Origin of the sequence: Kandleria vitulina DSM 20405 (assembly GCF_000702065.1) — a bacterium.
In the GTDB taxonomy this organism is placed as follows: domain Bacteria; phylum Bacillota_I; class Bacilli_A; order Erysipelotrichales; family Coprobacillaceae; genus Kandleria; species Kandleria vitulina.
The window spans coordinates 1-42090 of the sequence record NZ_JNKN01000018.1; the positions used below are offsets into that span (position 1 = coordinate 1).

46 protein-coding genes are annotated in these 42090 nt (G+C 35.9%); 34 read left to right on the top strand and 12 right to left on the bottom strand.

Features of this window, described 5'->3' with window-relative positions; all coding sequences use genetic code 11:
* Positions 1-114: 114 nt before the first annotated feature.
* The 4 genes from T513_RS0105770 (at position 115) to pckA (ending at position 4479) form a co-directional block, all read left to right on the top strand.
* Positions 115-1089, top strand: a complete 975-nt coding sequence (locus tag T513_RS0105770; RefSeq protein ID WP_031589349.1) for a Gfo/Idh/MocA family protein — start codon at positions 115-117, stop codon at positions 1087-1089.
* On the top strand, positions 1073-2104 hold the full coding sequence (locus tag T513_RS0105775) for a Gfo/Idh/MocA family oxidoreductase (RefSeq protein WP_238551734.1): 1032 nt from the start codon (positions 1073-1075) through the stop codon (positions 2102-2104). Before T513_RS0105770 ends, T513_RS0105775 begins: the two co-directional genes overlap by 17 nt.
* Before the next feature lie 76 nt (positions 2105-2180).
* Positions 2181-2774 carry a class I SAM-dependent methyltransferase gene (locus T513_RS0105780; RefSeq protein WP_031589351.1) on the top strand — a complete coding sequence of 198 codons (594 nt, stop codon included), beginning with the start codon at positions 2181-2183 and terminating at the stop codon, positions 2772-2774.
* 106 nt (positions 2775-2880) lie between these two features.
* Positions 2881-4479 (top strand): phosphoenolpyruvate carboxykinase (ATP), encoded by a 1599-nt coding sequence (gene pckA, locus T513_RS0105785; protein ID WP_029069903.1) that lies wholly within the window; start codon positions 2881-2883, stop codon positions 4477-4479.
* Positions 4480-4619: 140 nt separating this feature from the next.
* On the opposite strand, the gene T513_RS11980 is transcribed toward pckA, so the two are convergent.
* From T513_RS11980 to T513_RS0105815, 4 genes are all read right to left on the bottom strand, one after another.
* Positions 4620-6212 carry an ISL3 family transposase gene (locus tag T513_RS11980; RefSeq protein ID WP_080703123.1) on the bottom strand — a complete coding sequence of 531 codons (1593 nt, stop codon included), beginning with the start codon at positions 6210-6212 and terminating at the stop codon, positions 4620-4622.
* Positions 6213-6280: 68 nt separating this feature from the next.
* Positions 6281-6778 carry a hypothetical protein gene (locus tag T513_RS12185; protein WP_143452149.1) on the bottom strand — a complete coding sequence of 166 codons (498 nt, stop codon included), beginning with the start codon at positions 6776-6778 and terminating at the stop codon, positions 6281-6283.
* 243 nt (positions 6779-7021) lie between these two features.
* Complete coding sequence (locus T513_RS0105810; protein WP_031589358.1) at positions 7022-8131, bottom strand: cation diffusion facilitator family transporter; 1110 nt, start codon at positions 8129-8131, stop codon at positions 7022-7024.
* Positions 8132-8155: 24 nt separating this feature from the next.
* Positions 8156-8557, bottom strand: a complete 402-nt coding sequence (locus T513_RS0105815) for a hypothetical protein (RefSeq protein ID WP_031589360.1) — start codon at positions 8555-8557, stop codon at positions 8156-8158.
* Between the two features lie 138 nt (positions 8558-8695).
* Between T513_RS0105815 and T513_RS0105820 the strand changes: the two genes are divergently transcribed.
* From T513_RS0105820 to T513_RS0105830, 3 genes are read left to right on the top strand one after another with little or no spacing between them, the layout of a single operon-like run.
* Positions 8696-8950 carry a hypothetical protein gene (locus T513_RS0105820; RefSeq protein ID WP_031589361.1) on the top strand — a complete coding sequence of 85 codons (255 nt, stop codon included), beginning with the start codon at positions 8696-8698 and terminating at the stop codon, positions 8948-8950.
* A gap of 12 nt (positions 8951-8962) precedes the next feature.
* On the top strand, positions 8963-9343 hold the full coding sequence (locus T513_RS0105825) for a PH domain-containing protein (protein ID WP_029069910.1): 381 nt from the start codon (positions 8963-8965) through the stop codon (positions 9341-9343).
* On the top strand, positions 9315-9734 hold the full coding sequence (locus T513_RS0105830) for an acyl-CoA thioesterase (protein WP_236700971.1): 420 nt from the start codon (positions 9315-9317) through the stop codon (positions 9732-9734). The genes T513_RS0105825 and T513_RS0105830 overlap by 29 nt, the downstream gene beginning before the upstream one ends.
* A 33-nt stretch (positions 9735-9767) precedes the next feature.
* On the opposite strand, the gene T513_RS12190 is transcribed toward T513_RS0105830, so the two are convergent.
* Together T513_RS12190 and asd are read right to left on the bottom strand one after the other, a co-directional pair.
* The gene (locus T513_RS12190; protein WP_155266076.1) at positions 9768-10049 is read right to left on the bottom strand and encodes a bacteriocin immunity family protein; all 282 of its coding nucleotides are present in this window, start codon (positions 10047-10049) and stop codon (positions 9768-9770) included.
* 345 nt (positions 10050-10394) lie between these two features.
* Positions 10395-11486: an aspartate-semialdehyde dehydrogenase gene (gene asd / locus T513_RS0105840; RefSeq protein WP_031589364.1), complete on the bottom strand. Its 1092-nt coding sequence runs from the start codon at positions 11484-11486 to the stop codon at positions 10395-10397.
* Positions 11487-11770: 284 nt separating this feature from the next.
* Between asd and T513_RS0105845 the strand changes: the two genes are divergently transcribed.
* On the top strand, positions 11771-12349 hold the full coding sequence (locus T513_RS0105845; protein WP_029072337.1) for a hypothetical protein: 579 nt from the start codon (positions 11771-11773) through the stop codon (positions 12347-12349).
* Positions 12350-12360: 11 nt separating this feature from the next.
* A complete protein-coding gene (locus tag T513_RS0105850; RefSeq protein ID WP_051654409.1) occupies positions 12361-13356 on the top strand; it encodes a helix-turn-helix transcriptional regulator in 996 nt (331 codons plus the stop codon).
* Here the strand turns inward: T513_RS0105850 and T513_RS0105855 are convergent.
* The 3 genes from T513_RS0105855 to T513_RS0105865 all read right to left on the bottom strand — a co-directional run bounded on the left by T513_RS0105855 (position 13353) and on the right by T513_RS0105865 (position 16253).
* On the bottom strand, positions 13353-14126 hold the full coding sequence (locus T513_RS0105855) for a hypothetical protein (protein WP_029069917.1): 774 nt from the start codon (positions 14124-14126) through the stop codon (positions 13353-13355). The genes T513_RS0105850 and T513_RS0105855 overlap by 4 nt on opposite strands.
* 66 nt (positions 14127-14192) lie before the next feature.
* Positions 14193-15347 carry a homoserine dehydrogenase gene (locus T513_RS0105860; RefSeq protein WP_031589367.1) on the bottom strand — a complete coding sequence of 385 codons (1155 nt, stop codon included), beginning with the start codon at positions 15345-15347 and terminating at the stop codon, positions 14193-14195.
* Between the two features lie 114 nt (positions 15348-15461).
* Positions 15462-16253 carry an HAD-IIB family hydrolase gene (locus T513_RS0105865; protein WP_029069919.1) on the bottom strand — a complete coding sequence of 264 codons (792 nt, stop codon included), beginning with the start codon at positions 16251-16253 and terminating at the stop codon, positions 15462-15464.
* Positions 16254-16584: 331 nt separating this feature from the next.
* Here T513_RS0105865 and T513_RS0105870 point away from each other — a divergent pair, with 331 nt between their 5' ends.
* From T513_RS0105870 to T513_RS0105915, 10 genes are read left to right on the top strand one after another with little or no spacing between them, the layout of a single operon-like run.
* Positions 16585-16899 carry a hypothetical protein gene (locus T513_RS0105870; RefSeq protein WP_029069920.1) on the top strand — a complete coding sequence of 105 codons (315 nt, stop codon included), beginning with the start codon at positions 16585-16587 and terminating at the stop codon, positions 16897-16899.
* Positions 16899-17933, top strand: coding sequence for a V0D/AC39 family V-type ATPase subunit (locus T513_RS0105875; RefSeq protein WP_029069921.1), 1035 nt, complete (start codon positions 16899-16901; stop codon positions 17931-17933). The genes T513_RS0105870 and T513_RS0105875 overlap by 1 nt, the downstream gene beginning before the upstream one ends.
* A gap of 16 nt (positions 17934-17949) precedes the next feature.
* On the top strand, positions 17950-19461 hold the full coding sequence (locus tag T513_RS0105880; protein WP_029072339.1) for a V-type ATP synthase subunit I: 1512 nt from the start codon (positions 17950-17952) through the stop codon (positions 19459-19461).
* A 13-nt stretch (positions 19462-19474) separates the two neighbouring features.
* Complete coding sequence (locus tag T513_RS0105885) at positions 19475-21379, top strand: V-type ATP synthase subunit I (protein WP_031589368.1); 1905 nt, start codon at positions 19475-19477, stop codon at positions 21377-21379.
* A 14-nt stretch (positions 21380-21393) separates the two neighbouring features.
* A complete protein-coding gene (locus T513_RS0105890; protein WP_031589369.1) occupies positions 21394-21819 on the top strand; it encodes an ATP synthase subunit C in 426 nt (141 codons plus the stop codon).
* A 10-nt stretch (positions 21820-21829) separates the two neighbouring features.
* Positions 21830-22138 carry a V-type ATP synthase subunit F gene (locus tag T513_RS0105895; protein ID WP_029069925.1) on the top strand — a complete coding sequence of 103 codons (309 nt, stop codon included), beginning with the start codon at positions 21830-21832 and terminating at the stop codon, positions 22136-22138.
* Between the two features lie 10 nt (positions 22139-22148).
* A complete protein-coding gene (locus tag T513_RS0105900) occupies positions 22149-22739 on the top strand; it encodes a V-type ATP synthase subunit E (protein WP_035876780.1) in 591 nt (196 codons plus the stop codon).
* A gap of 20 nt (positions 22740-22759) precedes the next feature.
* On the top strand, positions 22760-24514 hold the full coding sequence (locus T513_RS0105905; protein ID WP_029069927.1) for a V-type ATP synthase subunit A: 1755 nt from the start codon (positions 22760-22762) through the stop codon (positions 24512-24514).
* 11 nt (positions 24515-24525) lie between these two features.
* On the top strand, positions 24526-25965 hold the full coding sequence (locus T513_RS0105910; protein ID WP_031589371.1) for a V-type ATP synthase subunit B: 1440 nt from the start codon (positions 24526-24528) through the stop codon (positions 25963-25965).
* Positions 25958-26581, top strand: a complete 624-nt coding sequence (locus T513_RS0105915) for a V-type ATP synthase subunit D (protein ID WP_029069929.1) — start codon at positions 25958-25960, stop codon at positions 26579-26581. Before T513_RS0105910 ends, T513_RS0105915 begins: the two co-directional genes overlap by 8 nt.
* On the opposite strand, the gene lon is transcribed toward T513_RS0105915, so the two are convergent.
* The gene (gene lon / locus T513_RS0105920) at positions 26578-28851 is read right to left on the bottom strand and encodes an endopeptidase La (RefSeq protein ID WP_029069930.1); all 2274 of its coding nucleotides are present in this window, start codon (positions 28849-28851) and stop codon (positions 26578-26580) included. The two genes, T513_RS0105915 and lon, sit on opposite strands and share 4 nt — an antisense overlap.
* Positions 28852-29035: 184 nt before the next feature.
* Here lon and T513_RS0105925 point away from each other — a divergent pair, with 184 nt between their 5' ends.
* Both T513_RS0105925 and T513_RS0105930 read left to right on the top strand, forming a co-directional pair.
* A complete protein-coding gene (locus T513_RS0105925) occupies positions 29036-29566 on the top strand; it encodes a TetR/AcrR family transcriptional regulator (RefSeq protein ID WP_029069931.1) in 531 nt (176 codons plus the stop codon).
* An 8-nt stretch (positions 29567-29574) separates the two neighbouring features.
* Complete coding sequence (locus T513_RS0105930) at positions 29575-30033, top strand: GNAT family N-acetyltransferase (RefSeq protein WP_029069932.1); 459 nt, start codon at positions 29575-29577, stop codon at positions 30031-30033.
* Between the two features lie 145 nt (positions 30034-30178).
* Here T513_RS0105930 and T513_RS0105935 read toward each other — a convergent pair whose 3' ends face one another.
* Positions 30179-31081 (bottom strand): HRDC domain-containing protein, encoded by a 903-nt coding sequence (locus T513_RS0105935; RefSeq protein ID WP_031589372.1) that lies wholly within the window; start codon positions 31079-31081, stop codon positions 30179-30181.
* A gap of 95 nt (positions 31082-31176) precedes the next feature.
* On the opposite strand from T513_RS0105935, the gene T513_RS0105940 reads away from it, so the two are divergent.
* The 12 genes from T513_RS0105940 (at position 31177) to T513_RS0106000 (ending at position 41187) form a co-directional block, all read left to right on the top strand.
* Entirely contained in the window at positions 31177-31827 is a 651-nt protein-coding gene (locus tag T513_RS0105940) for an HAD family hydrolase (RefSeq protein ID WP_035876788.1), read from the top strand.
* Between the two features lie 54 nt (positions 31828-31881).
* On the top strand, positions 31882-32571 hold the full coding sequence (locus T513_RS0105945; RefSeq protein ID WP_035876792.1) for an alpha/beta fold hydrolase: 690 nt from the start codon (positions 31882-31884) through the stop codon (positions 32569-32571).
* Complete coding sequence (aroD, locus tag T513_RS0105950; RefSeq protein WP_031589376.1) at positions 32555-33322, top strand: type I 3-dehydroquinate dehydratase; 768 nt, start codon at positions 32555-32557, stop codon at positions 33320-33322. Before T513_RS0105945 ends, aroD begins: the two co-directional genes overlap by 17 nt.
* A gap of 428 nt (positions 33323-33750) precedes the next feature.
* Positions 33751-34515, top strand: coding sequence for an HD domain-containing protein (locus T513_RS0105960; RefSeq protein WP_031589377.1), 765 nt, complete (start codon positions 33751-33753; stop codon positions 34513-34515).
* A 69-nt stretch (positions 34516-34584) separates the two neighbouring features.
* Positions 34585-35157 (top strand): helix-turn-helix domain-containing protein, encoded by a 573-nt coding sequence (locus tag T513_RS11760; RefSeq protein ID WP_051550637.1) that lies wholly within the window; start codon positions 34585-34587, stop codon positions 35155-35157.
* A gap of 166 nt (positions 35158-35323) precedes the next feature.
* Complete coding sequence (gene queD / locus T513_RS0105970) at positions 35324-35728, top strand: 6-carboxytetrahydropterin synthase QueD (protein ID WP_031589379.1); 405 nt, start codon at positions 35324-35326, stop codon at positions 35726-35728.
* 2 nt (positions 35729-35730) lie between these two features.
* The gene (queE, locus tag T513_RS0105975; RefSeq protein WP_031589380.1) at positions 35731-36390 is read left to right on the top strand and encodes a putative 7-carboxy-7-deazaguanine synthase QueE; all 660 of its coding nucleotides are present in this window, start codon (positions 35731-35733) and stop codon (positions 36388-36390) included.
* On the top strand, positions 36391-36957 hold the full coding sequence (gene folE / locus T513_RS0105980) for a GTP cyclohydrolase I FolE (RefSeq protein ID WP_029072345.1): 567 nt from the start codon (positions 36391-36393) through the stop codon (positions 36955-36957).
* Positions 36957-37646 (top strand): 7-cyano-7-deazaguanine synthase QueC, encoded by a 690-nt coding sequence (queC, locus tag T513_RS0105985; RefSeq protein ID WP_029072346.1) that lies wholly within the window; start codon positions 36957-36959, stop codon positions 37644-37646. The genes folE and queC overlap by 1 nt, the downstream gene beginning before the upstream one ends.
* On the top strand, positions 37646-38140 hold the full coding sequence (gene queF / locus T513_RS0105990) for a preQ(1) synthase (protein ID WP_029069941.1): 495 nt from the start codon (positions 37646-37648) through the stop codon (positions 38138-38140). The genes queC and queF overlap by 1 nt, the downstream gene beginning before the upstream one ends.
* A 58-nt stretch (positions 38141-38198) precedes the next feature.
* Positions 38199-39632, top strand: coding sequence for a 6-phospho-beta-glucosidase (locus T513_RS0105995; protein ID WP_031589381.1), 1434 nt, complete (start codon positions 38199-38201; stop codon positions 39630-39632).
* An 82-nt stretch (positions 39633-39714) separates the two neighbouring features.
* A complete protein-coding gene (locus T513_RS0106000; RefSeq protein ID WP_031589382.1) occupies positions 39715-41187 on the top strand; it encodes a glycoside hydrolase family 1 protein in 1473 nt (490 codons plus the stop codon).
* A gap of 32 nt (positions 41188-41219) precedes the next feature.
* On the opposite strand, the gene T513_RS0106005 is transcribed toward T513_RS0106000, so the two are convergent.
* Positions 41220-41690, bottom strand: coding sequence for a hypothetical protein (locus T513_RS0106005; RefSeq protein WP_031589383.1), 471 nt, complete (start codon positions 41688-41690; stop codon positions 41220-41222).
* Between the two features lie 93 nt (positions 41691-41783).
* Between T513_RS0106005 and T513_RS0106010 the strand changes: the two genes are divergently transcribed.
* On the top strand, positions 41784-42090 hold a 307-nt coding region (locus T513_RS0106010; RefSeq protein ID WP_031589384.1), incomplete at its 3' end, for a transposase.

A 42090-nucleotide genomic window follows, 5' to 3' on the forward strand; every position in this document is an offset into this window, starting at 1 on the left:
GGGGTTTTCAGCGTGCAATAAAAACCATGAAAAATTACTGATAATTTTTTTTAAATTTTTACTTGATTTCTATTATCCAATTTTTTTGTTATAATATGAGAAGGAGGTAAGAATATGAAACTAGGAATATTAGGAACAGGAATGATTGTTCAGGAATTTTTAGAAATAGCACCTTCATTGCATCTAAAAAAAGCATTTATTCTTTCAAGTGAGCGTTCACTTGAAAAAGCAAATAAGCTTATGAAGGTTTATCATCTCGATGGTGTGTTGACATCCTACGATGATCTTTTAAAAGAAGATATTGATACCATCTATGTCGGCTTGCCTAATCATCTTCATTTCTCATTTGCCTTAAAAGCATTAGAGGCTAATAAACATGTCATTATTGAAAAGCCCATTGTAAGCAATATGAGAGAACTGAATCAATTAAAAGAAGTGGCCAAGAAACATAATCGCATAATATTAGAAGCCGTTACCTTGCATCGTATGCCAGCTTATCTTGATATGAAGAAACAGTTGGATAAGCTCGGTGATATTAGAATTGTCTCTTTAAATTACTCACAGTATTCTTCTCGTTATGATGCCTTCAAGAAAGGTGAAATCCTTCCTGTCTTTGATGTTCATAAATCAGGAGGGGCTCTCTATGACTTAAATGTCTACAATCTCAACTTTGTGATTGGGTTATTTGGTAAACCTTTATCAGTAGATTATCATGCCAATCTTCAACGTGGTATTGATACATCAGGTATCTTCACGATGGACTATGGCTCATTCAAGGCTGTCTGCATCGGCTCAAAGGATACCGGTGCGCCGTTAATGAATACAATCCAAGGAGAACAGGGCACAATTATCATTGATACCCCTGTATCTAGAATGAGACAGTATAAAATAAAACATGATGTAGAAGAAGTTAGAACATTTGAAGAAGAGCATGCTATGTTATACGAATTTAAGCAGTTCAAGAACATCATTGAAAACAATGATGTAGAAAAAGCAAATGACTACCTTGAAATCAGTACCCATGTCTTATGGGCATTAGAAGAAGGAAGAAGAAAGGCAGGAATTATATTTGATGCAGACAATTATTAACGTAGGCTTTATTGGAGCAGGAAAATCTACCCATCGCTATCAGGCTCCATTCATATTAAGAAGAAAGGATAAGTTTAAGATTAAGACAATCTGGGCGAGAAATCTTGATCATATTTCATGGGAAAGAATCCCTCAGGTAACATATACTGATTGTCTAGAAGACATGTTAAATGATCAGGATATTTCCCTAGTTGTCATTTCTACTCCAGTCATGCATTATGAATATGCAAAAATGGCTTTGGAACACGGCAAGAATGTTGTCTGTGAAAAACCTTTTACCGATACATATGAACAAGCTGTAGAACTGTTTAATCTTGCAGAAGAAAAGAATCTAAAAATCATGTGCATTCAGAATAGACGTTTTGATTCAGACTTCCTAACAACTCAGAAAGTCATTGAATCAGGTATATTAGGAGATCTTCTAGAAGTAGAAATGCATTATGATTACTATCGTCCCTATGTAAGTGAAAACACTGATCACTTTAATCCTTATCAGGGCTACCTTTATGGTCATGCCTGTCACACCTTAGATCAGGCTATATCTTATTTTGGTTTTCCTGATGATTATCATCTAGAAGTAAGACAGCTTTTAGGAGAAGGAAGAATGAATGATTACTTTGATATAGATTTCTTCTATAAACAAACAAAAGTCTCTATCAAGTCATCTTATTTCCGTGTTAAATCAAGACCACGCTTTGTCGCTTATGGGAAAAAAGGAATGTTTACTAAAGAAACTGAAGATCGTCAGGAATATGATTTAAAGAGATTCTATATGCCAACAAGTGATCATCCTGATTTTGGAATGGATCGCGAGGAACATTATGGAGAAGCTATCTTCTATGATGAACATGGAGAATATCATCAAGAAAAGATTCCTACTATCAATGGCGATTATGCCCGTTATTATGATGAAGTCTATGAAATGCTTGTAAATAATAAAGAACCACTTGTAAAAAAAGAACAGACACTCTTTGTGATGAAACTTCTTGAAGAAGGCATCAAGCAGTGTAAATGACGTGACAAATCTAAGAAAAGAGATACAATAAATGCGACAGCTTTGTCGCATTTTATTGTACAAGGAGGAAATTAATATGGTATCAAATCCGGCAAGACCACAGGGAGAAGAAGGAAAGAAAATGCTTGAACGCATGAATAGAAGTCATGCACCATTAAGAGAATGGGGGCTTTCTTTTTATGATTGGAAAGATCATCTTCATATTCTAGATATTGGATGTGGCGGAGGTGCTACAATCAAGGATATGCTTTCTTTATCAGAAGGAAGTGTAATCAACGGTGTTGATTACATGGAAGCGAGTGTAAAGCTTGCCTCTATCTACAATGAAGAAGAATTAGGTAAACGTGTCTTTATCAAGCAAGGGGATGTAGCCAATCTCCCTTATGAAAATGATAGCTTTGATCTCGTTACAGCAGTAGAAACTATCTATTTCTGGAAAGATATCAAAGATAACTTCAAGGAAGTAAAACGTGTCCTAAAAGAAGGAGGCACTTTCCTTGTTTTATGTGAAGGAAGTGACCCCGATGAAAATAATTGGCCAAAGATTGATGGACTAGTTAAAATCTATACACCAGAAGAAGTAGCGGGTATTTTAAAAGAAAATCATTTCAAAAATGTTATATTTCATCGAGGAGAAGGACAATATATTGCAGTTTTAGGTGAAAAATAGTTTAAAAATTGTATTTTTTCGACTTTCCAATAGGTAAATTTGAGAAATATTGAAAATGCTTACATTTTTGTGTTATAATCTCACTTATAGGAAAGAGAGGAATACTATGGATCACACATTATTGAAATTAGGTATCTACAACGATACAGGAAAAGTACATTATAATTTAGGCGCTGCTGCTTTAGTGGAAGAATCATTAAAGAAGGGAGAAGGTGTCTTAACCGACACAGGTGCCTTATCTATTAAAACAGGAAAGTATACTGGTCGATCACCAGATGACAAGTTTATTGTCGATACAGACAATGTCCATGATCACATTGCTTGGGGTGATGTCAACAAGCCAATGGACGAAAAGACATATCGTCATTTGAAGGAACGTGTCTTAACATATATGGGGGATAAAGAATTATATGTGTTCCAGGGATATGCCGGTGCTGATCAGAAGTATACAAGAAAGTTCATGGTTATCAATGAGAGAGCCTGTCAGAACTTATTTATTAGACAGCTTTTAATTAGACCTTCAGAAGAAGAATTGGAAGACTATGGTGAACAGGATTATACAATCCTATCTGTACCAGGATTCCGTTGTGTACCTGAAAGAGATGGTACACATTCTGAAGCAGCTATTATTGTTAACTTTAAAGAAAAGATTGTCATTATTGCAGGTACAGAATATTCTGGAGAAATCAAGAAAGCTGTATTTACAGTTATGAACTACGTTATGCCAATTGAAGAAAACGTATTGCCAATGCATTGTTCTGCCAATATGAACCCTGAAACAAGAGGAACAGCAGTATTCTTTGGTTTATCAGGAACTGGTAAAACAACATTATCAGCGGACCCAAATCGTCTTTTGATTGGTGATGATGAACATGGATGGTCTGAAGACCGTATCTTCAACTTTGAAGGAGGCTGCTACGCAAAATGTATCAACTTAACTCAGGATGGAGAGCCATATATCTACAATGCGATCAAGTTTGGTAGTGAAGTAGAAAATGTTATTGTTGACCCTGTTACACGTATCCCAGATTATTTTGATGGCACACTTACATTAAATACACGTGTTGCTTACCCACTAGAACATATCGAAAATGCGATTATGCCTTCTGTAGGTATCAGACCGGATGTTGTTATCTTCTTGACTGCTGATGCCTTCGGTGTCTTGCCACCGATTTCTAAGCTCGACAGCAACTCTGCAATGTACCACTTCGTTACTGGTTTCACATCTAAAGTTGCTGGTACAGAACGTGGCATTACTGAACCAGAACCAACGTTCTCTACATTATTTGGAGAACCATTTATGCCACTTGACCCAGATGTCTATGCTGAAATGTTAGGTGAACGTATCAAGAAACACAATGTACGTGTTTATCTTATCAATACAGGATGGACTGGTGGACCATATGGCATCGGTCATCGTATGAGATTAAAATATACAAGAGCCATGGTTACAGCAGCCTTGAACGGTGATATTGAAAAAGCACGTTTTATCCATGATAAGAGATTCAATGTGCACGTACCACAGGAATGTCCTAATGTACCACATCATATCATGAACCCAAGAAGTACATGGCAGGATCGTAAAGCCTATGATGCACAGGCTAATAAGCTTGCTAAAATGTTCAAAGATAACTTTGAACAGAAATATAAGCATATGCCTGATGCAATCAAGGAAGCAGGACCAAAACCTATTGAAAAAAAATAGGCACTTTTCCAGGTAGCGGGCTATCCTGATTGATGGGGTGTCACTAACTGTGGGAAATTGCCTATCCCACGAAAGTGGAAAGACATACCGAAAAAATCGGTTAGGACCGATATCAGTACTCTGATATCAGTCCTTTTTCGTCATTTTTTCTTTTCGTTTATCCATTCCCTGCTTGTCGGCTGGGGCTCCAGGAAGAACGTCGTCTCTGAATTGAGGCAGAGCAGTACCTTGTTTCTGAAGCGATGCCAGTTGGAGTAGCCGCTCTCGTGCTTGATGTCCTTTATGAGCTTGTTCCTGTTTTCGATGACGCTGGAATTTATTCGTCTTCTTTTCCTTGCCTTGTGGTCTTCAAGATATTCAGTGATTATTTCCTTTTTCGCATTTGGCAGACTGTCATCGATCACATAGCTTTCCTCATCACCTTCAATCGGAGTGAATGAATTGATGATGCTTGTTCTCCATTGGCAGAGGGTGGCAGAGAAGCTGCACATTTCCTTTACTGCTGAAGTGCTGAAATTGTATATAAGCTCCTTGAGAGCCGTTGGAGCAGTCTTTATCGTACTCTTCCGGAAAAAATGGTAAAGCTGTTCCTGGAGAGCGACTGCCTCTGAAAGTTCATTGTCAGTTTCGAGTATTTTGCAGTATATGTCATGATAGTTGAGATATTCCCTGAATACCCGATTGTATTTCTTTTTCCTGTTGGGATCGAAGAGGCCATCTGAAGGACGCTTGTAGAGCATCCATTGGGCAAACTTCTTGAGAAGGTAATAGCTTTTTACATGATGGTTGAATTCCATCAGTTCATCTGGCGTCATTTCGCGTACCGGTTTTGCCTCCTTCTTCAGGATCCTGTGGTGATTCATTATTCGTATTCTTACCTTCTGGACGCATCTAGACAGTTCCATCTTGAGATGGAACGAATCGCATGAATGGACAGCCTTTGGAAACCATCTGTGGGTCATGTCGCGGTAGGTGTTCCACATGTCGCTGCTGACGATTTGCACTTCCTCACGTTCCTTCAGAGGAATCTTCTGGAAGTAGGCATCGAGATCCGCCTTCTTTCTTGAAGGCAGGACATCGATGATGTCCATGGTTTCATAGTCCATCATCACAAACACATAGTCGCTTACCGCGGTATGGAAGGCATAGGTCTCATCCACCACCAGGTAGCGTGGAAGTTTCCTTCTTGGGATGTTGACATGGCTGTCGAATATTCTCAGTACCGTCGAGGGAGAGATGTGATATCTTTCGGCTATCGCCTTGAAGGTCTCATGTGGGCGGGAACAGTCCTGCAGCACATTATATACGGTCACTGCAGATACTTTTTCACCCGGAAAAGCAAAAGGATTTGGCTCAACGAATGTCTTGCCGCACTCGGTGCAGCGCATTCGCCTCTGGTCATAGTCTATGAAACAGGGGGAGTTTGTGATAACGGAATGCGTTATTTTCCTTATTTTGTATCCCTTGACCTTGTCGGTCATGTTTCCGCACGCATTGCATCTGCATGGGACAGGCTTCAGCCTGATGTAGACGTGCAGTCCGTCCGGTTCATTGTGGACGTTGATTCTTTCCGCCTGGTCATCCTGCAAATTGAAGAGCTTCAGCACGAAGCTGTCCACCGAAAAGGGCGTAGTGGTGGTGTCAAAGGAGATGTTTTCTCCTGAAGGAGGCTGATTGCCGATCCTGCTTATCGATTCGACTGACTCGATTGGACTTGATTGATTATTTTTCATGAAAAATTGCACCTTCTTTCTTAGTATGTCTATATGTTAGTCTACGAAAGAGGTCTGATGTTCAAGAGTCAGGTGGTCAGCGCAAAAACTTTTCGGCCTCGGCTCAGGGCCCTGCATATGGCCAGGTACGCCTGGTTAGCCAGGGCGCCCATGGTTTTTCTGATGCGGTACGCCAAAGAGGATGAGACAGCTGATAGTGCCTCATCGGTTTCTGGAACTGTTATTTTTTCATCATCACCTTCAGGTGATGCGTCATCATTGATGACTGCCATTATTTCATGAGCTCCGATCACATGGTATGGAAGAAGGAATGACGGAAGGACCGTATGCGTTGTGAATGTTCCGTCGTGATTGATCTGCTTGACCCTGAACAGTGTCAGAGTGATTCGCTCTTCGCCATAGGAGTAGCTTCTTTCCACGTATGAATGGATATGCCATTTGAACTGGCTCATCTTCCTGCGGAGCTGTTCAATGATCTCTGCCGGTCTGTATTCCTTTCTGAATTCCTCAATAAATCTGAACTTGTCGGTTGTATTGATTTTTCTGTCGTACTGTTGTATTATCATATTGTCGTAGGACGAGTGATGAATCAAACTTTAGGCGGAGAGATTCATCACTTTTTTCTTTCTGAAGGATCGGTATGATACTATTGTATCCCATTTATTTCCCGCAAATCAAAAAAGAGCGGGTTCTGAAAATAATTTCCAGAATCCCGCTGAAAGTAACAGAAAGATGATTTCCCACAGTTTGGAAGATCATCAAAAAATAAAAGATATACCCACATTAAAAGCACTCTTTATAGAGTGCTTTTAATCGCTTATATCTAAATCAATCTGAATATTGAATGTATAATCCGGATAATAGTTTTTCATTTCATCTTCAACGATTTTTACAAGATGATCACAATCTTCTACATCAAAACTAAAGATCAGATCAACCTGAATGAATCGTTCTTCTTTATTAAGATAGAAACCATGAAAACCAAGAATACCTTCATGTTCACTAATAACTTTCTTGAGTTTCTCTTTTGCATCTAAAATAAGAGGATCTTTCGTATTGATAGAATAAAGACCAATACCTGTCAATATCACACCTGTTTCATCTATAACACGATTGGTAATATTTCTTGAAAGAGTATCAAATTCATTGATGCTCATTGTATCTTCTACTTCTACATGAATAGATCCCTGATAACGATCAGGCCCATAAGCATGAAGAAGAAGATCATAGCTTCCCTGTACGCCTTCTTCTTGATTGACAATCTCTTTTATCTTCTTAGATAAAGATGGATCAATACGTTCTCCAAGCAAATCAGAGAGCGTATTTTTTAGCATGTCGATACCGCTCTTGATAATAAAGATAGAAATAACAGCAGCCAAATAAGCTTCAATAGAAAAAGAAGTAAAAATGAAAAGAATGGCAGCTAAAAGAGTTGCACTAGAAATAATCGCATCAAATCTTGCATCTTCACCAGAATTGATCAATGAATCAGAATGAAGACGTTTACCCTGTTTTTTAGTATATTCTCCTAAAATGATTTTGGTGATAACCCCAACAAATACAATAAACAATGTTACAAGGGAATAATGAGGTTTCCCTGGATTTATGATTGACTTGATGGATTCAATAAGGGATGTAATCCCTGCATAAAGTACGAGACAGGCGATAATGGCTGCAGTGAGGTATTCAATGCGACCATAGCCTAATGGGTGCTTCTTGTTTGGTCTCATCATGGAGAGTTTGGTACCGACGATGGTAATCAAGGAGCTAAGGGCATCACTTAAGTTATTGATTGCATCAAGGGTAATGGCAATAGAATGTGATAATAAACCAACAACAGCTTTAAATATAGCTAATACAATATTGACAAGTATGCCGATGAAACTTGTTTTAATAATATTCTTTTCTCTGTTTTCCATATTTCCTCCTAGTTAAAAAGCGAGTTATTTTCTCGCTTTTCTTAATTCTTCCTGATTATATTGTTTAATCGCATTTTTATAGTTATCACTTGCAAAATGCATTGGAGCATACATAAGTAATGTTGCCACAATAACAATGACAATCCATCCTCCAATATGGGGAAGTGTTTTCTTTGATCCAAGTAGAGGAATCTTGCTCTTTATTTTGAAATAATCTAGTTCTAAGAATAGACCTAAACCAATTAGAATGAAGAATAGGAAGATACTTGTTTTAAATAATGTAACATCCATGGTACTCATTGCGGCAGCTACTTTGGCATTATAGATACCTTCAATAGGAAGATGTCCTAGAGAAGAAAATGCGGCAACGATACAGCCTAAAAATGCGAACCATATAAGTACTCTTTTAATACTGATTTTAAACATTGTCATTCCCTCCATAAAATAACTATAAACGATTATTAAACATAAGACAATATGAACCCATAATATGAAAAAAAGTAGGATTATGATTTAGAATAGTTCTTTTTTTGTATATAATGTATATAAAGTAGGTGAAAAAAGATGAACGGTATCATAGGTGCTTGCCTCTTCCTCATAGCATTATTGTTATGGTGTAAAGAGAAAATTACAGATACAGTATTTTTATTTGTAGTATGTGCTATGGCCATAGCTATAGGTATGGGCATTACAGTATTATATATTAAGCATTATGATACAGGCCTACCGTTATATCAGATGATTATTCAAGATTACAGTGCTATGCTTATTACAAGTGTGTTTGCACTCGTAATTGTCGTTGTAAAAATCATGAAATAAGGAGAACTATTTATGGGAAAAGTATTATGGCATGATCGTAAACGTACATTTTGTGGATTACCATGGTCGTTTACCACTTATACATTAGAAAGTGATCGTTTTGTAGTAGAAAAAGGATTTTTAAGTCGTAAAGAATATGATGTAAGACTATATCGTATTCTTAATATTAATTTATCTCGTAGTCTTTCTCAGCGTCTATTTGGATTAGGTACTATTCATATTGATAGTAATGATAAAGATCTTGGTTCTTTTGATTTATTGAATATCAAGAAATCAAAGAAAGTCAAAGAATTAATTTCTGAGCAGGTTGAAGCAGAGAGAAGAAGAAACCGTGTAACAGCTAGAGAATTTATGATGGATATGGATGATCATGATGATGACTTCAACTTATAAACATATCGTACATTACTATGAAACAGATAGAATGGGTATTACCCATCATTCTAATTATATTAGATGGATGGAAGAAGCACGTGTCTATTATCTAAAAGAAATAGGGTGGGGATATGATCATCTTGAAGAAATAGGAATTATGTCTCCTGTTACTAAAGTTGATTGTTCTTATAAGCATACCACCACTTTTGCGGATGAAGTATCTATTCACGTATCTGTAGAAGAATTTAAGGGTGTCAGATTAAAACTTAAATATATGATGTATTGCAAAGAACAGCTTGTATGTGAAGCATATTCTGAACATTGTTTCTTAAATAAAGATGGTTTACCTATTCGCATTAAGAAAGAATATCCTGAGTTCTATGAAGCTTTAGTTAATGAAGAAAGATAAAACAAGCCCTGAGAGGTTAATACCTCTTAGGGCTTATTTCTTTCTTCTTACAAGAAAATTCCACATTGAACTTACTGATGTACTAGGTTCAATTCTAGATAATTCAGTAAAATAAGATACTCCCTTGCTAGAAAGCTGCTGCTTAGTGGCAAGAAGAGAAAGCTCCTGCTTTAGTTTAAAGATGCAGCTATTGATATCTTCGTTGTGATTAATTTTAGTAAAGCAGTCTTCAAATATTTCTCTTTCAGTAGAGCTGATTTCATGATCATTTAGAATATCCGCAAGAAATGTTAAAATCTTTTCTTTTCTTCTCATTTTATGCTCCTGATAAATGTTTATAAGTAGGATTATAATACATTGATGGAAAAAAGGTGATGAATGTGTAGTTACACCTTCAATGGCTGTATGGACAACGTAGTCATCTGTACTTGTTGTATGAACGATACGTGTTTTATGTGTGCTTTTGCTTGAAAGCATTGTACAAGTCCAACAACATTTTTAGTTCCAGTATTGCTGATGAGTAATACTGTTACAATGATAATTAATAATTTTTTCTCCTATTATGATAATACACATACTATATATGATACAAGTATATTAAAATAAATATAGAAATAAAAACTTCCAAAAATGAATAAACATTTTTAGAAGTTAGTTAAATTATTTAGCTGTAATGAATTTCTTAGCAGTTAATAATTCTGCACATAGAACGGCACCACCAGCAGCACCACGTACTGTATTGTGTGATAATCCTACGAATTTCCAATCATATACAGTATCTTCTCTTAAACGACCAACTGAAACGCCAAATCCGTTTTCATAGTATACGTCTTTAGAAACCTGTGGACGATCATCTTCTTCAAGATACTGAATGAACTGTTTTGGAGCATTTGGAAGCTGAAGCTTCTGTGGTTCACCACTGAATGCTGCAAGCTTTTCGATAAGCTGTTCTTTTGTAGGGTTCTTTCTAAACTTAACAAATACAGCAGCTGTATGACCGTAAAGTACTGGTACACGGATACACTGTGTAGTGATCAATGGTGCATCTGCAGCGACGATTTCTTTCTTTTCGTCATCTACGTGTCCCCATACTTTTAATGGTTCTTTTTCAGATTTTTCTTCTTCACCTGAAATGAATGGGATAATGTTTCCTTGCATTTCTGGCCAATCCTTGAATGTTTTACCTGCACCAGAGATGGCCTGATATGTAGTTGCAACAACTTCATAAGGTTCAAATTCTTTCCATGCAGTTAATACTGGTGTATAAGACTGGATTGAGCAGTTAGGTTTAACGGCGATGAATCCACGTTTAGTACCTAAACGTTCTTTCTGATATTTAATAACATCAGTTGCTTCTGGGTTGATTTCAGGAATGATCATAGGAACATCAGGTGTCCATCTATGAGCTGAGTTGTTTGAAACAACTGGAGTTTCTGTTTTAGCATAGGCTTCTTCAATTTTCTTGATTTCATCTTTGCTCATATCAACAGCTGAGAAGACAAAGTCTACCTGTGAAGCAACTTCTTCTACTTCATTGACATTTAATAGCTTAAGATCTTTAACAGCTTCAGGGATAGGTGTATCCATTTTCCATCTGCCTTCTACTGCTTCCTGGTAAGATTTGCCAGCGCTTCTAGGGCTCGCAGCCACGGCTACAACCTCAAACCAAGGGTGGTTTTCCAATAACACAATAAATCTCTGTCCTACCATTCCAGTAGCACCGAGAATACCGACTTTTAGTTTTTTATCCATAATAATTCTCCGTTTCGTTTTTTAGACTTAATTTAGAAAAAGATAAAATACAGGTGTAAAATATTCGTCTTTTGCAAAATTTACATCTTAAATGATATATTACTTGAAATAAAGGAAAATTACAAGTAAATATAACTAGTATTATAGTATTTTCGATGAATATTTGTTAGAATATTTAATGAAAAAGTGATTAAAACCGTTATTTAGGTTTTAATCACTGGGCATTTCACTCTTCTGATTTTTACTTATTTATATAATAAAGTCAAGAAAAGGAGAGATGTACAATGTTAGATAATTATTTCAAGTTAATGAATATGAGATTAGAGGAAATGAAAGAGTATCTTCATCATATAGAAGATAACTATGATGAAAATATTGATTTCTGTTTTATGGTATCCCAGTTAAATGATTATGTGAATAATCATAGGGAACATTATCTTCATTTGGCTTTAAAGTCCATCATCAATGAAAAAGGTGTTGATGCAATTGAAAAGAATCTTATTATGTTGCTGTACTTCTTTAATGGAGAAAAGGAAGTAGAACAGGTTAAGATCATTTTGAAAAAGATGGCTATGCAGTATCATAAAGGGATTCATGTCTATCAGATATTAAGACATATCATGAACATGGATAATGTCTCATTGATTCATATTCTCTTCAATAAGGGATATCTTAATGTAAACGAAGCTGCATTTATTAATATAGTAGAAGAAAAATATGAAGAAGCTTTTGAATATCTTAAAGAGAGTGAATTAGACAATGAGGCATTGCTTGATTATTTTTGTGCGAGTGCACCTCGTCTTTATCATCAGTTAATGAGAAGAAACAAGACAAATGCTTTATATCGATTATCATTTGCGTAGGAGGAATAACCATGGGAGAAAGAATGCAGATTATTTTAAGGTTGATTATGTCATCTAGACTGCAGCCGATTAAATCGAAGGATCTTTTAGATGAACTAGAGAAGTTAGGATATCATTATAATATCAAGACGATCCATGCAACAGTTAAGCAGATCAATGCATTCTTTTATCCGCTTATTCAAGATACAATGATTCTTTCTAAAAGAGGGACTGGACTTGTGGTTAATAAGAATGTCTTTGAAGATGGTCAATTACAGCTTCTTATAGATTCTATTAATTATAATAAAGATCTATCTTTTAAAGAGAAAGATCAGCTTGTAGATAAGCTGATGCATTTTTCTGATGAATCACAAAGAAAAAGACTTATCTTTCATATGGAAAAAGATGAGAAGCCTTTTTCTTTAATGTTAAATCTATCTACGCTTATGAAAGCTATCGCAGAAAGAAAAAACATTATTTTTGATTATGTAAGCTATAGAATAGAAGAAGGACATCCACGTGAAGTAGCTTCTAAGCATGGCAATAAGAACGGGCAGTATGTTGTGAGTCCTTATACGATAGTGTTGGATAATAATCATTATTATCTTGTAGGCTATTATAATAAGAGAAGTGATTCTTTATCCATGTATCGTATTGATCGTATGAGACGTGTTATGACGCATCGTGGTGATTATATTGATATACGTGAACAGTATGATATGGATGACTATATTTCACGTGCTTTTCATATGTTCGTCAATGGGAAACCAACAGATCTTGTTCTTCGTTTTAGGCCACAGATTTTAAGAGAGGTGGTTTCACGTTTTGGGGAAAGTATTCATTTAAGAGTAGTGGATGATTCATGGTATGAAGCTATCATTAAAGATCAGAGCTATTCAAGAGGGTTAGCTATGTGGATACTGATGTTAGGAGAGAATGCATATGTCGTATCTCCTACACATATTAGAGAAGATATTAAAAGAGAGCTGGATAAGACTCTCATGTATTATAAAAAGGGCGTATTCTAAATACGTCCTTTAAATATGCTATAAAGTTCTAGAGCCCACTGGTCTGGTTTAGTAATAAGCAGTTCCTGAGCGCTCATGTTGAAATAGTGATAGATCGCATTGGCAAAGAAATACTGATATCTTCTTAGATAGCGTGCTCCCATCTTCATAGAGAAGAAAACATGAACAGCAGTATTAGGAATCAGTAGATTCTTTTTATGTTTAAGCTGATAAGAGGAAGAGAACTGATTAAAAAGGCTTCTCTTCTTAATAAAATCAAGATTGTGAGACAAATAGTGCTGTTGCCAGCGAGAAATAAATTCTGGGTTTTCTTTTTGTTCACGCGTTAAAAAATGCATAACACCACGAGAGATTGTTTTCTCCTTAATTAAAGGGTAGAAAATCATCGTTGCAGCAGATGCCTGCATCATGGCATAAGGTGTACTTAAATATTCAAAGTAGGCACTATCAATAATACATTTATCAATTGTAATGTGTGAACGTTCAAGCAGTGAACAAAGTACTTCTCCACCATGACCTAATCCATAAGCGCAAGAAAGATGTCCTTCATCATGTTCATTGATATAGGCTTCAATCTGTTCCATTTCTTTTTCATGGGACACAAATGTTTCTTTGATTGTTTCATCAAAGCCATCAAATGAACAGATGGTAATATAGAAATCAGGAATCAGATCCTTGATTCCTCTTTCAAAGATTGAATAATGTTGCGCATTGTCTGGTATAAGAAGTAAATGTGTATTTCTGCTGTCTCCAAAATTATAAAATCTCATTGTCAATTCCTCTATTTATAATTATAACAAAAAAGAAAAAGGGACTTAAGCCCTTTTCTCTTTTTTTTAATCTCTAACTTTAAATAAAGCGTAATCTTTTCCTTTGATTGCGTCTTCTACATCATGAATAGAGATTTCATTAGTAATGTAGATGTATTCTCCCTTATCAGTATAGGATTCTTCATAATCAATTTCGATTGGTTCTGAAGTATGAATATAGTACTTAGAAACATCAATAGGTGTGATTTTATCTGTGTAAGTATAATCATGAGTCCATAATTCTTTATTATGAGTTTTCATGATATCTGCTACAACAGCACTAGCAGTAACATAACGTCCTGCACCTTTTCCATAGAAAAGAACGTTTTCTACATAATCATTTGTAATTTCTACTACATTGTAGGCATCCATAACGTTACCTACGATATCAGTCATTGGTACAAGTGTAGGTGATACATCAATACCAATAGAATCTTCAAGTTTTTTAGCCTGAGCGATAAGCTTAATACGATATCCAAGCTTTTTCGCGAAGTCCATATCAACTTTAGTAACACTGCGGATACCAGTTGTATTGATTAAATCAAAATCAAAGAAAATGTGGAATGCATTCATTGCTAAGATCGCAATCTTATGTGCAGCATCATATCCATCTAGATCCAATGATTCATCTGCTTCTACATAACCTAAGTTTTTAGCGATACGTAATGCTTCACTGAAATCTAAGTTATCTGTTTCCATTAGTGAAAGAATGAAGTTTGTTGTTCCATTAAGAATACCTTCAATCTTCTTGATGTTATTTGCAATTAAGCTTTCTTTAGCAGGTACGACAACAGGAATACCTCCCCCGACTGATGCTTCATAGAAAATGTTTACATTGTTTTTTCTTGCAGCTTCAAATAATTCCTGTCCGTGGTGAGCAATTAAAGCTTTATTGGCAGTGACGACATGCTTTCCTGATTCTAAGGCAGAAAGGATGATTGTCTTTGCAAAGGTAAGACCACCAATCAGTTCGACAACGACATCGACTTCTGGGTCGTTGAGAACTTCTTTGAAATCATCTGTGTAGATGATACCTTCTGGAAGACCAGGATTCTCAAGTGCACATCCATACTTGACAATGACGTCTTCTCCAATCTCTTTCTCAAGTCTTTCTTTCTCCTTTGTAAGAATATCAACTGTTCCAAATCCAACAGTACCTAATCCAATAATTCCTATAATCATAGTGTGGTCCTCCCTTATTTATTGAGTAAACACTATCAAAAAAAATATTTATTGTCAATTTTTTTATCTAAAATAAACAAATGAATATGTAATTTTGTTAAATAGCGAAAATATTTATTCACTTATTAGATAGGAAATGGCTTCATCTAGGTGTTTTACAATATGATCACTTTGTTCTTGAACATCATCGGGAGCATAAGGGAAAGTGAAGCTTTCATCTACATTATTGATCATTGGCAGATCATTCCAAGAATCACCGATACCACCGATGACATCAGATTGAAAATACTCTTCAATAAATTTCACTCCTGCACCTTTAGAACATCCTTTAGCACAGATATCCACATGTACCTTATTGGTAAAAGCATGACAGTATGCTCCATAGTGTTTATTGATATAGTTGGCACACTCTCTTGCTTCCTGTTCCTTCCCATTTGGAAAATGAAAAGAGAACCCGTTGTAGCTATCTTTAGTTAGTGAAGATAAATCTTTAATAAAAGGGGAGGTTTCATTAGGAATCCCTTGTAGTTTCTGTAAAAGACGACGTAGGCGTACTTGATATCGTTTCTTCCAGTTGAACATAAGATACATCATGTTGCCATCTACCACTGATACAGCGATAGGGAACTTTTCATAGATCTCTTTTATGATTGAAAAAGGAATCTTTGATTCAAAGATCACATTCTGATTCTCATCGAGAATCATTCCACCACTGTTGACAATATAGAAATCATAGTGAATATCCACATTGTCACTTGGAATCAATACACCATCTAAAGAGCGTCCTGTACAGATACCAAACTTATGTCCTTGTCTTTGGAAATCTTTAATGGCAAGAAGATCTTTTTCTTTAAATCCAGTATGAAAGAAGAGCGTACCATCAAAGTCGCTAGCTAATATTTTCATTGTCATTCACCTCTTGATTATTATAGCTTTATTGAAGAGTAGGATACAAACTATTTATGGTCAACATATAGGTAAAAATAGCGTAATATAGATGTCATCTCCTATATATAATAAGATAGGAAAAACTTTTTAAAATTAATAAAATTTATTCAAATAGAATAAAAAAGCCCCAATAATGGGCATAAATTTAATATTGGCATACCCAAAAGGTAGAGTTGGCATATATGCAAGATATAGTTAGCGTTTACAATTCATTCGTGCGATATCATATTTGCTTGAATTTTAAATTCTTAAGGAGTATTATTGTAACGATTAAAAGGAGGTAGCTGTTATGGACAAATTGATTCAAGATATTGTAAGTGTGGATCACAGCTGTGCTAAAGCAGTTGAAGAAGCGAAAAAGAAGAAGCAAGATGTCTCTCTTAACATGAACGATAAGAAGAAAGAAATCTATGACGACTTCGTCGCTCAATACCAAAAAACACTGGACGAAAAGAAATCTGAACTTAGTGCAAAAATTGCAGAAACTAAGAAAAAAGCAGATGATGAATATGAAGTCTCTCTTAATAAACTCTCTGATCTCTATAAGTTGCATAAAGACGAATGGATTGATGCCATCGTAGAAAGATGCAAGGACTTATCGTAATGGGATTTTCATCTAACGCAGTACTTGCAAAAGCAAGATCTATGTATTCTCATAGAATGACACCAGCCAAGTATGAAGAACTTATTCATAAAGGAAGCGTAGCAGAAATTGTTAGCTTCTTAAAAAATGAACCTTCTTACCAGGATGTCCTTGAAGAAATCAAGGAAACAAATGTACATCGTGGTCGCATTGAGTCATTGTTAAATGAACAGGCATTTATTGAAACAACAAAGATGCTTAGATATGTGCCTAAGAAGAAACAGGAATTCTATAAGCTTAGTGTCATCAAGGAAGAGATTCATTTAATTATTGATAAAGTCAGATTAATTGATAGTGAAGTCAATGATTCCTATGATCTCAATATTCCATCTTACCTTGCACAATGTGCATCATTTGATCTTTATGGATTAATTGCGATCGATGATTATGCTACATTGTGTCAGTACATGAAAAGAACTCCATTCTATAAGGTATTAAAGAAGAATATCCCAGAAGATGGAGAAAAGGTAGATATCAACATCATGGAGTATGATTTTAAGAAAGCATACTATGATCATGTTGTTGGAGTGATAAAAAAAGAATTCAAAGGGAAAAAGCAAAAGGATCTTTTGACTATCGTCTATACAGAAATAGAACTTGAAAATATTTCTAAGATCTATCGATTAAAGAAATATTTCAATGTGACAGAAGAACAGATCAGAGGATGTCTGATCACTGATTACTGTCGTCTATCTGATAGCATGATGGATATGCTTATTAAAGCAAAAGATGCTGAAGATATGCTGAAGAAGCTTTCTTCATCTTCATATAAATTCTATGTAGATGAAAAAGACTTTGTTTACATCGAGTACTATGCTGAAAAGATAAAATATCATTTAGCTAAGAGATATATGAGATTCTCAACAGATCCATCTCTTGTCTATATGACATATGCGATTGTGCATAGGATAGAGATAAATAATCTTATTCACATTATTGAAGGAATAAGATATGGAGAATCAGCAGAGCGTATCAAAGCTATGCTGATCTACTAAGAGGGAGATTGAATTTATGGCAATAGAACAAATGGAATTGTTGAATCTGACTTTTCCTAAGAAAGAACTTAAGCCGATTCTTGCATTAATGCAGGACAATGAGCATTTTGCTCCAATTTTGGCTAATAAGGTCATGAACAATGTCAAAGGTGTTGCATCTCTTAAAAGAAATGAAGAGCTAGCTAAACAGCTAGAACGCTTAAGAGAAATTGCATCACATATCAATCTTGAGCTTAATGAAGCAAAAGGTGAAGACAAAGACCTTGCCGTTTCGGAAGAAATTCTTTCTTCAGTAGAAAAAGAAGTAAGCCAGATCATCAAGAATAAAGAGCAGCTCGCTGAAGAGCTTGAAGAAAATAAGGCAGCCTTAGGATTAATAGGAGCCTTACAGGCATCACATGTTAATATTGATGAATTAAAATCAACAAAGTATATCGTAACAAGAGTTGGACGTATTCGTCTAAAAGATGAACACAAGCTCTCTTATTACCATTCTAAACAGGTGATGTATTACAAATTAGGACAGACAGCAAAGCATGTTTACTGTCTATACACAACAACAAAACATGCAATTGTACAAATTGATAACATCTTCTCATCAATGGGATTCAAGGAAATTGAACTTCCAGACTTCATCCATGGGACAATTGATAGTGCCAAAGATGAACTTCAGGAAGAAATCAAAGGAATGGAATCTTATATCAAGAGCGCTGATGAGAAACTAGAAGTTATTAAACTTCGTTATCAGGATACATTATCAGATCTTTATGCAAGTCTATATACGATGAATGAAAGAGAAAAAGAAAAAGACTTCATCGTAGATTATTCCACAGTCTATGGTCTCGCAGGATTTATTCCTAAAAGAAATGGGACTGACTTTAAGAATAAGCTTACTGCATTAAATGCAGATATCCGTGTTCTACCATGTGATATGTATGAAGATCAGGGTGTGATTGCACCAACAATTACTTATAACTATTTCTTTGCAAAACCATTCGAAATGATTTCAAAGGTCAAAGAGAAAGAAAGAGTAGATACAACATTAGCTTATGCAATGATGTACATTCTTACTTTCATGTTGTTATTGGGAGATTTAGGTGTAGGAGCTGTACTTCTTGTATTAGGATTAATGATGCATAAGAAGAAAATTGGACAGCTATTAGAAGTGCTTGGTATTTCTACAGCAATCGGTGGATTGCTTTATGGAAATGTCTTCTATGCACATAATCTATATCCTTCACTCATTCCTCAAGGAGATGTTGTTTTACGTTATATTAATGCAGTGATTCTTCTTTTTGTAGGATCATTTATCATTAACACAGCGAAAACAATCTACAATGAAAACAGAGTTGTAGATAAAGTCTTCTCATTCAATGGTTTTGTAGGTATCATGATTGTTCTTGCAATCATGTCCTATATCCTCATCAGCATCGATACACATATCGTGGTTTCTGTTATGCCCGTGATTGTGATTGTTGCATTAGGTATCATTACCATTCTAATGAAAAAGATGATGCATAAGAAATAAGGAAGGAGATTATATGGCAATAGCAAAATTGAAGCTTGTGGAAATTGAGTTTCCAAAGAGTCAGAGTAGTGTCATTCTTTCCAAATTGATCAATAGAGATGATTTTCATCCTGAACCGGCATCAAAGTTTGCGGATCGTGTAAGAGGCTTAACAACATTAAAGAATGCTAGCCACTTCGCTGATCTTCTTTCAAGAATGGAAGAAGCAAAGCAGACTTGTGGATTCAAGTATGAAGAAGCAGCACCAGCTTTCATGAGTATTGCGGAAGCGGATCAGGCTTTCTTGGAAGTTGCTGATCAGGTAACAAAAATAAACATGCTCAAAAAAGATCTGGAAGAAATGATTGAAGAAAATGAGTTGACTATCAAGCAGCTCACACCAATGGCAAATGATGATGCTATGGATTTCGACAACATTTTTACAAGCAAATATCTAGAAGTAAGATATGGACAGATGCCAGTGCACAATGTCGATAAGCTTTCTTTCTATGATAATCAGATTTTCTTGTTTAAGTCATTCTACAAAGATGCACATACCTGCTACTGTTTCTATGTGACAACACATGAAAAAGCACCAGAAGTTGATAACATCTTCTCTTCATTGTTCTTTGAACGTATTCACATTCCTGATTATGTTCATGGAACACCAAAGAAGGCAATTGAAAGTCTTCAGGAAGAAATTGATTTAGCAAGAAAGAATATTGATAAATATGAAAAGCATAAGCAGCAGCTGATTGAATCACATCAGGAAGAACTTTCAGTGATCTATGCGACATGCAAGGATCGTGCTTCTACTTCAGAAGCAGAGAAGTTCGTAGTTGTATTTGGTAACATGGCTGCTATCTATGGATTCTGTGAAAAGAAAGTGGCTAAACTGCTTACTAATGAATTAGCTGGCTATGAGAAAGTCACTGTAAACATTAAGCCAGCGATGGGAGATTCTCGTTTAACACCGCCAACATTGCTTAAGAACAATTGGTTCTCTAAGCCATTCAGATTGTTTGTGGAGATGTACGGGGTACCTTCCTATACTGACTTTGATCCAACAAACTTTGTCGCAATCACTTATACATTGCTATTTGGTATTATGTTTGGTGATGTCGGACAAGGTCTTGTACTTGCCATTGTCGGTTTCTTGTTTGCTAAGCTTAAAGGCATTAAGCTTGGTGAAGTCGGAATGCGCATTGGCTTATCTTCCATTATCTTCGGGTTCTTCTTTGGTTCAGTATTTGGTAATGAAGAAGTACTGACATTCATGCCACACTTTGTACCAATGGAATCAAAGAATACAATGCCGCTTCTTGAAGCTGCCATTGGTATCGGGGTTGTATTGATTATCATTTCCATGATGTTCAACACATACTTGAACTTGAAGAAAAAACATTGGGGAGAATTCTTCTTCTCACAAAATGGTGTTAGTGGATTAAGTTTCTATATATCCATTATCATCTTGGCATTAAATAGTCTTATGGGATTACAGCTTCCATTAGGTTTACCATTTATACTCATATTTACAATTCTTCCAATCTTGCTTATTTTCTTGAAAGAACCTCTTTCAAGAAAGATTGAAGGATTCAAGATGTTCCCAGAAGGATTTGGAAGCTTCTTTACGGAAGGCTTCTTCGAATTATTTGATATTGTATTAACATTCATTACGAATACAATGTCATTCTTGCGTGTAGGTGGATTCGTCTTATCACATGCAGGTATGATGCTTGTTGTCTATACATTAGCCAACAAGATGGGTGGACCTGGATATTGGATTACCTTAGTTATCGGAAATATCTTCGTTATGGTACTTGAAGGTATGATTGTAGGTATTCAGGTATTACGATTAGAATTTTATGAAATGTTCTCTCGTTACTATGAAGGTAATGGGATTCCATTTACTAGCATAAAAGATATATTAAAGAAATAAGGAGAAATTGAATTATGTTAACATTTATCTTACCAGTAATCGTCGTTATTGCACTTACTTTACCACTTATCGCAGTATTTAACGGAAAGGTGAACGCTGCTAGCGCTAAAAAACGTTTAGCCTTACATGTAGCCGGATTCTTTGGTGCATGTGCATTCGTATTATTAGCTTCTGCTGCTAACTCACCAATCTTCGCCGCTGGTGCTAACCAGATCACTGGTACATTAGCTCAGGGTCTTGGATTTATCTCTGCTGCATTAGCAACTGGTATGTCAGCATTAGGTGCTGGTATTGCCGTAGCTGCTGCTGCACCTGCTGCTATTGGTGCTTTCTCTGAAAACTCAGAAAACTTTGGTAGAGCATTGATCTTCGTTGCCTTAGGTGAAGGTGTTGCCATCTATGGTCTATTAATCTCTATCTTAATTATCAACGCATTATAGGAGTTCAGAGATGAAGTTCTATTTGATCAGTGATAACATCGATACATTGACAGCTATGAGATTAGTGGGTATCGAAGGAGAAGTTGTACATGAACGTCATGAATTTCTTTCTCTTCTTGAAGAAAAGATGAAACAGAAAGATATTGCAGTTATCCTTGTGACAACCAAACTGATTGAATTAGCACCGGATGTTATTTCTGAAATTAAATTAAAACAGCCAGAACCTCTGATTACAGAAATTCCTGATAGACATGGTCACTCTAAGATTGGTGAAGCTATCGATGGATATGTATCAGAAGCCATTGGCGTAAAATTATAGGAGAGAGATTATGCAGGATACAGAGATTTTTCTTTCTATGAAGAAAGAAATTGAAGCAGAGTCTCAGAAAGAAATTGATGCGATCATGGCTGAAGTAAAAGCCATGGAAGATGAAGCTATGGTTTCTATGCAGAAAGAAGCAAAGAAAGATGCTGATCTACGCTTAAAACAGGAACTTGATGATATTCAGTCACAAGCTTCACAGGAAATTTCTGAAACTCATACACAAAGAACAAAGGCACTTATCGCTAAAAGAGATGAGTATGTAAAAACAATCTTCGATGCCGCAAGAGAAAAGCTTGTTGCTTTTACGACAACACCAGAATATGGTGAATATCTTTCTCGTAAAGCTAAGGCGGCTAGCGAAGAAGATATGTCTGAACCAGTTCTTATGATTAGAAGTGAAGATCTTCATTATGTAGATATGATCAAAGAGAACTATGGTAAAGATCTTCAAGTTGAAGAAACATCAGACATTACAATTGGTGGATTTATCCTAAAAGATCAGGTTACATCAGTTGTAGTAGATGAAACATTAGAATTTGCATTGGAAAATCAGAGAGGCTGGTTCGCAGCTCATTCTGGTTTAATGATTAAATAGTGTGGAAAGGGGAAAGAGATATGAATAATCAGGATGTTATTTATTCAATCAATGGACCCGTTGTAACAGTTAAGAACTCAGATACATTCTCTATGCAGGAAATGGTTTATGTCGGTCATGCAAGACTGATGTCTGAAGTTATCTCTATTTCAAAAGAAAAGACTGTCATCCAGGTTTATGAGTCCACTACTGGACTTAGACCTGGTGAACCAGTATATCCTACTGGACAGCCTATCTCAGTTACACTTGGGCCTGGTATTTTAAGAAATATCTTCGATGGGGTAGAAAGACCTCTTGAAGAAATTGCGAAAGAAAGTGGCGCATTTATTCCTACAGGAAGCCACGTAGAACCTTTGGACACACAGAAATTATGGGATGTTACACTTTGTGTAAAAGAAGGAGATCAAGTAGAAGGTGGAGATGTCTATGCGACAGTTCCAGAAACTGATCTTATCACTCATAAATGTATGGTACCTCCATATGTAAAGGGGACTATCAAGGAAGTAAAAGAAAACGGTCAGTATCGTATCAATGATACTGTTGTCGTTTTAACATTAGAAGATGGTACTGATCTTAACTTGACATTATGCCAGAAATGGGCAATCAAGCAGCCAAGACCAGTAAAGAAGAGATTACCAATCTCTATGCCTTTAGTAACAGGACAGCGTGTTATTGATACATTGTTCCCAATTGCTAAAGGGGGAACAGCAGCTATCCCAGGTGGATTTGGTACTGGTAAAACAATGACACAGCACCAGCTAGCTAAATGGTGTGATGCGGACATCATCGTCTATGTAGGATGTGGTGAACGTGGAAACGAAATGACTCAGGTTCTTGAAGAATTTAGAGAATTGATTGATCCTAAGTCAAATAAGCCATTAGTTGATCGTACTGTTCTTATTGCCAATACATCAAACATGCCAGTTGCCGCTCGTGAAGCATCCATCTATACAGGTGTAACACTTGCAGAATACTATCGTGATATGGGATACCATGTTGCGATCATGGCAGACTCTACTTCTCGTTGGGCAGAAGCATTACGAGAAATCTCAGGTCGTCTTGAAGAAATGCCAGCTGAAGAAGGATTCCCAGCTTATCTTCCTTCAAGATTATCACAGTTCTATGAAAGAGCTGGATACATGGAAAACCTTAATGATACAAAAGGTTCCGTATCAATCATCGGTGCCGTATCACCACAGGGTTCTGATTTCTCTGAACCAGTTACACAGAATACAAAACGTTTCGTACGTACATTCTGGGCATTGGATAAAGCGTTAGCTTATGCTAGACATTACTTTGCGATCAATTGGAATCAGTCATACTCAGAATATATTCCTGATCTTGAAAGATGGTATAGCAAAAATGTTGGACCTAAGTTCATGCAGGACCGTCAGGCGCTTTCTTCAATCTTAGCGGAAGAAAACAAGCTTCAGGAAATCGTTCAGTTAATGGGTAGCGATGTCTTACCTGACGATCAGAAATTAACAATGGAAATTGCCCGAGTTGTCCGTGTAGGATACCTTCAGCAGAATGCTTTCCATAAAGATGATACTTATGTACCACTTGAAAAACAGTTAAAGATGATGGAAGTCATCGTTTACTTATATAAAAAATGCCAGGAAGTTGTCATGGATGGTAAACCTATTCGTCAGCTTATTGAAACAGGCATTTTCGATGATGTTGTTAAAATCAAATATGATGTTCCAAACGATCATCTAGAATTATTTGATGACTACTATAAAAAGATTGATGCAGTTTGTGCATCTATTGACTAGGAGGAAGTTATATGGCACTACAGTATGTTGGATTAAGTGAAATTAACGGACCATTAGTCGTATTAGATCACGTAAAGAATGCATCATACGATGAAATGGTAGAATTCGTTTTACAGAACGGATCAAAAAGACAGGGGCGTGTTGTTCAGATTGAAGGAGACAAGGCTGTCATCCAGATTTTTGAAGGAACAAACTCATTATCATTAAAGAATACAAAAACAAGATTGTTAGGTAAACCTATGGAATTATCTCTTTCAAAAGAAATGCTTGGAAGAGTATTCAATGGGGCAGGTAAGCCAATTGATGGTCTTGGAGATATTTATGCAGAAAAGAGTGCAGATATCAATGGTCAGCCATTGAATCCAGTTTCTCGTACATATCCTCAGAACTATATCAACACTGGTATTTCATCTATTGACTGCTTAACAACACTTATCAGAGGACAGAAACTGCCAATCTTCTCAGGTTCAGGTCTTCCTCATAACCAGTTAGCTGTACAGATTGTTAAGAATGCTCAGGTCGCTGAAGAAGGACAAGAATTTGCGGTTGTCTTTGCGGCAATGGGTGTTACAAACGATGTCGCTAACTACTTCAGAAGATCATTTGAAGAAGCTGGTGTTATGGACCATGTTGTTATGTTCTTAAACTTATCAAATGATCCAATCATTGAAAGAACATTAGCACCACGTTGTGCATTAACAGCAGCTGAATACTTAGCATTTGAACATGATATGCATGTTCTTGTTATCTATACAGATATCACTTCATATTGTGAAGCATTACGTGAATATTCTTCAAGTAAAGGTGAAATCCCAGGACGTAAAGGTTATCCAGGATACCTTTACTCAGATCTTGCTTCATTATATGAAAGAGCTGGTATTGCTAAAGGAGCAAAAGGATCTGTTACACAGATTCCAATCTTAACAATGCCTAACAATGATATTACTCATCCAGTACCAGATTTAACTGGATATATCACTGAAGGGCAGATTACTCTTGATCCAGAATTATCTTCAATGGGAATCTTCCCACCAGTTAATGTATTACCATCATTATCACGATTAATGAAAGATGGTATCGGTGAAGGATTTACAAGAGCGGATCATCAGGATGTCGCTAACCAGCTATTTGCGGCTTATGCCCATGTACAGGATGTTAAAGCCTTAACATCAGTTATCGGTGAAGATGAATTATCTGCAGCCGATAAAAAGTTCATGACATTTGGTCGTCTTTTTGAACAGCATTTCCTTAACCAAGGGGACGAAAACAGATCAATTGAAGAGACACTTAACTTAGGATGGATGCTCTTGTCCGTATTGCCAAGAACTTCATTGGATCGTCTCGATAACAAGCTTCTTGATCAGTTCTATGATCACGAAAAAGCTGTTGAATACTTCGGCTTACAAGAAAGCAATGTCATCAAGGAATTAAAGGACGCTGTCAATGGCTAAGCAAGTATTCCCTACTAAGGCAAACCTTATTGCGACAAAGAGTTCGCTTGCCTTAGCGAAACTTGGTTATGATCTGCTTGATAAAAAAAGAAACGTACTCATCAAGGAGATGATGACTCTCCTTGATGATGTAAAAGAAATCCGTGATAAAATCACAGATTCCTATGCGAAAGCATATGAAGCATTAAAAGATGCCAACGTTTCTGTAGGGATTATCAGTGACTTAACTGAAAATATTCCTGTAGACGATGGCCTTCATGTAAAATATCGTTCTGTCATGGGAGTAGAACTTCCTCGTATCGAATACGAAGAAACACCATTGCGTGTCGGATACGGTTTCGAAACCGCCAACTCCCGTGTTGACTACGCTTATCTCTGCTTCTCAGAAGTCAAGAAATTGACTGTCAAGCTTGCTGAAATAGAGAACTCTGTCTATCGATTAGCGAATGCAATCAGACAGACACAAAAGCGTGCTAACGCCTTAAAGAATATCTCAATTCCTCAGTTTGAAAAGACTGTCAAGTTCATCTCCGATGCGCTTGAAGAAAAGGAAAGAGAAGAATTTACAAGACAGAAAGTTATTAAAAGTCAAAAAGAAAAGAAAGAAGCTCATTAACGAGCTTCTTTTTTTATGCCTGTCTTTTCAAGTACTTCATCTACATGAGAAACAGGGATGATTGTTAACTTATCTTTAATTTCATCAGCGACATCATCAAGATCATCTTTATTCTCATTAGGAATAAACACTGTCTTCACTCCAGCACGCTGAGCTGCCATCAGTTTCTCATTTAATCCACCGATAGGCATGATTGTCTCTCTTAAAGAGACTTCGCCTGTCATCGCAAATTCAGGGGATACAGGATGACCAGTAATTAAAGAGGCCAACGCAGTTGTTAAAGTAATACCAGCACTTGGTCCATCTTTAGGAGTCGCACCAGCAGGTACATGGATGTGGAGATCATGATCTTTGAAGACATCGGAAAGATTTGGGAATTTTGATTTTACGATTGAAAGGGCAATCTGAGCAGATTCTTTCATGACATCACCTAATTGACCAGTAATGATAATCTTACCGCTACCTTTGGTAAGCGCGGTCTCAATAAATAATATATCACCACCAGCCTGTGTCCAGGCCAGACCTGTCACAATACCAGGCTGTTTTATTTCATGAACATGTTCATGACTGATAGGGTGCATATCAAGATATTCTCTTAGCTGGTCTTTAGAAATGGTGATATCACCATTTCCTTCAACGATGTTGATGGCTGCTTCACGGCATAATGTATCAATACGTTTCTTTAGACCACGTACGCCTGCTTCCATTGTATAGTCGTTGATAATAGTTGAAAGCGTCTCATCATCGATTGTGAGATGATCGTCAAGACCCATGGTCTTGATTGCTTTTGGTAAAAGGTGACGCTTTGCGATTTGTAGTTTTTCAATTGGTGTATAGCCATTGAATTGTATAACTTCCATACGGTTAAGAAGAGGTTCAGGAATGGTATCAAGAGAGTTGGCAGTACAGATGAAGAAGACATCACTTAAGTCATAAGGAACATTCATATAGTGATCGGTGAATGAGAAGTTCTGTTCTGGATCAAGAACTTCAAGCAATGCTGAGGCAGGATCTCCGTTGTAGCTTTGAGAGAGCTTATCTACTTCATCAAGTACCATTACTGGGTTCGACGCATGCGACTTGTGAATTGCATCCATGATACGACCAGGCATAGCACCGATGTAAGTTCTGCGATGTCCGCGAATATCCGCTTCATCTCTGACACCGCCAAGTGCTACACGAACATATTCACGTCCTAGGGCATGAGCGATAGATTGTCCGATGCTTGTCTTACCAGTACCAGGTGCTCCTACAAATAATAAGATAGAACCTGATTGTTTTTTGTTAAGACTCATAACCGCAATCTGCTGGAGAATACGTTTCTTGACTTTCTTTAATCCGTAGTGTTCTTGATCAAGAATCTCTTTTGCGTTTTTAAGATCAATAGAAGAATCTGATTTTTCCCAAGGAAGATCAGTCAAGAAGTCTACATAATTGAACAGCTGGCCATATTCAGGTGAATTCTGACCTTCCTGTTTCATACGGCTAATTGCTTTAGTCGCTTCTGTTCTTGCTTCTTCATTCATCTTAGAATCTTGTAGCTTTAATTCAAGCTTTCTTGTCTCACTGACATTTTCAGGATGAAGTTCATCCAATTCTTTTTGAAGAAAATCTATCTGTTTCTTGATGGCCTGTTCACGATAAACCTTCTGGTTTTCATCTTCCTGCGCATTTTTCGCTTCAGAAGTAACACGATACATTTCCAGGTTTTCATAGATGACTTTTTCATAAAGGGCAATTCTTTCTTTTTTAGAGTCAGTCTTTACAAATTCATATTTCATCTCTGGTTCAATATCCATCCAGCCAGCACTAGTCGCAATGACTTCTTCAATTGTACGTAAACGTACAATCCAAGAACGGTAGATATTGCCGCCTTCAAAATACTGTAATGAGTTAAGTAAGGCATTCTTGATTGTATTGACGTGTTCTTTATATTCATCATCAGAAAGATCTTCAATATCAGGACGTTCTGTGGCTTCAATGGAAATGCGATGATCAGTCACAGTCGCATTCTTGATATTCATACGGTCCCTTGTCTTGATAGAGACAAAGCCACTCTGTCCTTCATCTAGGACTTCACCTTGTACCCCGATGGATGCAAAGCTTTCATCAGTTAAGGCATTGTAAGGTGTATCATCTTTCATGAATACGAAGAGAACTTCTGCTCCTAATTTAGGATCAACACCGGTCATGCGCTTGTAATAATCAATGTTGAAGTATAATGTTGTAAAAGGTATGACAACCGTATCATACACGGGAATGATTAACATAGTCTGTTCCTCCTTAGCACTATTTAGCACTCTATATATAGTAGTGCTAATCATATGTGAAATAAATAGGTTCATAGGAACCTTGCTACTTTGACAGTTGTCAAAGATTAATTAAATGATACATTGAAAATTGACAACTGTCAACTTTGATGAGTATAATTTTTTTGATAGGATGGTGTAAAACGTGTATAAAGGCAAAAATAAGACCGCATTGATGTCTCAGAAATGTATTAAGGAAGCCTTCTTCGCATTACTTAAAGAAAAGAACTTTCAGGATATTACAATCTCTGATTTATGCAAGAAAGCGGATATATCAAGACAGACATTTTATTCACTCTTTAAGAATAAAGAGAATATTCTTATTTATGAATTAAAACAAAATTATCCTTTTGCGATGTGTCAATACAATGAAGATGTCACTTTACAAAAGCTATGCACATCATTTAGCAGTTATCTTAATGAAAACTACTGCTTTATTAAACTGCTTATTGATAATGATTATGGTCAGCTTCTTTATCAGATGTTCTATCAGTCCCTATTGCATTGTCATTGCGATATGAGAGATGAAGCAGCTATCAAGGATGAATATTTTGCCTCATTTATGGCAGGCGGCATGTTAAGCATTACGAAAACCTATGTCACAAAAGAAAAAAGAGAACAGTCCTTTATTGAAAAAATCACTTATGAATTATTTTCAGGAACGTTCTTTAAATAGGAGGAAATATGATTAGAAGAGCAGAAGAAAGAGATATTCCTAGATTGCTTGAACTATTAAAGCAGGTCAATCAGGTACACTTTGAATTAAGACCAGATTTATTTAAGAAGGAAACAAAGTATAATGCGAATGATCTTGAGAGATTATTAAAAAACGAAGATCATGTGATCTTCGTCTATGATGATGAGGGCGTACAAGGCTACCTCTTCTCAGAAATCAGAGATTATACTAAAAATCAATTATTGCAGCCCATCAAGACTCTTTATATTGATGATTTATGTGTTGATGAACAATCCCGCGGAAATCATGTTGGTAAAAAGCTATTAGAACATGCTAAAGAGTATGCTAAAGAAAACCACTTCCATAACATCACTCTACATGTATGGGAAGGCAATGACTCAGCCTATGAATTCTATAAAAGAAATGGCATGAAAGAACAGAGTCGTACAATGGAAATGATTTTATAAAAAAATGAGCAGTTCCCACTGCTCATTTTCCGTATAGCTATTATTATTGTGCTATACTGCCTTCTTCCATCTTGGTGTGTATAAACACACCATCCACCTTTTCTCCTGTCCTCTTTCGAGGACAGGAGTTAATATAACACTTTTTTCAGATTTTGTAAATGTCTTTTATAAACCAATTTACAATTTTTTTCTGGGCTTCTTTATTGTATAGAACAACCTCGTAATGTTTGCCTTTTTTTCCAGTTCTTTCTTCTTTTACAAGTCCAAATTTATAGCCGGCATCAGTGATGATGATATGTCCAAATGGATCGTTGTAATAACAGTCATACTTTTTGATTCTTCTGGTAATATCAGTCGCCTTGATAAGCTTATTGGCATTATTTAATTCAGAAAGAGCCTTGGCGATTTCACTGGCAGTCTGGTAGTCTTTGTAGACAAAACGTTCCGCCTGGTTTTTGGAGATAAAGAACTCTTCTGGAAAATCATTCGCAATATGATAGTAGCGTTCTTTCTGATGATTGGTAAATACGCAAATAAATTCTAGAAAGACATCCATATAGAGCTCTCTTGTATCTTTTCTTACCCCGATGATACGTATGAATTCTTCTCTTGTAAAGGGAAGAAGAACAATCAGATTGGTGATAGTCTGATCATCAATAAGAGCAGAAGGTTCCATATTATTGCGTTTAGCGATTTCTTCTCTAATTAAAGATAAGCCCTGGAAGAGTTCTCTTCCTTTTTTATTAAGAAAAGAACGATAAGGTTTCTTGAATGGTTTCCCTTCATGAAAAGGTGGAGTATGGGTCTTAGTAAATTCATTGATCAATTTAAGAAAAGGTTCACCATAGCGGTTATAGCCTTTTTCTCCTACACGTTCAACCATTAACATCTCTTCTTTGGTTTTAGGAAGCTTGATGATCATATCCAGTAAGGAGTTGTTAGAAAAGATAAAGTAGACAGGGACAAGCGCTTCGTCTGCCATCTTGGAACGAAGTGATTTAAGCTGTTTTAGGAGTAGTTCTCCATCAGCGTTTAATTGAAATGTCATAGCTAGGACCTCCTTTATTTCATTGTAGCCTGTTCCAAAAGAAAATAACACATAAGATGGAAAATTTGTTAGAATGGTTTAAAAGGAGTGTTTATATGATACAAGGCGTTATTTTTGATGTAGATGGTACATTGTTTGATTCATTGTCAATGTGGGAAAGAGTAGATCAGCTTTATTTAGATAGAAAGGGAGTAAAAGCGACTCCTGAGATATCAAGACAGCTGTTTCATCTTCCTTTAGAAAAAGGGGCATTGTTTATTAAGAATAAATTTCATCTTAAAGAAGATGTGGATACTATCATGAAAGAAATCATGCATATTTCAAGGGATATGTATTTAAATGAAGTTCCAGTGAAAAAAGGGGTATTATCAGTATTGAATTATTTTCAAGAAAAGCATATTCCTATGACTGTTGCCACCAGCAACAATAAGGAATTAGTAAAGGCGGCTTTTCATCGTCATCATATGGGACATTATTTTAAAGAGATTTTAACCAGTGATGAAATTGGAAGAGGTAAAAATGAACCTGATATCTACCTTAAGGCATGTCAACAGATGCATGTTTCACCTGAGAATACATTAGTATTTGAAGATGCGCTTCATGCCTTAAAAACAGTCAAGACGGCAGGCTTTAGAAGTGTAGGATGCTTTGATGCCTACAGTATTCAAGATCAGCCACAGATCAAAAGACTTGCAGACCATTATGTAGTAGAAATGGATGAAATTTTAAAAGAGATCAAGGAATGATAATTCATTTCAAAAATATTTGTTTCATATACAGAAGTGAGGTAAACTATAACTATGGTTATGGGAAAGATTTATTATGAACGCATTGGTGAAGGACGACCTGTGATCTGCCTTCATGGCAATCAGGAAAATAGAACTATTTTCTATGAACTTGCCAATGCTTTAAAGGATGAATATCAGATGATTCTTATTGATAGTCGTTATCATGGGAAATCTGTGAAAGAAGGTGAGCTCTCGCTTTCACAGATGAGTAAAGATGTGATGTCTGTTGTAAACTCACTTAATTTAGATGAATATGATGTCATCGGATTTAGTGATGGTGCCAATATAGCCCTGACACTCGCCTTAAAAGATTCACGTCTTAAAAACATGGTATTGCTTGCACCTAATAGTGATGTAAAAGCGCTTAAGTGGCCTTATCGATTATTGATGAGAATGCAGGTTATTGGCTATCTGCCATTTTGTCTATATCATCCTGTCGCAAGAAGAAAACGTAAGTTAACGAAGTGGATGCTTGAAGAACCTCATTTTAGTGAAGAGATGCTACAGAAGATAAAGATACCAACGCTACTTCTTGGCGGAGAGAGGGATATGATTAAAGAAGAAGATTTCTTAAGAATTTCTTCTCTTCTTCCTTATTGTAAATATGAAGTTATTGCGAATAGTTCACATTTTATGATGATAGATGCTTTTCCTGTTGTACTAAAAAAAATAAGGGGGTTTCTGTATGCCTGTCATCGATAAGAAACTAAAGGTAAAGAACATCGTTTTCGGGGAAGGAATACCTAAGATTTGTATTCCGGTAACTGAAAAGACAGCTAAAGATATTTTGGAGACAGTGAAAGGCTATGAGACACATGATGGCTGGGATGTCTTGGAAGTACGTTTAGATTATTTTGAATATTATGAAGATATTGATGAAGTTATTTCATTATTAAAAGATATTCGACAAGTGACAAGTCGTCTTGTCCTCGCTACAATTCGTACGATTGAAGAAGGCGGTAGAGTGGCTGTAGGTCCAGATACTTATCTTGATCATCTTAAAGCAATGTGTGAATCAGGTTGTATTGATCTTGTCGATATTGAACTTACAAAGGGGAATTCATGTGTAACACAGTGTGTCTATGCGGCACATGCAAATGATGTTGTAGCGATTATCTCAAAACATGATTTTAATGAGACACCTGATAATTACACTATGAAAAAATATTTAAGAAAGATGGATGATCTAGGAGGAGACATTCTTAAGCTTGCGGTGATGCCACATAATAAAGCTGATGTCATCAGGGTGCTAGAAGTTACTGATGAAGTCAATAATGATGTTGAACCATTGCTTATTACTATATCAATGGGGTATCTTGGTTCAATTACAAGAGTAAGCGGTGAATCCTATGGATCGGTAATGACTTTTGCGACAATTGGGAAAGAAAGCGCACCAGGACAGATACCACTAGATCAGATGATTAAGACGCTTCATACACTTCACAATGATTAACTCCGAATTTCGGAGTTTTTTTATAAGAAGAGAATATGAAGGACTATAAGATTATTAAGCTGTTAGGAAAAGTTTTTTTAGCTACAAGAAATAATAAGAACTATGTGCCTATTATACATTTGGCAATAAGATAGAAGCTGAATTAAGAGATTATCAAAAACTCTTAAAGTTGAATATAAGAATACTGCGTATGATAGATGTGGATCTTCAAAGAGAAAATACATTGAATGAGATAGTGTCTTTGAGTATGTACTATCAGATAAGATGATTATCTTGAAGAAATAAGAAGAATAAGTCATGAATGTGAAAAAGAAAATATCAATATTGATTATTTTCCAACCAGCTTTATTATTAATAATGGAATTATTGATAATAAAGTACTGGTCAAAGACAAAAGCGTTTTTGGAGTATATAGAAGGTGAAAAGAAATGATTGATTTACAGTATGCAAAAGTCGCATTTAAGGATTATGTATCATCCTATAATGAACAGGTGGGAGCTATTAAGCTAAAGATTGTACACACCTACGGTGTCATGAAGATTACTAAGGAATTATGTGACAAGATGAATATTAATGAAGAAGATACTAATCTTGCTTTATTGATTGCTCTTCTTCATGATATTGGACGATTTGAACAATATAAAAGGTATGAAAGCTTTGTAGACTATGAAACAGTCGATCATGCGGATTTTGCATGTCAGCTTTTATTTGAAGAAGGATTAATTAGAAAGTTTATCAAGGATGAAAGCTATGATGACATTATCTATCATAGTATACAGCAACATAATCGCTATAAGATAGAACATGAATATGATGAAAGAACATTGTTCTTTATTAATATGATAAGAGATACAGATAAGCTGGATAACTTTAGAGTTAAAGAAACAGAGTCTTTTGAAACTCTGTTTAAGGAAGAAAAAGAGGAAGTAGAGAAGTCGGATATCAGTGATCGTGTGTATGAGACATTCATGGATGAGAAGCTCATCTATGGACCAGATCGTCATACGTCATTGGATATGTGGATTTCCTATGTCGCTTTTATATTTGATTTACATTTTCCATTAAGTAAAAGCTATATTGATGAACATGATTATGTGAATATCTCTTTTGATAGATTAACACCAAGTGATAATGAAACAAGAAAAAAGTATGAAGAAATGAGACAATGTGCATTGGCTTATATCAAGAGATAAATGTTCCTTTTTTAAGTGGTTGCTATTGTAACGGGAAACCCTTATAATATGCCGGAAGGGAAGGTTTGTATGACATTAAAAGATATTTTAGAGAAGAGAAATATGACCCCATATCATCTTTCAAAGATTTCCAATGTTCCCTATTCTACCGTCAATGATCTATATAAGGGAATCAGTACATTAGAGAAATGTTCAGCAGGTACAATCTATAAGATTATGCATGCATTAGGTTTATCTACGGATATGGTACTTGTTTCTATCATGGAGAAAAGACCTGGTCTTGAGAATTTTAAAAGAGAAGTAAGACAGGGAATCAATGAGATGGGAGAAGTCAAATATGTCATCTCGGTATTAGGGAAGAATGTGATTGATTTCTATATGCAGTTAGATTGGCATATTGAAGCACTTTATCTTCTTGCTACAATTGAGTATCTCTGCCATAAGAATCATCTTGATTTCATTGATCAGTATGATTACAGTGCATTAGAAACATATGTTCCAGAAGAAGCCATCTATCCTGAAGGGATTGGTCTGCTTTCAAGAATTATGGGAATGGATATGAAAGAAAGAGTATTGGAGTTTGCGATTCCTGAATATATGAAATACAATATTATTGAGTATGAGATGGATCAGGTTGTCTAGCTCTTGACTTCATTTTTAACTCTTCGTATAATATGTAAGCAAAAATAAGAATAAGACAGTTCGCTTGTACCATCCTGTCTCTAAACAAAACCAGGACTACTGATTTGATTTTTTAGGGTGTACAAGATTGTACACCCTTTTTTGATGCAGGCGACAAGGAGGCAATATGTATAGAGTATCAACACAGGCATCATTTGATGCAGCACATTTTTTAAAGGATTATCCAGGTAAATGTCATAATCTTCATGGACATCGCTGGAAAGTTGTGATCGAAGTCTCTTCGCCTGAATTAGATGAAGGGTCAATGGTTATTGATTTTACTGATATCAAAAAAGAACTAAAGAAGATGGCTGATCATTTTGATCACTGTCTTATTATTGAAGAAGGATCACTAAAAAAAGAAACATACGAAGCGCTTGTATCAGAAGATTTTCGCATTGTCACAGTTAACTTTAGACCTACGGCAGAATGTTTTGCTAAATATTTCTTTGATCAGCTTTCTTCATCTTTTCCAGTTAATAAAGTACAAGTCTACGAAACACCTAATAATGTAGCAACTTACGAGGTGTAGTTATGTTTAAAGTTGTAGAAATGTTTGAAAGCATCAATGGTGAAGGCTATAAAGCAGGACAGCTGGCTTATTTTGTAAGATTTCAGGGATGCAATATGAACTGTGTCTACTGTGATACTAAGTGGGCCAACAAGAAAGATGCTCCGTATCAGCTGATGTCAGCACAAGATATTGTTTCAAAAGTCAATGAAGCACATATCAAGAATGTGACTTTGACAGGCGGTGAACCTATGCTTCAAGAAGAGATTGAAGAACTGATCAGGCTGTTATATGAGAATGGTCATGAAGTAGAAATAGAGACCAATGGGTCAATTGATATTTCTTCTTATGATCATTGTGATTATCGTCCAAGTTTTACTTTAGATTATAAATGTCCAGATAGTGGGATGGAGAAGTTTGTGGATGTGATGAACTATGATCATATTCAAGAAAAAGATACCATTAAGTTTGTCTGCTCATCACGTATTGATTTAAAGAAAGCTTATGAGATTATTGAGAAGTATGCATTAAATAAAAAAGCACATGTCTACTTATCTCCGGTCTTTGGAAAAATTGATCCACAGGAGATGGTGGCATTTATGCTTGAAAAGAATATGAATGATGTCAACTTGCAGCTGCAGATGCACAAGTTTATCTGGGATCCAGAAGAAAGGGGTGTTTAGATGATTGATACAAAAGCGATAGAAGAACATATTCGTGGTATTCTTATTGCCTTAGGTGATGATCCTGATCGAGAAGGATTAAAGGAAACACCACAAAGAGTAGCACGCATGTATGAAGAAGTCTTTGAAGGCATGAATTATACTAATCATGAGATTGCAGAAATGTTTAATAAGACTTTTGAAGAAGATTTAAATGAACATAATCAAGATATTGTCTTTGTCAAAGATATAGATGCCTTTTCTTACTGTGAACATCATATGGCACTCATGTATGATATGAAAATATCAGTTGCCTATATTCCCAATGGAAAAGTCATCGGCTTAAGCAAGATTGCTCGTATTTGTGATATGGTCACAAAAAGACTGCAGCTTCAAGAACGTATTGGCAGTGATATTGCGGATATTATTTCGGAAGTAACTGGCAGTGAAGATGTCGCTGTCTTTATTGAAGCGAAGCATAGCTGCATGAGCGCAAGAGGGATTAGAAATACTGGCGCAAAGACTTATTCAAGAACATTAAGGGGAAGATTTGAAAAAGAACCTTATCTATTAGGAGGAATGATGTAATGAAAGCTTTAGTTTTATCTAGTGGTGGTATTGACAGTACGACATGTTTAGCAATGGCTGTAGAAAAATATGGCGCTGATAATGTCATTGGATTATGCATGTACTATGGACAAAAGCATCAAAAAGAAATAGAGAGTGCCAAGAAAGTAGCGAACTACTATGGGACTGAGCTTTATGAATTGAATCTTTCTAAGATCTTTGCTTATTCAAAGTGTACGTTATTAAATCAAAGTGAAGACGAGATTCCTCATGAATCCTATGATGAACAATTAAAACATACTGATGGTGCTCCTGTTTCTACTTATGTACCATTTAGAAATGGGTTATTCTTATCAGCTGCTGCTTCTTTTGCTTTATCAAAAGAATGTTCAGTCATCTATTATGGAGCCCACGCTGACGATGCAGCAGGAAGTGCTTATCCTGATTGTTCACCAGCATTTAATAATGCGATTAATGAAGCTATCTATTTAGGAAGCGGTCAACAATTAAAGGTTGAAGCACCATTTATCAATAAGACCAAAGCAGATGTTGTGAAGATTGGTCTTGATCTTCATGTTCCTTATGAATTGACATGGAGCTGCTATGAAGGTGGCGATGAGCCATGTCATACATGTGGAACATGTGTAGATAGAGAAAAAGCATTTGAGCTTAATGGAACAATTGATCCATTATTAAAAGGAGATAAATAATGAGCAGAACAAAAGAAGAAATGAAGGATGTTACATTCTTAGGAAACCAGAATACAAAATATCCTACTGATTATGATCCAAGTGTCCTCCAGTCATTTGATAATAAACATCCTGGAAGAGAATATTTTGTAAAATTCAACTGTCCAGAATTTACTAGCTTATGTCCCATTACTGGACAGCCAGATTTTGCGACTGTTTATATTTCATATGTTCCTAATATCAAGATGGTTGAAAGCAAATCCTTGAAGCTATATTTATTTAGTTTTAGAAATCATGGTGATTTCCATGAAGACTGCATGAATATTATCATGAATGATCTGATCAAATTGATGGATCCATTATATATTGAAGTATGGGGTAAATTTACACCAAGAGGTGGGATTTCAATTGATCCATACTGCAACTATGGAAAGAAAGGTACAAGATGGGAAGAGGTTGCTTGGCAGCGTTTGACTCATCATGATCTTTATCCAGAAAAAGTCGATAATCGTTAATCGACTTTTTTTCTTTTTTATAAAAATTTGATTATAATAAAAGAAAGGAGGAAAGTATATGAGTTTACCAAAAGATTTTTTATGGGGTGGCGCATTGGCTGCTCATCAATTTGAAGGTGGTGTATTAGAAACAAGCAAAGGACTTTCTGTAGCAGATGTAATGACTGCAGGAACGAAGGATACTCCTCGTATTATTACTGATGGAGTAGAAGAAGGTCGCTATTATCCTAATCATATAGGAAATGATTTTTATCATCATTATAAAGAAGATATTGCCTACATGGCAGATATGGGATTCAAGTGTTTTAGAACTTCTATTGCCTGGACAAGAATCTTTCCTAAAGGGGATGAAGAGTTACCTGATGAAGAAGGATTAGCTTTTTATGATGATGTATTTGATGAACTATTAAAAAATAATATTGAACCAGTTATTACTCTTTCTCATTTTGAAATGCCATATCATCTTGCTAAAGAATATGGTGGATTCATGAACCGCAAGGTGATTGATTTCTTTGTCAAGTTCGCTAAAGTATGCTTTGAACGTTATAAAGATAAAGTGAAATATTGGATGACATTCAATGAAATCAATAATCAGATGAACTATAAAAATGATATTTTTGGATGGACAAACAGTGGTGTTCATTTCAATGACTACGATGATCCAGAAAAGGCTATGTATCAATGTGGTATCAATGAACTGATCGCAAGTGCAAAGGCAGTAAAAGTCGGACATGAAATCAATCCTGATTTTATGATCGGCAATATGATATCGATGGTACCTTATTATCCATATTCTTGTCGACCTGCAGATCAGGTGTTAGCTCTTGAGATGATGCATCAGCGCTATTTCTGGTCAGATACTCAGATCAGAGGACATATTCCTTCTTATGCTTTAAAGATGTTTGAAAGAAAAGGATGGAACTTTGAGATTACTGAAGAAGATAAGCAGGCCTTAAAAGAAGGAACAGTGGACTATCTTGGCTTCTCTTACTATATGTCCAATACGGTGGATTCTACTGTCAATAAGGATGTTTCCCGTTCATTGGATGGCTCTTCTCCTCATTCAGTAGATAACCCTTATATTAAAGTCTCAGACTGGGGATGGGGCATTGATCCTGAAGGATTGCGCTATAGCTTAAATGCGTTCTATGAACGTTATGAGATTCCACTTTTCATTGTAGAAAATGGCTTTGGGGCTATTGATATCAAAGAAGAAGATGGATCATGTCATGATCCATACCGTATTGATTATCTAAGAGAACATATTAAAGCATTAAAGAAAGCTGTTGAAGAAGACGGTGTTGATCTTATGGGATATACTCCATGGGGATGTATTGACTGTGTATCATTTACTACTGGTGAATTCAAGAAACGTTATGGATTTATCTATGTAGATAGAAACAACGATGGGACAGGTACATTAGTTAGAAGCAAAAAAGACTCCTATGAATGGTATAAAAAAGTGATTTCTTCTAATGGAGAAGAATTGTGATAATTTCACAAGCTGAAAATAAGTAGAAAAAAGTAAGCGCTTTAATTATAATAGTTTGTGGCAAAATAAGGAGGAGTTTTAAATGAGTTTTCCAAAAGGATTTTTATGGGGTGGCGCTACTGCTGCTAATCAGTTAGAAGGTGCATGGAACGAAGATGGAAAAGGTGTTTCTATCTCAGATATTTCAACAGGAGGAAGCGCAAAACAGTCTAAACGTTTTACGCCAGTGTTTGAAGAAGGAACTTATTATCCTTCACATGTCGCAATTGATCATTATCATAGATACAAGGAAGATATCAAGCTATTTGCGGAAATGGGATTTAAGGTGTATAGATTCTCAATCAACTGGACAAGAATCTATCCAACTGGGTTTGAAGATGAACCTAATGAAAAAGGATTGGCATTCTACGATGATCTTATCGATGAATGTAATAAATATAATATTGAACCATTGATTACACTATGTCATTATGAAATTCCATTTGAAATTGTAAAAAAATACAAAGGTTTTGCGAGCAGAGAAACAATTGATTTATTTATGAAATATGCCACTACAGTCTTTGAACGCTATAAAGGAAAAGTAAAGTATTGGCTAACATTTAACGAAATCAACAATGGTACCAATCCAGTAGGTGGACCACTTGCATTAGGTGTATTAGGAGATACTGAAAATGCTTCTGAGTTTATTCATCCAGTAAATGATGATCCAGAAGTAAGATTCCAGGCTCTTCATCATACTTTCGTCGCTTCAGCATTAGCGGTGATTATCGGGCATCAGATTGATCCAAACTTCAAGATTGGCTGTATGCAGATCATGGCTACAAGTTATGCTCTTACACCTGATCCAAAAGATCAGATTCTTAACCAGCAGCATAATCACATCATGAACTGGTTCTGTTCGGATGTACAATGTAGAGGTGCTTATCCTCGTTATATGAACAGATATTTCAAGGAACATAATATCAATATTAAGATGTTGCCAGGAGATACAGAAATCTTAAGAGATGGTCATGTAGACTTCTATACATGTTCATACTACATGTCATTCTGTCAGACGACTCATGATAATCGCGAAGAAGTTGCTGGCAATATGATGGGTGGAACAGCCAATCCATATCTTAAAGCTAGCGATTGGGGATGGCAGATTGATCCAATTGGACTTCGCTATGCATTAAATGAAATCTATGATCGTTATCAGATGCCAATCATGGTTGTAGAAAATGGACTGGGTGCTTACGATGAAAAAGGTGAAGATGGCATGGTCCATGATACCTACAGAATTGATTATCTCCGCCAGCATATTGAACAGATGAAAGAAGCTGTAGAAGATGGAGTAGACTTAATTGGTTACACATCATGGGGATGCATTGATCTTGTCTCTGCTTCTACTGGTGAATATGCAAAGAGATATGGATATATCTATGTCAATAAGTTTGATGATGGTTCAGGTGATTTCAGTCGTGAACGTAAAGAATCATTCTACTGGTATAAGAAAGTCATTGAAACAAACGGTGAAGATCTTACAGACGTAGATACAACTGATTTAAGACCATAAAATGAAGCAAGTAAGTTGTCTTACTTGCTTTTTTATTCGATATAAGCAATATAGTAGCCGATATTTAGCTCTTTATTGTAGATGTAAAGTTCATAACTAAAAATATTTTTAATTCTACGATGAACATATTTTGTACTAGAAGAAGCCTTTAACTGTTTAATCTCTTTAAAGAATTTTTCATGTTCAGGTGTAACTGAATTATCTTCAGTTACAGCTTCATCATCCGTATCTTCTTCATCTTCTCCAGTTACAACTTCATTAAGGTCTGTTTCATCTATATCAATTCTGTAATCTGATTGATAGAATTTTTCGATATCTTTTCTTTTGCTTTGTTTAAATTGATCGAGAGAAATAAAGTTCTTAAGCTCAACTGGCTTCTTTAATGTAAAGCGACAGACATAGGTGTCACTGCTTTCTATATTATCGATAGGTTCATAGTTAAAATCAGCATCTACCTGTAGACTGATTCGCTTTTTATAAAGTTCCCGACAGAAAACCCACATGCCTTTAGACCGTGGGATGAATGGCGGTTAAAATATGGTATAATATACATACAGGAAATCCTATTTCCGAGTCTTTAGAAAGGAGAAAGCTGTATGCATCTTACCGTAAAACAACAAGTAAAGCGTCTTTCAAAGGAAGATTACAGAACTATAAGAGAACTGTGCCATACAGCAAAGAATCTTGCCAATGAAGCCATTTACAATGTAAGACAGTATTACTTTTCTGAGGGCGAGTTTTTAAAATACGAAAAGAATTACACTCTTTTAAAGAACAGCCCTAACTACAAAGCGTTAAACTCTAACATGGCACAGCAGATCCTGAAAGAGGTTGATGGCTCTTTTAAGTCATTCTTCAGCCTGCTGAAGCTGGCAAAGCAGGGAAAATACGCTTTCAAGGACT

Bases quoted from the DNA above. Each gene is read 5' to 3' on its own strand.
- T513_RS0105865 (WP_029069919.1), bottom strand. From the start codon at position 16,253: ATGAAAATATTAGCTAGCGACTTTGATGGTACGCTCTTCTTTCATACT.
- T513_RS0105905 (WP_029069927.1), top strand. From the start codon at position 22,760: ATGAATAATCAGGATGTTATTTATTCAATCAATGGACCCGTTGTAACA.
- T513_RS0105900 (WP_035876780.1), top strand. From the start codon at position 22,149: ATGCAGGATACAGAGATTTTTCTTTCTATGAAGAAAGAAATTGAAGCA.
- T513_RS0106000 (WP_031589382.1), top strand. From the start codon at position 39,715: ATGAGTTTTCCAAAAGGATTTTTATGGGGTGGCGCTACTGCTGCTAAT.
- T513_RS0105855 (WP_029069917.1), bottom strand. From the start codon at position 14,126: ATGAGATTTTATAATTTTGGAGACAGCAGAAATACACATTTACTTCTT.
- T513_RS0105875 (WP_029069921.1), top strand. From the start codon at position 16,899: ATGGGATTTTCATCTAACGCAGTACTTGCAAAAGCAAGATCTATGTAT.
- T513_RS0105860 (WP_031589367.1), bottom strand. From the start codon at position 15,347: ATGATTATAGGAATTATTGGATTAGGTACTGTTGGATTTGGAACAGTT.
- T513_RS0105885 (WP_031589368.1), top strand. From the start codon at position 19,475: ATGGCAATAGCAAAATTGAAGCTTGTGGAAATTGAGTTTCCAAAGAGT.
- T513_RS0105810 (WP_031589358.1), bottom strand. From the start codon at position 8,131: ATGGAAAACAGAGAAAAGAATATTATTAAAACAAGTTTCATCGGCATA.
- T513_RS0105830 (WP_236700971.1), top strand. From the start codon at position 9,315: ATGATCATGATGATGACTTCAACTTATAAACATATCGTACATTACTAT.
- folE (WP_029072345.1), top strand. From the start codon at position 36,391: ATGATTGATACAAAAGCGATAGAAGAACATATTCGTGGTATTCTTATT.
- T513_RS0105815 (WP_031589360.1), bottom strand. From the start codon at position 8,557: ATGTTTAAAATCAGTATTAAAAGAGTACTTATATGGTTCGCATTTTTA.
- T513_RS0105935 (WP_031589372.1), bottom strand. From the start codon at position 31,081: ATGACATTTCAATTAAACGCTGATGGAGAACTACTCCTAAAACAGCTT.
- T513_RS0105780 (WP_031589351.1), top strand. From the start codon at position 2,181: ATGGTATCAAATCCGGCAAGACCACAGGGAGAAGAAGGAAAGAAAATG.
- T513_RS0105915 (WP_029069929.1), top strand. From the start codon at position 25,958: ATGGCTAAGCAAGTATTCCCTACTAAGGCAAACCTTATTGCGACAAAG.
- T513_RS0105930 (WP_029069932.1), top strand. From the start codon at position 29,575: ATGATTAGAAGAGCAGAAGAAAGAGATATTCCTAGATTGCTTGAACTA.
- T513_RS0105995 (WP_031589381.1), top strand. From the start codon at position 38,199: ATGAGTTTACCAAAAGATTTTTTATGGGGTGGCGCATTGGCTGCTCAT.
- aroD (WP_031589376.1), top strand. From the start codon at position 32,555: ATGCCTGTCATCGATAAGAAACTAAAGGTAAAGAACATCGTTTTCGGG.
- T513_RS11760 (WP_051550637.1), top strand. From the start codon at position 34,585: ATGACATTAAAAGATATTTTAGAGAAGAGAAATATGACCCCATATCAT.
- queE (WP_031589380.1), top strand. From the start codon at position 35,731: ATGTTTAAAGTTGTAGAAATGTTTGAAAGCATCAATGGTGAAGGCTAT.
- T513_RS0105775 (WP_238551734.1), top strand. From the start codon at position 1,073: ATGCAGACAATTATTAACGTAGGCTTTATTGGAGCAGGAAAATCTACC.
- queD (WP_031589379.1), top strand. From the start codon at position 35,324: ATGTATAGAGTATCAACACAGGCATCATTTGATGCAGCACATTTTTTA.
- T513_RS0105945 (WP_035876792.1), top strand. From the start codon at position 31,882: ATGGTTATGGGAAAGATTTATTATGAACGCATTGGTGAAGGACGACCT.
- T513_RS0105910 (WP_031589371.1), top strand. From the start codon at position 24,526: ATGGCACTACAGTATGTTGGATTAAGTGAAATTAACGGACCATTAGTC.
- T513_RS0105960 (WP_031589377.1), top strand. From the start codon at position 33,751: ATGATTGATTTACAGTATGCAAAAGTCGCATTTAAGGATTATGTATCA.
- T513_RS0105890 (WP_031589369.1), top strand. From the start codon at position 21,394: ATGTTAACATTTATCTTACCAGTAATCGTCGTTATTGCACTTACTTTA.
- T513_RS0105825 (WP_029069910.1), top strand. From the start codon at position 8,963: ATGGGAAAAGTATTATGGCATGATCGTAAACGTACATTTTGTGGATTA.
- T513_RS0106005 (WP_031589383.1), bottom strand. From the start codon at position 41,690: ATGTGGGTTTTCTGTCGGGAACTTTATAAAAAGCGAATCAGTCTACAG.
- asd (WP_031589364.1), bottom strand. From the start codon at position 11,486: ATGGATAAAAAACTAAAAGTCGGTATTCTCGGTGCTACTGGAATGGTA.
- T513_RS11980 (WP_080703123.1), bottom strand. From the start codon at position 6,212: ATGAAAAATAATCAATCAAGTCCAATCGAGTCAGTCGAATCGATAAGC.
- T513_RS12185 (WP_143452149.1), bottom strand. From the start codon at position 6,778: ATGATAATACAACAGTACGACAGAAAAATCAATACAACCGACAAGTTC.
- T513_RS12190 (WP_155266076.1), bottom strand. From the start codon at position 10,049: ATGAGAAGAAAAGAAAAGATTTTAACATTTCTTGCGGATATTCTAAAT.
- T513_RS0105770 (WP_031589349.1), top strand. From the start codon at position 115: ATGAAACTAGGAATATTAGGAACAGGAATGATTGTTCAGGAATTTTTA.
- T513_RS0105850 (WP_051654409.1), top strand. From the start codon at position 12,361: ATGGGAGAAAGAATGCAGATTATTTTAAGGTTGATTATGTCATCTAGA.
- queC (WP_029072346.1), top strand. From the start codon at position 36,957: ATGAAAGCTTTAGTTTTATCTAGTGGTGGTATTGACAGTACGACATGT.
- T513_RS0105820 (WP_031589361.1), top strand. From the start codon at position 8,696: ATGAACGGTATCATAGGTGCTTGCCTCTTCCTCATAGCATTATTGTTA.
- T513_RS0105895 (WP_029069925.1), top strand. From the start codon at position 21,830: ATGAAGTTCTATTTGATCAGTGATAACATCGATACATTGACAGCTATG.
- queF (WP_029069941.1), top strand. From the start codon at position 37,646: ATGAGCAGAACAAAAGAAGAAATGAAGGATGTTACATTCTTAGGAAAC.
- T513_RS0105845 (WP_029072337.1), top strand. From the start codon at position 11,771: ATGTTAGATAATTATTTCAAGTTAATGAATATGAGATTAGAGGAAATG.
- T513_RS0105940 (WP_035876788.1), top strand. From the start codon at position 31,177: ATGATACAAGGCGTTATTTTTGATGTAGATGGTACATTGTTTGATTCA.
- T513_RS0105880 (WP_029072339.1), top strand. From the start codon at position 17,950: ATGGCAATAGAACAAATGGAATTGTTGAATCTGACTTTTCCTAAGAAA.
- lon (WP_029069930.1), bottom strand. From the start codon at position 28,851: ATGTTAATCATTCCCGTGTATGATACGGTTGTCATACCTTTTACAACA.
- T513_RS0105870 (WP_029069920.1), top strand. From the start codon at position 16,585: ATGGACAAATTGATTCAAGATATTGTAAGTGTGGATCACAGCTGTGCT.
- pckA (WP_029069903.1), top strand. From the start codon at position 2,881: ATGGATCACACATTATTGAAATTAGGTATCTACAACGATACAGGAAAA.